The 57,671-nt window shown below is 38.2% G+C and carries 58 protein-coding genes (1 of these 58 running past the window's edge); 25 read left to right on the plus strand and 33 right to left on the minus strand.

Annotation, left to right across the window (positions count from 1 at the left end; all coding sequences use genetic code 11):
• Window positions 1-619 precede the first annotated feature (619 nt).
• Window positions 620-1,972 (plus strand): MFS transporter, encoded by a 1,353-nt coding sequence (locus tag AC1M9M_RS13320; protein WP_481596572.1) that lies wholly within the window; start codon window positions 620-622, stop codon window positions 1,970-1,972.
• 26 nt (window positions 1,973-1,998) lie between these two features.
• On the opposite strand, the gene AC1M9M_RS13325 is transcribed toward AC1M9M_RS13320, so the two are convergent.
• A complete protein-coding gene (locus AC1M9M_RS13325) occupies window positions 1,999-2,487 on the minus strand; it encodes a lytic transglycosylase domain-containing protein (protein WP_481596600.1) in 489 nt (162 codons plus the stop codon).
• A gap of 266 nt (window positions 2,488-2,753) precedes the next feature.
• Here AC1M9M_RS13325 and ybaK point away from each other — a divergent pair, with 266 nt between their 5' ends.
• Window positions 2,754-3,224, plus strand: coding sequence for a Cys-tRNA(Pro) deacylase (ybaK, locus tag AC1M9M_RS13330; RefSeq protein ID WP_481596601.1), 471 nt, complete (start codon window positions 2,754-2,756; stop codon window positions 3,222-3,224).
• A gap of 10 nt (window positions 3,225-3,234) precedes the next feature.
• Here ybaK and ppk1 read toward each other — a convergent pair whose 3' ends face one another.
• From ppk1 to AC1M9M_RS13360, 6 genes are all read right to left on the minus strand, one after another.
• Entirely contained in the window at window positions 3,235-5,301 is a 2,067-nt protein-coding gene (gene ppk1 / locus AC1M9M_RS13335; protein ID WP_481596573.1) for a polyphosphate kinase 1, read from the minus strand.
• 177 nt (window positions 5,302-5,478) lie between these two features.
• Window positions 5,479-6,570, minus strand: a complete 1,092-nt coding sequence (locus AC1M9M_RS13340) for a porin (protein WP_179999803.1) — start codon at window positions 6,568-6,570, stop codon at window positions 5,479-5,481.
• A gap of 220 nt (window positions 6,571-6,790) precedes the next feature.
• Window positions 6,791-7,204 (minus strand): HIT family protein, encoded by a 414-nt coding sequence (locus AC1M9M_RS13345; RefSeq protein ID WP_092768455.1) that lies wholly within the window; start codon window positions 7,202-7,204, stop codon window positions 6,791-6,793.
• A 29-nt stretch (window positions 7,205-7,233) separates the two neighbouring features.
• Window positions 7,234-7,500 carry a YARHG domain-containing protein gene (locus AC1M9M_RS13350; protein ID WP_481596574.1) on the minus strand — a complete coding sequence of 89 codons (267 nt, stop codon included), beginning with the start codon at window positions 7,498-7,500 and terminating at the stop codon, window positions 7,234-7,236.
• An 83-nt stretch (window positions 7,501-7,583) separates the two neighbouring features.
• Window positions 7,584-8,453 carry an NAD(P)-dependent oxidoreductase gene (locus AC1M9M_RS13355; protein WP_481596575.1) on the minus strand — a complete coding sequence of 290 codons (870 nt, stop codon included), beginning with the start codon at window positions 8,451-8,453 and terminating at the stop codon, window positions 7,584-7,586.
• Window positions 8,454-8,458: 5 nt separating this feature from the next.
• Entirely contained in the window at window positions 8,459-9,553 is a 1,095-nt protein-coding gene (locus AC1M9M_RS13360; protein WP_481596576.1) for an alpha/beta fold hydrolase, read from the minus strand.
• Window positions 9,554-9,694: 141 nt separating this feature from the next.
• On the opposite strand from AC1M9M_RS13360, the gene AC1M9M_RS13365 reads away from it, so the two are divergent.
• The 9 genes from AC1M9M_RS13365 (at window position 9,695) to trpB (ending at window position 17,358) form a co-directional block, all read left to right on the plus strand.
• On the plus strand, window positions 9,695-10,882 hold the full coding sequence (locus AC1M9M_RS13365) for an O-succinylhomoserine sulfhydrylase (protein ID WP_481596577.1): 1,188 nt from the start codon (window positions 9,695-9,697) through the stop codon (window positions 10,880-10,882).
• Window positions 10,883-10,906: 24 nt separating this feature from the next.
• Window positions 10,907-11,236: a YbaB/EbfC family nucleoid-associated protein gene (locus AC1M9M_RS13370; protein WP_035266548.1), complete on the plus strand. Its 330-nt coding sequence runs from the start codon at window positions 10,907-10,909 to the stop codon at window positions 11,234-11,236.
• 12 nt (window positions 11,237-11,248) lie between these two features.
• Complete coding sequence (recR, locus tag AC1M9M_RS13375) at window positions 11,249-11,845, plus strand: recombination mediator RecR (RefSeq protein ID WP_481596578.1); 597 nt, start codon at window positions 11,249-11,251, stop codon at window positions 11,843-11,845.
• A 208-nt stretch (window positions 11,846-12,053) separates the two neighbouring features.
• Complete coding sequence (locus tag AC1M9M_RS13380; RefSeq protein ID WP_481596602.1) at window positions 12,054-13,196, plus strand: ribonuclease D; 1,143 nt, start codon at window positions 12,054-12,056, stop codon at window positions 13,194-13,196.
• 129 nt (window positions 13,197-13,325) lie between these two features.
• Window positions 13,326-13,631 carry a YcgL domain-containing protein gene (locus AC1M9M_RS13385; RefSeq protein ID WP_035266558.1) on the plus strand — a complete coding sequence of 102 codons (306 nt, stop codon included), beginning with the start codon at window positions 13,326-13,328 and terminating at the stop codon, window positions 13,629-13,631.
• 34 nt (window positions 13,632-13,665) lie between these two features.
• Window positions 13,666-14,037 (plus strand): hypothetical protein, encoded by a 372-nt coding sequence (locus AC1M9M_RS13390; RefSeq protein WP_481589528.1) that lies wholly within the window; start codon window positions 13,666-13,668, stop codon window positions 14,035-14,037.
• Window positions 14,038-14,066: 29 nt separating this feature from the next.
• Window positions 14,067-14,918, plus strand: a complete 852-nt coding sequence (locus AC1M9M_RS13395; RefSeq protein ID WP_092768445.1) for an AAA family ATPase — start codon at window positions 14,067-14,069, stop codon at window positions 14,916-14,918.
• Between the two features lie 8 nt (window positions 14,919-14,926).
• Window positions 14,927-16,114: a vWA domain-containing protein gene (locus tag AC1M9M_RS13400; RefSeq protein ID WP_481596579.1), complete on the plus strand. Its 1,188-nt coding sequence runs from the start codon at window positions 14,927-14,929 to the stop codon at window positions 16,112-16,114.
• A gap of 35 nt (window positions 16,115-16,149) precedes the next feature.
• Complete coding sequence (gene trpB / locus AC1M9M_RS13405) at window positions 16,150-17,358, plus strand: tryptophan synthase subunit beta (protein ID WP_481592284.1); 1,209 nt, start codon at window positions 16,150-16,152, stop codon at window positions 17,356-17,358.
• Window positions 17,359-17,393: 35 nt separating this feature from the next.
• On the opposite strand, the gene AC1M9M_RS13410 is transcribed toward trpB, so the two are convergent.
• From AC1M9M_RS13410 to AC1M9M_RS13425, 4 genes are all read right to left on the minus strand, one after another.
• Window positions 17,394-18,320 (minus strand): hypothetical protein, encoded by a 927-nt coding sequence (locus AC1M9M_RS13410; protein ID WP_481596580.1) that lies wholly within the window; start codon window positions 18,318-18,320, stop codon window positions 17,394-17,396.
• A 176-nt stretch (window positions 18,321-18,496) separates the two neighbouring features.
• Window positions 18,497-18,928, minus strand: coding sequence for a CBS domain-containing protein (locus AC1M9M_RS13415; protein WP_035266567.1), 432 nt, complete (start codon window positions 18,926-18,928; stop codon window positions 18,497-18,499).
• An 87-nt stretch (window positions 18,929-19,015) separates the two neighbouring features.
• A complete protein-coding gene (locus AC1M9M_RS13420; protein ID WP_035266570.1) occupies window positions 19,016-19,399 on the minus strand; it encodes a DUF2750 domain-containing protein in 384 nt (127 codons plus the stop codon).
• A 141-nt stretch (window positions 19,400-19,540) separates the two neighbouring features.
• A complete protein-coding gene (locus tag AC1M9M_RS13425) occupies window positions 19,541-19,774 on the minus strand; it encodes an SEL1-like repeat protein (RefSeq protein WP_035266572.1) in 234 nt (77 codons plus the stop codon).
• A 225-nt stretch (window positions 19,775-19,999) separates the two neighbouring features.
• Here AC1M9M_RS13425 and AC1M9M_RS13430 point away from each other — a divergent pair, with 225 nt between their 5' ends.
• Window positions 20,000-20,359 (plus strand): hypothetical protein, encoded by a 360-nt coding sequence (locus tag AC1M9M_RS13430; protein WP_481587962.1) that lies wholly within the window; start codon window positions 20,000-20,002, stop codon window positions 20,357-20,359.
• Between the two features lie 106 nt (window positions 20,360-20,465).
• The gene (locus tag AC1M9M_RS13435) at window positions 20,466-20,786 is read left to right on the plus strand and encodes a hypothetical protein (protein ID WP_481593956.1); all 321 of its coding nucleotides are present in this window, start codon (window positions 20,466-20,468) and stop codon (window positions 20,784-20,786) included.
• On the opposite strand, the gene AC1M9M_RS13440 is transcribed toward AC1M9M_RS13435, so the two are convergent.
• The gene (locus AC1M9M_RS13440; protein WP_481596581.1) at window positions 20,783-22,294 is read right to left on the minus strand and encodes a M16 family metallopeptidase; all 1,512 of its coding nucleotides are present in this window, start codon (window positions 22,292-22,294) and stop codon (window positions 20,783-20,785) included. The genes AC1M9M_RS13435 and AC1M9M_RS13440 overlap by 4 nt on opposite strands.
• A gap of 7 nt (window positions 22,295-22,301) precedes the next feature.
• Window positions 22,302-23,609 carry a M16 family metallopeptidase gene (locus tag AC1M9M_RS13445; RefSeq protein WP_481596603.1) on the minus strand — a complete coding sequence of 436 codons (1,308 nt, stop codon included), beginning with the start codon at window positions 23,607-23,609 and terminating at the stop codon, window positions 22,302-22,304.
• A 252-nt stretch (window positions 23,610-23,861) separates the two neighbouring features.
• On the opposite strand from AC1M9M_RS13445, the gene ftsY reads away from it, so the two are divergent.
• From ftsY to AC1M9M_RS13460, 3 genes are all read left to right on the plus strand, one after another.
• Window positions 23,862-24,941, plus strand: coding sequence for a signal recognition particle-docking protein FtsY (ftsY, locus tag AC1M9M_RS13450; protein WP_035266635.1), 1,080 nt, complete (start codon window positions 23,862-23,864; stop codon window positions 24,939-24,941).
• Window positions 24,942-25,178: 237 nt separating this feature from the next.
• Window positions 25,179-25,772 carry a nitroreductase family protein gene (locus tag AC1M9M_RS13455; RefSeq protein ID WP_481596582.1) on the plus strand — a complete coding sequence of 198 codons (594 nt, stop codon included), beginning with the start codon at window positions 25,179-25,181 and terminating at the stop codon, window positions 25,770-25,772.
• 113 nt (window positions 25,773-25,885) lie between these two features.
• A complete protein-coding gene (locus AC1M9M_RS13460) occupies window positions 25,886-26,527 on the plus strand; it encodes a DUF2057 family protein (protein WP_481596583.1) in 642 nt (213 codons plus the stop codon).
• Between the two features lie 59 nt (window positions 26,528-26,586).
• On the opposite strand, the gene AC1M9M_RS13465 is transcribed toward AC1M9M_RS13460, so the two are convergent.
• From AC1M9M_RS13465 to AC1M9M_RS13500, 8 genes are all read right to left on the minus strand, one after another.
• Window positions 26,587-26,883, minus strand: a complete 297-nt coding sequence (locus tag AC1M9M_RS13465; protein ID WP_481589510.1) for a cyd operon YbgE family protein — start codon at window positions 26,881-26,883, stop codon at window positions 26,587-26,589.
• 1 nt (window position 26,884) lies between these two features.
• Window positions 26,885-26,986, minus strand: a complete 102-nt coding sequence (gene cydX, locus AC1M9M_RS13470) for a cytochrome bd-I oxidase subunit CydX (protein ID WP_035266590.1) — start codon at window positions 26,984-26,986, stop codon at window positions 26,885-26,887.
• 26 nt (window positions 26,987-27,012) lie between these two features.
• Window positions 27,013-28,158: a cytochrome d ubiquinol oxidase subunit II gene (gene cydB / locus AC1M9M_RS13475; RefSeq protein ID WP_092768425.1), complete on the minus strand. Its 1,146-nt coding sequence runs from the start codon at window positions 28,156-28,158 to the stop codon at window positions 27,013-27,015.
• Between the two features lies 1 nt (window position 28,159).
• On the minus strand, window positions 28,160-29,740 hold the full coding sequence (locus tag AC1M9M_RS13480) for a cytochrome ubiquinol oxidase subunit I (RefSeq protein ID WP_481596584.1): 1,581 nt from the start codon (window positions 29,738-29,740) through the stop codon (window positions 28,160-28,162).
• On the minus strand, window positions 29,740-29,931 hold the full coding sequence (gene cydP / locus AC1M9M_RS13485) for a cytochrome oxidase putative small subunit CydP (RefSeq protein WP_481587955.1): 192 nt from the start codon (window positions 29,929-29,931) through the stop codon (window positions 29,740-29,742). Before cydP ends, AC1M9M_RS13480 begins: the two co-directional genes overlap by 1 nt.
• Before the next feature lie 414 nt (window positions 29,932-30,345).
• Entirely contained in the window at window positions 30,346-30,960 is a 615-nt protein-coding gene (locus tag AC1M9M_RS13490; protein ID WP_035266601.1) for an OB-fold-containig protein, read from the minus strand.
• A gap of 17 nt (window positions 30,961-30,977) precedes the next feature.
• Complete coding sequence (locus AC1M9M_RS13495) at window positions 30,978-31,286, minus strand: Rieske (2Fe-2S) protein (protein WP_171076765.1); 309 nt, start codon at window positions 31,284-31,286, stop codon at window positions 30,978-30,980.
• Between the two features lie 16 nt (window positions 31,287-31,302).
• Window positions 31,303-32,307 carry an adenosine kinase gene (locus AC1M9M_RS13500; RefSeq protein ID WP_481593950.1) on the minus strand — a complete coding sequence of 335 codons (1,005 nt, stop codon included), beginning with the start codon at window positions 32,305-32,307 and terminating at the stop codon, window positions 31,303-31,305.
• 258 nt (window positions 32,308-32,565) lie between these two features.
• Here AC1M9M_RS13500 and AC1M9M_RS13505 point away from each other — a divergent pair, with 258 nt between their 5' ends.
• Together AC1M9M_RS13505 and AC1M9M_RS13510 are read left to right on the plus strand one after the other, a co-directional pair.
• Window positions 32,566-35,505 (plus strand): insulinase family protein, encoded by a 2,940-nt coding sequence (locus AC1M9M_RS13505; protein ID WP_481596585.1) that lies wholly within the window; start codon window positions 32,566-32,568, stop codon window positions 35,503-35,505.
• A gap of 22 nt (window positions 35,506-35,527) precedes the next feature.
• On the plus strand, window positions 35,528-36,670 hold the full coding sequence (locus tag AC1M9M_RS13510; protein ID WP_481596586.1) for a phospholipase A: 1,143 nt from the start codon (window positions 35,528-35,530) through the stop codon (window positions 36,668-36,670).
• Window positions 36,671-36,709: 39 nt separating this feature from the next.
• On the opposite strand, the gene AC1M9M_RS13515 is transcribed toward AC1M9M_RS13510, so the two are convergent.
• The 7 genes from AC1M9M_RS13515 to AC1M9M_RS13545 all read right to left on the minus strand — a co-directional run bounded on the left by AC1M9M_RS13515 (window position 36,710) and on the right by AC1M9M_RS13545 (window position 44,685).
• Complete coding sequence (locus AC1M9M_RS13515; protein WP_481596587.1) at window positions 36,710-37,345, minus strand: CoA transferase subunit B; 636 nt, start codon at window positions 37,343-37,345, stop codon at window positions 36,710-36,712.
• Between the two features lie 3 nt (window positions 37,346-37,348).
• Window positions 37,349-38,053 carry a CoA transferase subunit A gene (locus AC1M9M_RS13520; protein ID WP_092768413.1) on the minus strand — a complete coding sequence of 235 codons (705 nt, stop codon included), beginning with the start codon at window positions 38,051-38,053 and terminating at the stop codon, window positions 37,349-37,351.
• Between the two features lie 78 nt (window positions 38,054-38,131).
• Complete coding sequence (locus tag AC1M9M_RS13525) at window positions 38,132-39,064, minus strand: hydroxymethylglutaryl-CoA lyase (protein WP_481596604.1); 933 nt, start codon at window positions 39,062-39,064, stop codon at window positions 38,132-38,134.
• On the minus strand, window positions 39,064-41,058 hold the full coding sequence (locus tag AC1M9M_RS13530) for an acetyl/propionyl/methylcrotonyl-CoA carboxylase subunit alpha (RefSeq protein WP_481596588.1): 1,995 nt from the start codon (window positions 41,056-41,058) through the stop codon (window positions 39,064-39,066). The genes AC1M9M_RS13525 and AC1M9M_RS13530 overlap by 1 nt, the downstream gene beginning before the upstream one ends.
• Before the next feature lie 13 nt (window positions 41,059-41,071).
• Window positions 41,072-41,872 carry an enoyl-CoA hydratase/isomerase family protein gene (locus AC1M9M_RS13535; RefSeq protein ID WP_481596589.1) on the minus strand — a complete coding sequence of 267 codons (801 nt, stop codon included), beginning with the start codon at window positions 41,870-41,872 and terminating at the stop codon, window positions 41,072-41,074.
• A 12-nt stretch (window positions 41,873-41,884) separates the two neighbouring features.
• Complete coding sequence (locus tag AC1M9M_RS13540; protein ID WP_092768407.1) at window positions 41,885-43,486, minus strand: carboxyl transferase domain-containing protein; 1,602 nt, start codon at window positions 43,484-43,486, stop codon at window positions 41,885-41,887.
• Between the two features lie 26 nt (window positions 43,487-43,512).
• Window positions 43,513-44,685 (minus strand): isovaleryl-CoA dehydrogenase, encoded by a 1,173-nt coding sequence (locus tag AC1M9M_RS13545; RefSeq protein WP_481596590.1) that lies wholly within the window; start codon window positions 44,683-44,685, stop codon window positions 43,513-43,515.
• A gap of 145 nt (window positions 44,686-44,830) precedes the next feature.
• Between AC1M9M_RS13545 and AC1M9M_RS13550 the strand changes: the two genes are divergently transcribed.
• From AC1M9M_RS13550 to AC1M9M_RS13570, 5 genes are all read left to right on the plus strand, one after another.
• Window positions 44,831-45,457, plus strand: coding sequence for a TetR/AcrR family transcriptional regulator (locus AC1M9M_RS13550; protein ID WP_481596591.1), 627 nt, complete (start codon window positions 44,831-44,833; stop codon window positions 45,455-45,457).
• A gap of 102 nt (window positions 45,458-45,559) precedes the next feature.
• Window positions 45,560-47,251, plus strand: a complete 1,692-nt coding sequence (locus tag AC1M9M_RS13555) for an AMP-binding protein (protein ID WP_481596592.1) — start codon at window positions 45,560-45,562, stop codon at window positions 47,249-47,251.
• A gap of 101 nt (window positions 47,252-47,352) precedes the next feature.
• A complete protein-coding gene (locus tag AC1M9M_RS13560) occupies window positions 47,353-48,027 on the plus strand; it encodes a class I SAM-dependent methyltransferase (RefSeq protein WP_481596593.1) in 675 nt (224 codons plus the stop codon).
• Between the two features lie 122 nt (window positions 48,028-48,149).
• Window positions 48,150-49,148 carry a cysteine synthase A gene (gene cysK / locus AC1M9M_RS13565; RefSeq protein WP_092768396.1) on the plus strand — a complete coding sequence of 333 codons (999 nt, stop codon included), beginning with the start codon at window positions 48,150-48,152 and terminating at the stop codon, window positions 49,146-49,148.
• A 182-nt stretch (window positions 49,149-49,330) separates the two neighbouring features.
• On the plus strand, window positions 49,331-50,647 hold the full coding sequence (locus AC1M9M_RS13570) for a flavin monoamine oxidase family protein (protein WP_481596594.1): 1,317 nt from the start codon (window positions 49,331-49,333) through the stop codon (window positions 50,645-50,647).
• A 60-nt stretch (window positions 50,648-50,707) separates the two neighbouring features.
• On the opposite strand, the gene AC1M9M_RS13575 is transcribed toward AC1M9M_RS13570, so the two are convergent.
• Window positions 50,708-52,330, minus strand: a complete 1,623-nt coding sequence (locus AC1M9M_RS13575; protein WP_092768393.1) for a long-chain-fatty-acid--CoA ligase — start codon at window positions 52,328-52,330, stop codon at window positions 50,708-50,710.
• Between the two features lie 113 nt (window positions 52,331-52,443).
• The gene (locus tag AC1M9M_RS13580) at window positions 52,444-53,799 is read right to left on the minus strand and encodes a flavin-containing monooxygenase (RefSeq protein WP_218947418.1); all 1,356 of its coding nucleotides are present in this window, start codon (window positions 53,797-53,799) and stop codon (window positions 52,444-52,446) included.
• Between the two features lie 104 nt (window positions 53,800-53,903).
• On the opposite strand from AC1M9M_RS13580, the gene AC1M9M_RS13585 reads away from it, so the two are divergent.
• A complete protein-coding gene (locus AC1M9M_RS13585; RefSeq protein WP_035270045.1) occupies window positions 53,904-54,521 on the plus strand; it encodes a TetR/AcrR family transcriptional regulator in 618 nt (205 codons plus the stop codon).
• Between the two features lie 4 nt (window positions 54,522-54,525).
• Here the strand turns inward: AC1M9M_RS13585 and AC1M9M_RS13590 are convergent, their stop codons facing one another.
• Window positions 54,526-55,398, minus strand: a complete 873-nt coding sequence (locus AC1M9M_RS13590; protein WP_180028882.1) for an alpha/beta hydrolase — start codon at window positions 55,396-55,398, stop codon at window positions 54,526-54,528.
• A 152-nt stretch (window positions 55,399-55,550) separates the two neighbouring features.
• Between AC1M9M_RS13590 and AC1M9M_RS13595 the strand changes: the two genes are divergently transcribed.
• Entirely contained in the window at window positions 55,551-56,219 is a 669-nt protein-coding gene (locus AC1M9M_RS13595) for a phosphatase PAP2 family protein (protein ID WP_481596595.1), read from the plus strand.
• Window positions 56,220-56,223: 4 nt separating this feature from the next.
• On the opposite strand, the gene AC1M9M_RS13600 is transcribed toward AC1M9M_RS13595, so the two are convergent.
• Together AC1M9M_RS13600 and AC1M9M_RS13605 are read right to left on the minus strand one after the other, a co-directional pair.
• On the minus strand, window positions 56,224-57,537 hold the full coding sequence (locus AC1M9M_RS13600) for an ATP-binding protein (protein WP_481596596.1): 1,314 nt from the start codon (window positions 57,535-57,537) through the stop codon (window positions 56,224-56,226).
• A 15-nt stretch (window positions 57,538-57,552) separates the two neighbouring features.
• Window positions 57,553-57,671: the 3' end of a response regulator transcription factor gene (locus AC1M9M_RS13605; RefSeq protein ID WP_481596597.1), read on the minus strand. It continues 562 nt past the right edge of the window; only the last 119 of its 681 coding nucleotides appear in the window; its start codon lies off the right edge, out of view; its stop codon occupies window positions 57,553-57,555.

Here is a 57,671-nt window from a genome sequence, read left to right on the forward strand (position 1 = left end):
AGAAGTGAAACCTCTTAGCGCTGATGGTAGTGTGGGGTTACCCATGTGAGAGTAAGTCATCGCCAGCTCATTATTCTAAACACCCCCTTCATTCGAAGGGGGTGTTTTTTTATATATATAAATTGAATTTGAAAATAATTAAAACCTTGTAATTAAATAAGAAGCTCCATTCAGTTAATTTATGCTAAACAATAAATGCCTTAGTGATAAGGCTAATATCATAAAAACAACCCAACTAATTAGTTGAAAAGCTAAATAATAAACAATAATGAATGGTTCAAAAAATGAATGATTTACAATGAAATTTTTATTTACAAAGAGCATCAAAGTTGACTATTAAATAAAATGCCAATCCTAATTTGCAGATTGAGTATTAAAAATCAAGATTTCAGTCGAAAGGTTATATAAGAATTCATTCTTAGTAACTAAGAATAAATATAAAACTCTTAAAACTTGAATTTTCATGATTTTTTATGCCAATTGAATTATTAATCAATCTATTAAATGAATAGTCCACTAGAAAGTTGTATAGACAAAAATCCTAATTTATTGCATTTATATAAAATATGAATCTAGGTTCATTATTTTAAAAATACTCACAATTGGAGGTGAGATAAAAATGACAGCGCAGACAATGAATGTGAATGCTGTAATTGATAATGCAAAATTTAAACCCTTTCATTTATCAATCGTATTATGGTGTTTATTTATCGTAATTTTTGACGGTTATGATTTAGCAATTAATGGCGTAACGTTGCCACTTCTTATGCAAGAGTGGGGTATGACTTCTGTCCAAGCTGGGTTATTAGCGAGCACAGCGCTAGCGGGAATGATGTTTGGTGCGATGCTTTTTGGTATGTTGGCAGATAAAATTGGTCGAAAAAAAGTTATTTTAATTTGTGTAACCTTGTTCAGTGGTTTTACTTTTTTAGGAGGATTCTCAAGTAATCCAACAGAATTTGGAATTTTAAGATTTATTGCTGGACTTGGTATAGGCGGTGTTTTGCCAAATTTAGTAACTTTAACTTCTGAATATGCACCACAAAAATTGAGAAGTACCTTAGTTACGATTATGTTTAGTGGCTATGCAGTTGGCGGAATTATGGCGGCTTTATTGGGTGTAAGATTTACACCTGAATTTGGTTGGCAGATTATGTTCTTTATTGCAGGAATTCCATTATTAGTATTACCGTTTATATGGAAGTATATGCCTGAATCACTAACATTTTTAGTGAAACAAAAAAATTATGAACCTGCCTCAGGAATTATTAATAAGATCAACGCAGATTTAAATGTTAATTCTACAACTCATTTGGTTCTAAACGAAATTAAACTACCTGATGCATCGGTTAAATCTCTTTTTACTGATAATAGAGCGACAACGACGTTGTTATTTTGGTGCTGCTTTTTTATGTGTCTTTTAATGACATACGCATTAGGAAGTTGGTTACCAAAGTTAATGATGGCTGCAGGTTATTCTTTAGGAAGTAGTTTAACGTTTTTACTTTCATTAAATATTGGCGCTGTCATCGGTACTATTGGTGGTGGAATTCTAGCAGACAAATTTCATCTCAAACCTGTAGTGATTTCGATGTTTGTAATTGGAGCTTTTGCTTTATTTGGATTAAGTTTCAATTCGCCGCCAATGGTGATTTATCTACTTGTGGCATTGGCTGGTGCAGCATCAATTGGTACAAGTATTTTAATATATAGCTATGTAGCGCAATCTTATCCAATTGCGGTACGTTCAACTGGGATTGGTTGGGCTTCAGCAGTAGGGCGTATAGGTGCAATTGTCGGCCCCATTGTCATTGGTATTCTTTTAGGAATGGAATTGCCGCACAAATGGAATTTCATTGCCGTTGCTATACCAGCAGTAATTGGTGCAATTGCCGTATTATGTATTAAAAGGACAAAAGTGATTGAAACAGTTCCTGAAAAAATAAAAATCGCATCTTCAATTACACAGTAGAATAAAAGCCTCATAAGAGGCTTTTTTTATAAATGTGATTTTAAAATTTTTTGATGCTCTTTAACCTGTTTGGCATAACGTTTACCTTGTTTTTTCATTTTTCGATTTGTGTTGTATCCAGTAGGTCCAACGTTGTAATAGGCCAGTGCTTTTTTCCAGCTACCAGCAGATTGATTATATTTTGATAGGATAAAAGTCCCACAATGTATATTAATATTTTCTTGAAAAAGGTCACCTGGACAAGATTGTTGCCAATATCTAGGGATAATTTGGGTAAGACCTACAGCACCTGCTGGTGATACTGCATAATTTCGATAACTCGATTCTTGTCGAATAAGAGCGGCCATTAACAGGGGGTCGACATCAAATTGTTGCGCACTTTGCACAATTAGTGGTGAAACCCTATTTGCGGTGTCTGGGTGTACAGAGTATGCCTTTTGAATACCTGTTGAAAGTTTTGCGGCGCGTTTTTGTACTGAACCACCACCTAAAGATGAGCAACCGACAAACACGATACACGATGATAGAACTAAACTATATTTAAGGAAAGTAAAGGATGGGGGAGGTGATTGTAAACGTTGTAAAAAAAGCAAAATAGTAACCGTACAAATTCAATTTGCAAAAATCATAAGTAAGCTGGTGATTCGGGTCAAGCCCTAGATAAATTGGAGTGTTGTAGTTTTGCAATATATTGATGAGTAAGATAAATAGATCAGAAAAACTTTAAAATTGATTCAATATTTTCTTATAATAATGCCATTATTAAATGCCTGAAATCATCATGACGCCAGCTTGTAAATTTCTAAAAAACAAAAAGATAGATTATTCTGTTCATGAATATGAGCATGATCCTAATGCTGAAAGTTTTGGTTTAGAAGCAGCTCAAAAATTGGGTTTATCTGAACATGAAGTTTTTAAGACACTTCTAGTGACAGATGATGTCAATTATTTTGTGACAATTTTACCAGTGGACCATCAACTTAATTTAAAAAAGGCGGCGAATGCTTTCAGTTGTAAAAAACTTAAAATGGCTGATCCGAAAGTGGCTGAGCGTCTGACCGGTTACTTAGTGGGTGGGATTAGTCCAATTGCTCAAAAAAAGCGACTTAAGACAGTCATTCACCAATCGGCAAGTTCTCTTAAAAAGGTGTACGTGAGTGGTGGAAAACGAGGGCTAGATATTGGATTAGATCCTCAATCATTGGCCCAAGTATTAGATGCTCAATTTAAGGACATTGTGGATCACACTTAATGTTTGATCACTACATTTGACGTAGATTGGTTAGATATTCTTGAGCGATAAAAATTTCTTGATCATCAGTTGGGCATACCTTGTTCCATTGATGTTCTTGATCTAATTCCCAAGCACGTTGATTATCGTTCAGATAATTCAGTAGACCATCTTTAATAATCGTTTTCTTTAGTTTTTTATCTTCAATCGGAAAACAAGTTTCTACTCTTGAAAATAAATTACGTCCCATCCAGTCTGCACTTGAACAATATAATTTCTCATTGCCTTGATCTAGAAAATAGTAGACCCGTGTGTGTTCTAAAAAACGTCCTACAATGGATCTGACGCGGATATTTTCTGATAACTGTGGTACTTGAGGTCTTAATGAACAGATGGAACGAATGATCAGATCGATTTGAACACCTGCATTTGACGCTTGATAAAGTGCCGCGATTAATTTAGGTTCAGTTAAAGCGTTAACTTTGATAATAATATGCGCTTTATGACCAGACTTAGCATGGTGGATTTCATTGGCAATGAGTTTTAAAAGCTGTTCATGCAAGGTAAAAGGTGCATGGAACAGCTTTTTAGGCTTTGCCATTTTTCCCATACCTGTCAATTCTTGAAAGATTTTATGGACATCTTCACAAATGTCATCATCAGTGGTCAGAAGACCGTAATCGGTATACATTTTTGCATTACCAGCATGATAATTGCCAGTTCCCAAATGAACATACCGTTTCAGATGATCTGCTTCTCTACGAACAACCAGAATCATTTTAGCGTGAGTTTTATAGCCCACGATGCCATACACAACAACAGCTCCAGCTTCTTGTAGGAGGTTGGCGACCATGATATTGGATTCTTCATCGAATCTAGCACGTAATTCAATAATCGCAGTAACTTCTTTACCATTTCGTGCTGCTTCTGCTAAGACCTGAACGATCTCTGAATCTGGTCCGCTGCGATAAAGAGTTTGCTTAATTGCCAAGACATTAGGGTCTTTTGCAGCTTCTTTTAACAGGTTGATGACGGGTGAAAATGAGTCAAAAGGATGATGTAAAAGGACATCACGTTGTTTTAATACATCAAATATACTTTTTGATTGTCTCAATATCTTCGGTATCACGGGTTGATAGGGTTTAAACTTCAAATCTGGACAATCAAAATCTGAAAATAACCGAGCTAAATTTACAGGGCCTTGAACACGATAGAGTTGTGAAGGTTCTAAATCAAATTGTTCAAGTAGATATTGGTTAATCGTTGCTGGGCAATTGTGATCAATTTCAAGTCTAACTTCACGTCCAAATCTTCGCGAAGATAGTTCATCTTTAAGAGCAACTGCTAGATCGTCTACATCGTCAGCTAAATTTAAGTCAGCATTGCGTGTTACACGGAATTGATAGCATCCTGTCGCTTTCATTCCTGGAAATAAGTCATTGATATGTTGTTGCAGAATAGCCGACAACAGGATGTAATGTTGCTTACCTTCGCATAATTCATCAGGAATTTTGACTGCCCTTGGTAAAGTTCTCGGTGCAGGTACGATCGCGAGCTCAATCTGACGACCAAAAGCATCTTTACCTTCAAGTGTGACAATAAAATTAAGGCTCTTATTGACTAAACGGGGGAAAGGGTGGGCAGGGTCTAAACTGATGGGCGTGATTACTGGTTGAATAAATTTACTGAAGTAGTTTTGAATCCATTCTGTATATTTATCTAAAATTCCATGATATTGGATAAATTCGATACCATAAGATTTAAGTTGAGGAATGAGCTCGTTATTAAGTATCTGATATTGTTCTTGAACCGCATGATGCGTTGTTTTAGATATTTGTTCTAAAATAATTTCATTGGGAATAGCATCAGGCGCAGTAGTTATTTGATTTAATTCGATCTGTTTTAAAAGTCCAGCAACGCGTATTTCAAAAAACTCATCTAAATTCCGAGAAAAGATGATTAAAAAATTTAGTCGCTCTAATAAGGGATGGTGAGGGTCTTTAGCTTGAGCTAAAACTCGTTTATGGAATTCTAATAATGAAAGTTCGCGATTAATGTAAGTGTCTGAATTGTGTTGAAAGTTTTCAAAAGAGTGCATAGTACCAATTATTGCTTTATAAGCCGTCAGGAAAGACCTTGCAGCGATGGTACGTTTGATGTGTGACAGTAATATTACATTGATTGGTATATATTCGATAAATATATATAATTGGATTTATTTTATTTTAATCAAAAAAGCACACAATAAGTGTGCTTTTTTTAACTCAATTAGGGCTTAGAAATCGTAACGGAAACCTAAAGATAAACCTAAAGCATCCTCACCTTTGAAACCCTTCACATTATTTGTACGTGCTTGTTCCCACGGTGTAAGGCTTGAGTTTTTGTCATTAAGCACAGTTGCGACGTTACCGTAAACACGAACTGCTTTATCAAGACGATGTTCAAGTCCTAAAGCAATGAGTGTTGCGTTCGCATCTTTAGCATCTACATCACGGTGCATCACTTGACCACGGATATATGTTTTTGGTGCAAATTTATAATCAGCTGCAACACCAATGACTTGTGCATCAGGATTTTTTACGTCATTGTCATGAGTCATATATTGATATAAACCACCAATATTTAGCTCAGGTGTGATTTTATAAGCACCAGCTAAACGGAAGCCATCACGTTCGCCGCGAGTCGCATCTTCTTCATAGTGTTCATAAGCAGCTGCGAAATCAACAGGACCTTCTTTATAGGTCAATGCAAGATCGTAAGCTTTATTCTTTTTAGAGTCGCCTTTCTTTTGAATAACTTCACCAGTATCTTCATCTACAATTGTTTCAGTGAAGCCTGGAGAATTGCTTTCGTGCAATGAAAGTGCTGCTAATACATTGAACCCATTTCCGAATTTTGGTGATTTATATTCGATGGTATTTTCATTACGCTCATCAAAACGTAAGTCACCAGCACGTGTTACATTACGTAAATCACCTACTTGATCGCCGAAAAAATTAACTGGACCACGTGCTATTTTAAAAGGGCTATCAAAACGACCGACACGAGTTTGACCGAAATTACCTTTTAAACCAACAAATGTATCACGTGTTGCAAAATCAACACCTGAATTTTGTCCACCACTAGCAAAGTTGATTTCTTGTTCAATTTGACCAAAAACGGTCATATCGTTTTCTAGTTTTTGTTCAACTTTAAAGCCTAGACGAGATGAGTTAGATGATAGACCTACTTCATTATAATCTTTACCATCATCAAGGTAATCTAATGAAACATGTGCGCGACCATAAATTTTAACGTCAGCTGCCATTGCGATTGCTGGTGTAATAAGTGTTGCCCCAACTGCTAATGCGCAAAGTGTTTTTTTCATTTCTAGCTCCAGTAAAGACTGATTTTTTGTCCTAATAATCATGATCAGTAGTTTTTTTGTAACTACTGTTCTCTATTGGTGCTAAGTATTCATTACAAATAAGTCAGTAATATTAAGAATTTATTTCATTATCATGAAAGTGGATTGAAACAAGTTGTAGTAATTAAAAAGAATAAAAACAAAAAAAGGAGCCAAAGCTCCTTAATTTTATAAGCATGTGTTATAAAGCAGCTTTAATCTTCTCAGCCAAAGCCTTGATACGTTCTTGATCACCCATTTGTGCTGCGTGTTTACCCAGTTCATGAATTGAACTTGGAATAAGATGGAAGTGAACATGAGGCACGGTTTGCCCAGCTGCAGCACCAGATAACTGCATCAAAACTATACCTTTTGCATCTAATGCTGTTTCAATCGCTTTTGCAATTTTTTGAACGATTTGAATCGTGTACGCTGCAGTGTTTGGGTCCAAGTCGAGTAAAGTTACGGCAGGTGATTTAGGGATGACTAAAGTATGACCATCTGCCTGAGGCATAATGTCCATAAATGCAAGAACTTGCTCATCCTCATACACTTTAATTGCAGGAAGTTCACCACGTAAAATTCTTGCAAAAATATTTTGATCATCGTAAGCCATAACTATTCCCAGAATGTAATTAGATTGAATTATTTACAGTTCAATTCTTTCTGACGTTGCTTAATGGAGTCAAGCTTTTGTTGCTCTTTTTCTGAGAACTTAGGTTTAGTTGTATTGCAATTTTCATTGCCGAACTTTGCCTTAGTATCTGGATCTTTAAAACAGAAGCCTTTTGATGCATAGATGATGTTGTAATCATCTTTAAGTTTTTCACACTCTTTTGTAGTATCGGCTAAAGCATTAACCCCAGCTGAAACAGATACAGCAGTAATTAAACCTAATAAAAACTTATTCATGAGTATCCTCATTTAGAAATGGACATTTGATATTGTCACATTTCAATTATATGGGCTTTATATGTGAATTCAATGGCGAAAATTTATTCTAAGGTAATTTTGCTCCATGATTCGTAGATTTTAACTGCTGTCGAAAAATCACTATTAGGTTCAGCTATTGCATTAGCAGCACCAATTAGACTTTGAGTAAGCGTAATGACAGGTGCGGATAATTTTGCTTGATGAATGAGGTCTACTGCGATACCAGTGTCTTTGCTTAGTAACGGTAAGGCAAAAGTATTTGGAAAACTTCGATTTAATACCCGTTGAGGCAATACATTTTCAGTCACACCACTTTTACCACTTGAAGCATTGATGCACTCTAATGCTTCATTTAAATCCACACCATGCGCTTTAAGTGCAGTAAAACCTTCAGCAGCGGCACATAAGTGGACAGCCAAGAGCATGTTGTTCACTGCTTTCACAGCAAAACCAGATCCTGAGTCTCCTACATGCTTAATCAGTTTACCCATGGCTTGCATCGCTGGTAATACAGCTTCAAAAGCAACTTTTTCACCACCTACCATGAAGGTTAAAGTCGCGTTTTCAGCACCAATAGTTTGTCCGCTAACAGGCGCATCTAGAAAAAATACACCTTTTGATTTTAAAAAAGCTTGTTGTGCTTTAGCTGCATCAGGCACGCCACTGGTGCAGTCTACCCAAATTGATCCAGGTTTAATGTCGACTTGATGAATGATCTCATTGACTTGCTGACTCGTTGGTAAGCAACTAAAAATGATATCAGCGTGGGCAGCTTCTTGAAGTGATACAGCTTGTGTTTGATATTCAGTTGCATGTTGTTTGGCTTTCTCGAAATTTCGATTCCATACCAAAACTGATTCATAGTGTTTGGGTAAATGAGCTGCCATACGGTAACCCATTGCGCCTAATCCAATAAATGCAACTGTCGTCATTTTCTTTACTCTATTTGTGTTGAACGCTTTGCTAACCAGTGAGCAAGTTCAGGCCAAAATTGATCGGCACTTTTTTGACTCGACATTAAACCTAAATGCCCACCAGGAATAAGAGTAAACGTGACATCACGACTATTTGTCAATTCAGTCAATGGTCTAACAGCATCAGCTGTGACCATTTGATCGCTTGAACCCGCGCCAATCATAAGAGAGCAGTCTATATTTTTTAATTCGATTTTCTTATCTTGAAGTTCGATATAACCATTTTTTAGCGGATTTCTTAACCAGACATTGAATAACATATCTTGGTTTACCCCAGCAGGATAATCAATCATATGATTGAGGAAATAACCTAAAGTGGCATGTTCATGCAAAAGTTTTTTATCATCAAGATTCAGTAATAATTGTTTATGGCCTTCATACCAACCTTTTGGGTCTAAAATTTTAAATCCAATTGCATTTAAAATACCTGGGGAGTGAATGAGGCGCTTAGGAATACGACCGTTATAAACTTTATGTTTGAGTAGACGAGTTCTTTCAAGATAGCGATTCATCTTAGCATATAGCTTTCCGATACTACCTGAAGCAAAGCTATCAATTGGACTACCTAAAACGATTAGATTTTTTACATGGTTCGGCTGTCTGAGCGCTGTGTACAACAGAACAAATATTCCCGCCATACTCCAGCCATGTAAAGAAATTTGATCAGATTTAGCGTGTGTGCGTATTTGATCGATACAATTCGGGATTGCATCATCAATAAAACCTAAAAAGTTGAGATCGCGATCTTTATAGCTAAAGTGTCCCCAATCCAATAAATACACATCAAAACCTTGCTCTGTATAATATTTGATAAGAGAACGGTATGGATAAAGATCATAAATATCCATCTTGATCGCTAAAGGCGCGACAAAGACCAATGGCTCAACATATTTTTTATTTTCAGATGCGTAATATCGAATTTTACTCGATTTATGAGTACCTATCACTTCATACGGCGTTGCTTGAGATAAAACCAAAGATTTACCGTAAAAAATGCGTGTCCCTAAATTTTTTAACTTGCTTTGTTTAGAACGCCAGTTAGTTTTTAAATGTTCCATGAAGGTTGAAGATCTCATAAGCATGTGATTTGAACGAAGTCTAAGCGATATTTATATATTTTACCTTGACCTTAAATGCTCTGGGCGCTCAAAATGTTGGCAATTATTCACAAAGGCAGTTTTTAGGACTGATTTAGAGCAATGAGCCAGCAAGACGACATTGAATACCAACTTGATACATTAGCACTTCGTACAGGTCATACGCGCAGTTTTGAAGGTGAGCATGCTGAACCGATGTTTCTAACTTCTTCATTTGTATATGCAAATGCAGCAGAAGCAGCAGCTAAATTCTCTGGGAAAGAGCCCGGTAATATTTATTCTCGCTTTACAAACCCAACAGTCGCAATGTTTGAAAAAAGATTGGCTGCAATGGAAGGTGCTGAACGTGCAGTGGCAACAAGTACGGGTATGGCTGCGATCATGGCGGTGGCGATGTCATTCTTAAAGGCTGGTGATCATGTTGTATGTTCTCGAGCAGTATTTGGTTCAACCGTGGCCTTATTTGAAAAATACATTTCTAGGTTTGGTGTGACTGTCAATTTTGTTGATTTAACAGATTTAGATGCTTGGAAAGCTGCGATCAAACCAGAAACTAAACTACTATTTGTAGAATCTCCGTCAAATCCATTATCGGAAATTGCTGATATTCGTGCATTAGCAGATATCGCGCATGAAAATGATGCCTTACTCGCAATTGATAATAGTTTCTGTACGCCAGTGCTACAACAACCATTAAAATTGGGCGCGGATCTAGTTGTCTATTCAGCGACAAAATATTTAGATGGTCAAGGTCGTGCGTTGGGTGGTGCTGTCGTAGGTAGTCATCAATTACTTGAAGAAGTTTTTGGCTACGTTCGTACAACTGGGCCTTCTATGAGTCCGTTCAATGCTTGGGTTTTCCTAAAAGGTTTGGAAACGCTTCGTCTACGTATGAAGGCTCATTCTGAAAGTGCACAAAAGATTGCTGAGTGGCTTCATCAGCACGATAAAATCGAGAAAGTATTCTTTGCTGGATTAGCGGATCATGTAGGTCATGATTTGGCTAAACAGCAACAAAAAGGTTTTGGTGGTATCGTTTCATTCGTGGTAAAAGGTGGGCGAGAAGCTGCTTGGAAAGTGATTGATCACACTCAATTTATTTCTATTACTGGAAATCTTGGGGATGCAAAATCAACGATTACTCATCCTGCAACGACTACTCATGGTAAATTGTCTGATGAAGCGAAGGCTGCAGCTGGCATTGCAGAAGGTTTAATTCGTCTTTCAGTAGGTTTGGAAGACGTTGATGATATTATTGCAGACATTCAACGTGGTCTTGATTTAGTCTAATTTAAATTTGTTCGGAGTATACAAATGAACATTAACATGCTTATGCAACAAGCACAGCGCATGCAAAAGGAAGTAGAGTCCAATATCAAGAAAGCGAAAGAAGAGCTTGCACAGAAAGAAGTGCATGCTGAAGCTGGTGGTGGTTTGGTAAAAGTGACAATGACTTGCCGTAATGTGGTAAAACGTATTGAAATCAATCCAGAATTACTTCAAGACGATCCAGATATGATTGAGGATTTGATTGCAGCTGCTATGAATGATGCTGCACGCCAAGCCGAAGCGATTTCAGAAGAAACAATGAAGTCTGCAAATAGTGGTATGGGATTACCTCCTGGCTTATCAGGTTTATTTTAAGGATATTGCCGAGTGTTCAGCGAACGGTTTGACCAACTCGTCCAAGCACTGCGAATTTTACCAAGCGTTGGGCCTAAGTCGGCTCAGCGCATGGCGTTGCATTTGATCATGAAGAATAAGCAAGGTGCTTTGGCATTATCTGAAGCACTTAGTGATGCCGCTGATCATATCCATGAATGTTCTATTTGCCACTCATTGACTGAGAATGAGGTGTGTGACATTTGTCTGTCGCAAGACCGAGATGATACCTTGCTCTGTGTGGTTGAATCTCCTGCAGACGTGATGGCAATTGAGCAAAGTGGAAGTTTCAGAGGCAAATATCATGTATTGGGGGGGCATTTATCTCCTTTAGATGGTATAGGGCCTGAAGAGGTCGGCATACCTGCGTTGGTTCAACGCTTAGCTGAAGGTCAGGTATCAGAGGTTATTCTCGCTACCAATGCAACGGTTGAAGGGCAGGCTACGGCACATTATTTGGTAGAAGCCACACGTCATTTGAATCTTAAAATGACGCGTATTGCTCAAGGTGTACCACAAGGGGGTGAGCTTGAGTATGTCGATAGTCACACCTTAAGCCAAGCAGTTCATAATCGTATGCAAATGAAATAAGCACAAATTGTGCTTATTTTTTTCAGTGGAGAAATATCACTTCTCTGATTTGTTTTTAGTCGAAAAAAATATTAAATTTTTCATGTTTTATAACTATTTACAGCGTATACATAGATTTGCTTGACGCTTTAATTGAAAATTTATATTTAAAATTGATAATTTAAGCTAAAATACATCTCGATACCAATCTAGCACATTGTTTTTTATGATGTTTCAATTTATCCAAGAGCAAAAAGAACTCGAGCATGTTTTGACACTAATGAGTCAACAAGATGTTTATGGTTTAGATACTGAATTTATCAAAGTTGATACACTATGGCCAAAATTGGGTGTCTTGCAAATCAATGTCGCAGATCAGGTGTTTTTATTAGACGGTACACGTCTAGATTTTTCGAGTTTCTGGCCTAAAGTTTTTGCTGCAAAGCAAAATATTTTCCATGCTTGTGGTGAAGATATTGATCTAATTTACCATTATTCAAAAGGCAATCATCTTAATAATGTATTTGATACTCAGGTGGCTTTGTCTTTTCTCGGACACGGATTACAGGTCAGTTATCAAAATGCTCTCAAAGAAATTTTAAATATAGAAATTGATAAAGATCAAACACGTTCAGATTGGCTTGCACGTCCTTTAACTGAAGAGCAAAAAGCATACGCAGCGAATGATGTCTTATATATTATGAATTTAGCCGATGTGCTAAAAAATGAATTAGAGAAAAAAGGGCATTATCAGTATGTACTAGAGGATTGTAAGAGCCTCACGCTTGAGATTGCGACAGAAACGCCGAAAGAGAAATTATACGAAGATGTCGGAAATTATAGACACTCTCGAAAGCAGTTAATGCAGCTACAATTGCTCAGTGTTTGGCGTGAAGAGATGGTGAAGGCTTTAAATCAGCCTCGAAGTTTTATTCTGAAAAATGCCACTATGATTGATTTGGTGGAAAAAAATCCAAAAAATACCTTCCAATTATCCCAAGTTAAAAATATTCGTCCGAATGTGGTTCGTGAGCACGGTAAAACGATTTTGGATATTATTGCGTTGCTGCCCCCAATGGAAGAATGGCCATTACGAATTGCTCGACCAATTAAACATTCATCTAAAGATATTACACATGATGTTGATAACATGATTGGTAATCTTGCAGAAGAGTTGGTGATCCCCAAAGAAGTGTTAATGCGAAAAAAATGGCTCGGGGCTTTATATCAGCATGTGGTTTTTCATGGCGATGAACAAGATTTACCTCAATATTTACTCGGTTGGCGTTATGATTTACTGACGAAGCCATTAATTGAGTTGCTTCATAAAGATGCACAATATTTGAGTATGCAAATGAAAGTCAATGAATGACTTCTCTCAAAATTTGATTAAAGAATTACCAGTCATCCTAAACTAGACTGATGTGTTAACAAACGCTAATGTTTCGCCGTTTTTTTTGATGTATGCTTTGCTTTGAGTTTAAAAGGTGTTGTTTGAATCATGTGGTGTGAAATCTACAAATCTAGTAAGAAAGACGAAATGTATATTTACGTTGCGCGTCCTGAACAAGCGGAAAACCAAGAAGCTGTTGATCCGTTATCAGTATTATCTGATGCAATGAAAAATGCATTTGGCCGAGCGACATTTGTGATGTCACTGGAATTACATGCAGAACGCAAATTAGCGCGTGCAAATGTTTTACATGTGATGGATTCAATTCAGACGAAAGGATTCTTTTTACAATTGCCGCCTGAAGGATTGATCAATCCTAATGCGGTAGAGCCAGAGGGACTACGCGGTGCGTGATAATCAAGTTGGAGGATGGGATCAGTTTGTTTCAATGTTGGATTCAATTCCAGAATATAACATTGCAATTACCGTCTATATTCTCGGAACTTTGATTATTCTGTGGTGTTGGTACGGCATAGCGAAACGCCTACCTTCACCTTTAGGTGGAGTGACTTGGATTTTTGTGTTTGCTATTTTGGCAACACCAACGATTTCTGAAGGTCCTAATTCCGCCTTAGCACCTGCAACTTTTGGTTTGATCTTTGGGGTATTAACAAAAGATTCACCTTTGATCTGGTCTAATTTCTCATTGATTGCCTTTGTTATTGCTTTAGGGTTATTGGCAGGTTATTTCTGGACTAAGTACGCTTCTAAACAAAAGAATCTGAGACACACATCGTCAGTGAAGACACCACCACTTTAATTATCCAAATAAAAAAATAAGGTTTCATTATGTCTGTTGATGCACATCAATTTACGGGTACAGATCAATATATCGCCACAGATAGTCTCAAGCTTGCTGTGAAGGCCGCTCGAGCGTTGCAAAAGCCTCTTTTAGTGAAGGGTGAGCCAGGTACAGGTAAAACATTATTGGCTGAACAAGTTGCTGATAGCCTGGGTTTAAAACTGATTACTTGGCATATCAAATCAACGACGAAGGCTCAACAAGGTCTTTATGAATACGATGCCGTTTCAAGATTACGCGATAGTCAATTGGGTGATGAGCGTGTTTATGATATTAAAAACTATATTAAACCAGGTAAATTGTGGGAAGCATTTACCTCTGAAGAACGTTGCGTTTTATTAATTGATGAGATTGATAAAGCAGATATCGAGTTCCCAAATGATTTGCTTCATGAACTAGACAAAATGTCATTCTTTGTTTATGAAACTGGTGAAACAATTACTGCAACACAGCGTCCAATTGTGATCATCACTTCAAATAATGAAAAAGAACTTCCTGATGCTTTTTTACGCCGTTGTTTCTTTCATTATATTGAATTCCCAGATGAACAGACCATGCGTGAAATTATTGCAGTTCATTTTCCAAGAATTTCAACGACATTGGTCAGTGAGGCACTTCAGGTCTTCTTTAAGCTTCGCCAAATACCTGGTCTTAAGAAGCCACCTTCAACTTCTGAATTAATTGATTGGTTAAGCTTATTGATGGCTGATGATATGCCTGAAGATATTTTAAGAAACCATGATAAGTCAAAAGCAATTCCACCGCTGTATGGTGCGCTCATCAAAAATGAGCAAGATGTGCAGCTACTTGAGCGCCTCGCATTTATGACTCGTCGATAGGTGATACTATGTTCGTAAGACTGTTTTACACCTTGCGAAAATACGGAATCCCCGTAACGACGCGCGAGCTGATTGATTTAAATCAAGCAATTAGTCTAGGTTTGGTTTTTGCAGATCAAGATGATTTTTATCAGCTTGTGAAGACAGTCATGGTCAAGGATGAGCGTTACTTCGATAAGTATGATCGTGCTATGAAGGATTATTTTCAGGGCATTCAAACCTTTGATGTAGATGATTTACTCAGTAAAGTTAATCAACTTCCTAAAGAATGGTTTGATTTAGAACTCCTTGAAAAACACTTAACGCCAGAGCAACGTGAAGCACTACAAAGAGCAGGTTCTTTAGAAGAGCTCATGAAAATGCTGGAAGAGCGTTTGCGTGAGCAACATAAAAAACACCAAGGTGGTAATCGTATGATTGGCACTGGTGGCACTTCACCGTTTGGAGCTTTTGGTGATCACCCAGAGGGGGTGAGAATTGGAGGGCCGGGACGTAAAAAATCTGCGGTGAAAGTGTGGGAACAACGTAAATACCAAAATCTTGATGATGATCAAATTTTGGGAACACGTCATATGCAAATGGCGTTGCGTCGTCTGAGAAAATTTGCGCGTCAAGGTGCGGAAGAAGAGCTTGATATAGATCAAACGATTCGCGAAACGGCTAAGCAGGGAATTCTTGATGTACAGATGGTGCCAGAGCGTCGTAATCGAATTAAAGTTTTGATGTTGTTCGATGTAGGCGGTTCTATGGATGCCTATATTGCACAATGTGAAAAACTGTTTAGTGCAGCCAAAACAGAATTTAAGACTTTAGAATATTTCTATTTCCATAACTGTCTTTATGATTACGTGTGGAAAGACAATCATCGCCGTACTTCGACAAAAATGAATACCTTAGATTTATTTAATACCTATGGTAAAGATTATCGAGTGATTGTTGTTGGTGATGCAAGTATGGCGCCATACGAATTAAAATCTGCTGGTGGTTCTGTCGAATACATGAATGAAGAGTCGGGTGAAATTTGGTTGCGTCGTTTGCGCCAGCATTATGAAAAGACGGCTTGGTTGAATCCTGAAACTGAGAATTACTGGCATTACACTCAAACGATAGGAATAATCAAAGAAATATTTGAAGATCATATGTATCCAATGACTTTAAAAGGCATTGAAGATATGACTAAATTCCTCTCGCGCTAACTTTTTTAAATAATATTCATCTAAAGGATCTTGATATGAGCTATCAAATCAATGGTGTGGCATTGCCAAATGAAGAAGGTTTTTTTGGTGAATATGGTGGTCAATTCATTCCACCTCATTTAAAAGCAGCAATGGATGAAATCAATGTTGCTTATGAAGAAATTCGTAAAACACCTGAATTTCAAAATGAGCTTTCAGAGCTGTTTGCGCATTATGTAGGTCGTCCAAGTCCTTTATTTCATGCCAAACGACTTTCAGAACAATTGGGCGGTGCTCAAATTTATCTGAAGCGTGAAGATTTGAACCATACAGGTGCACATAAAATTAACCATTGTTTGGGTGAAGCTTTACTTGCTAAATACATGGGCAAGAAAAAAGTCATTGCTGAAACTGGGGCAGGTCAACATGGTGTCGCATTAGCCACCGCTTGTGCCTTGGTTGGTATCCCATGTGAAATTCATATGGGTCAAGTTGATATTGAAAAAGAACATCCAAATGTCGTGAAAATGAAAATTTTGGGTGCGAATCTAATCTCAGTCACTCGTGGAACAGCAACATTAAAAGATGCTGTTGATAGTGCTTTCGAAGAGTATTTGAAAGACCCTGATAGCTTTATTTATGCCATCGGATCAGTCGTTGGTCCACATCCATTTCCTAAAATGGTGCGTGATTTCCAAGCAATTATCGGTGATGAAATTAAAGTTCAATCACAAGACAGATTTAACAAATATCCTGATTATATAGTTGCTTGTGTTGGCGGTGGCTCAAATGCAATGGGAGCATTCAGTGCATTCCTTAATGATGGTAGTGTGAAATTGATTGGTGTTGAACCAGCAGGACATGGTTTAGATACTGATCAACATTCGGCAACACTAACTTTAGGTAAACCAAGTCAACTTCATGGTATGGCGTGTTATGTACTGGAAGATGAAAATGGCGAGCCATTACCTGTGCATTCAATTGCTTCTGGATTAGATTATCCTGGTGTGGGGCCTCAACACAGTTTCTTAAAAGATATTGGTCGTGTTGAGTACTCAACAGCAACTGATGAAGAATGTCTGAATGCATTCATGACTCTATCTCGAGTTGAAGGGATTGTGCCTGCATTAGAAAGTTCACATGCTGTTGCTTGGGCGATACGCGAAGCACCACAATTGTCCAAAGATACCATTATTGTGGTGAATTTATCAGGTCGAGGTGATAAAGACTCAGACTATGTGGCAGAAAAATTAGGTTTAAATTAACACATAAAAAAACCAGCTTAGGCTGGTTTTTTTAATTACATTTCTGGTGGTTCTTCATTCAAAGGCGTAAGAATATTTTCAAAGGAGGAAATTTCAATTGGAATGAGCGGCGTTTCGATTGAAAGATCTTGAACAGGTGTTTCAGTCGCTTGTTGAGCTTGTTGAGCTTGTTGAGCTTGTTGAGCTTGTTGAGCTTGTTGAGCTTGTTGAGCTTGTTGAGCTTGTTGAGCTTGAACCATGGTTTTCATTATTTCATCAGCTGGTGCACTTAGTTCGTGTGCTTTTTTGCTGTCATATTTGGTGGCAAGTTCTTTTAAAATTGCGTAAGACAAATAACTTGTAAATGCTGGATTCTCGGATTTAGCCTTGGATGGAAGTAGAGAAACGCAAGCGGCATGAAATAAACCATGTTGTACGTATGTTGCATTGAATGCAGGATCTTTAGCTTTATCAGGATCACCTAAATAACCAATCTTGAAGCCAATTTCAGATGCAGCACAGGCATTGGTCACTTCAGAGGAGGGATTGCGATAGTCAGCATTTTTTTTGAAATATAGCACTTCTGCGATTGACATCATTTCATCTTGAATTTCTTTGAGTCGGCCATCTAAATTTTGGACTGCAAAATAATTTTTTAACTTAAATAGTGTTACAGTGCCTTCGAGCCATTTTTGAGGTTGTTCTGTATAATTCAAATTTGTATAACAGGCAGAAGTTTGCAGGGCGGCTTCAACAAATTCTTTGTTTTTTCTTGGATTTTTCATATCTTGATCAGCCCCTAAATATCCCATTTTGTAGGCTTTTTCATAGGTATTACATGCAGGCGTGATGAGCGTCTTTTTTTGATATGTCTTTGCTTTTTTTAGCAGCTCTATTTGATTCTTTATCGTTGGTTCAAGTTCAGATGCATAAGTGGAAGCAGTTACAAATAAAGCGGTGTAACACAATAACTTTTTATACATCATTAGTCCTTAGGCAAAAAAAATTCCATAATGTGATGACTTTACTAATGCTGTTTAAATAGTTCAATGACTCAATAAAAGAAAATCATTGTAAAAGATGACCAATTTCAATCTATTGTTCAAAATTGAGATCATGATTGAATTATCAAAAAAGCCCCCGAGATGGGAGCTTAGCTTTATCCTGAAATATACTGTTGAAGTTGTTCAATCAACACTTTTTGGTCTTCCATCGCGGCTTTAACCAAATCACCAATAGATACAATTCCGACGAGTCTATCGTCTTCTAATACTGGCAGATGGCGAATATGACGTTCTGTCATTAAATCTAAACACTCATCTACGGTGTTGCTTTTGCTTACAGATAAAACCGTACCAGTCATAATTTCTGAGACTGTAGTTAAGTCGGATGTACGTTGCATAAGTGCAATTTTACGCGTGTAATCCCGTTCAGATAAAATTCCAACAAGTCTTTCATCTTGTACGACAACAACGGCACCAATACCTTTTGTTGCCATTAATGTGATTGCTTCTAAAACCGTAGCATCAGGTGTGATGGTAGAGATTTCTGAATTGTTTTTATTTTGTAGGACTTGAGCTACTGTTGTCATAAAGGTTCCTCTTGTTGGTTATTCGTCCATGTATAAGTTAATAACTGAAATCTTAAATCTTTACAATCTTTTTAGTGGAATTTTCTGCTAAATAGATGGGCTCAAATGATTTTGAAAAAAGAGCATCTGCATGTGTGGAATAGTGAGCTTAAAGTGGCGATCTCGATGATTGCACAGAGCAGGTGTGACTTTTAGTCGCGTTAGGGTTGGGAGTAATGAATTTTTAAAATCATCAGGCGTTATTTTTCGAGGCTGATAGTGCGGCCAGTGAATTTTTGCATAATGTAAAGCCTGGACTGAGTTGAGCCAGAAGGGGAATATGTATTCTTGATTGATTGATCGAATGGCCCAACCTTGATGTTCTGGATTGTACAGTCCCCACAGTACTCCACAATACATCATGGTTTTAAGGATATTAACTTTGAGTAAAAAATGCTTTGAATTTGGTTGCAACTGTACAAAGGTGTTCATGATCTTTCGATGATTCATTACCAATGATGATAAGTTCAGTCTAATGATTTTTTCTTAAAGTTTAGTTGCATTAATTTAAAGTTTGGTAAGCAAATATGTAAATAAAAGAGCTAAAAAAAACGCCACGAATGTGACGTTTATTTATGCTTGCATTGTGGCCATGTTTTGCCAATACTGTGCTTTCAAAGAATCACGTTCTACACGGAAACCTTGAAGATAGAGTTCAGCTAGAAACATCGCTGCTTTACCATGACCCGCACGTGCTGCATTCTCAAGTTCTGAAACTGCGTCTGTAAAATTCATTTCAAATTGAATGGTATTTACAGCATTCGAATACATATGTTCGAGGTCTTGTTGAGAGAATTGTTTAATCATATAAAACTCCTTATTCTAATTATGATTAGTACTACAGTTATAAGGACCTAAATTAGGTCAAAATGGAATATAACAAAGTAATATTAAACTAATATTACAATTTGCGTTAATTGTCAAATAAATTTTCAAGATAAATCTTTTAAAAAATACTTACATGATTAAACTTTAATCATTTTATATTGGGTTTATGATAAAACTGTAAATAACTATAAAGGAGAATGACTTATGACTAATACCATTGATGGTTTCACATTTGGCAATCCACCAGAGCCATCCGATATTATTGCGCTTGCACATCATCATAAAAAACAACTTGATGAAGCAATTTTTCATCAAGAAATCCATTTAGGTCACTACTGTTTAGAGCAGCGTAAACGTGTGCATGATTACACGCAGACGCTTGATCCTGCAGCGAAAGCTGAATTTTATCGCTACTATGACGGCGAACTAAAACGTATCGCCGTCATTGACGAAGAACACCCTGATGATGCTGAAGGTGGTTTGAGTGTTTTCACTATTTTTATTGTACTCGCGGTGATCGCTGCTATCTTATATTTTGGTGTTGTACAGAATGTTGTCTCTTAAAGGTGAATAAGCGCCATTTTTTGCATAATGGTTCTTCTTTAAATCAACGTTAACACTATATTTTTAAAGCATCTCGGATTACACTTAAGCTAATCCGAGGTTGTACATGCTCCATTTAAAAAAAATTTCGTCTGATCTTTTCTCACAATTAAATATTGAGCAGATTCAAAATGCTTTCATCATAGGCATTGTACTTTTTATTCTTATTGTCTCTAGTATTGCACTGAATCGTCCAATTAATTCAGCCCACTTTGAACAAGTTCAAGCGCTCGCGGCTCAAAATCGTTTAGAGCGAACGCATGAAATGGCAAATTTGTTACTTGCAAAACCTAAGATTAAAAATATTGAATTTTATCGTTTGCTGAATGCTTATCATATCGAGAATGCTCATATAAAAATTTATCCAGCGATTGAAAAGTTGGATTAGTTTTCAATCTTATTCAGATTGAGCCCAAGATTTTGATTCAGTATTTCTTCGATCTCCTTGGCAGTGACACGGTCAGAGACAGCAATAACAGTCATTTGATCGGGGTGTAAATGTTTTTGTATTGCATTTTGAATATCTTGGCGAGTTAATTTTCGAATCTGCTCCTGATACTCATTTAGATAATTGGAATTAAGTCCATAAAAACCAATTGATGCGATTTGGGCATTAATATTTGCATTGCTATTTAAGGTCATTGGAAAAGACCGAAGAATACTTTCTTTATTTTCTTTAAGCAAAGATTCAGTAATAGGCTGTTTTTTGAAGTCAATGAATACTCGATGTGCGAGCTTTAAGCTTTCGAGCAATTGGTCTTGTTGTGTCGCATATCCAAAACTAAAAACGCCAGGTACCTGTGGTGTAGTCAGCGTACTCGATGCGCTATAGGTGAGTCCTCGTTTAACTCGTAACTCTTTTGATAAGATTGAATTAAAACTCCCACCACCAAACATTCTGTTGGCAACTTCCAAAGCGGCACGGTCTGGATGTGCTCGTTCTAAAGATAAATGACCCAATAATGCATGTGCTTGTAGGCTTTCGCGTTTTAGTACTGAAATTTTAAAACCTGATTCACTGACGGGAGTTGGAAGGTCGGGCTGCTTTTGCCCTTGCGGTAAATTGATACTGATCAGTTCCGAGATCTGTTGAGCTTGATCTTGAGTGAGTTGTCCTGTGATTGCTATATTGGAATTTTGAGCGACAAGCAATCGATCTCTAAATTCTTTGAGTAATTCAGGCGTAATGTTTTTTAAACTACCGACTGTCCCAGCTGTTGGTTGAGCATATGGATGATCTCCATACAGCATACGGTACAGTTGTATTGACATTAGTCTAGATGGATTCTCTTGAAGTTGTTTTTGCCCAATTTGAGTATTACTGAGCGCGAGATTAATGCCTGATTGTTTGAAGGTGGCATGTTTGATTAAATGCAGTAGTAAGTTCAATGCAGGGTCAAATTTTTCAGGATCATTTAACACTCTTAGTCGAACAACAAACATATCGCGATAGGCATTGAAAGAATATTTGGCGCCTAATCCCTCAAATGTGGTGGTAATCTGTTTGGCACTGAGCTGATCTGTTCCTTCAAGCATAAGGCGAGCTGTCATATTGGATATACCGTAAAGTCCTTTACCTATGACTTCATCTCGTGCAGATCCAGCATTAAATGTAATTTGAATGTCGACCATTGGCAGATCATTCGTTTCGACAAATAAGGTTCGTACATTTAAAGAGTTTTTAAGTTCTTGAACAAAAGGCGCTTGATAATTGTGCGAATTTTTTTTGATCTCTTTTAAGCTTAACAAGTTTTTGATTGAGCTTAGACCACTGGAATCTTCTTCGATGATTTGTTCAATTGGTTCAGCTTCTATAAGTTCCTCAGCATGCGACATTGAACTCAAGATGGCGCCACACAATACACTCGTTAAAAATAGAGAAGACAAATAATTCATAAAACGCCTAGTTGTTGTTTTTGTGTTCAGGATAAAGATGTAAAATGCTCAAATTGTCACGATTAAAATAAATATTGGCAATGCGTTGTAAATCATGCGGTGTGACTTTATCGAAGTAATCAGGGAGTTGATCAATCATGCGATAGTCTAGATCATTGATGCTGAGCAAACCAATGAGTCGAGCTTGCCCAATAATATCATCTTGGCTGAACACTAAATTTGAAATGAAATTCGCCTTGACCCGATTGAGTTCTTTTTCATTGACCAATTCTGATTTGAATAAATCTAGTTCCCGGTGTATGCGTTTTTGCGCTTGCTCAAGACTGATACCCTCAGCAGGTATGGCAGAGATTAAAAAAAGGCTATCCCCACGATTATATGGATCATAACTCACATTAATTGAGGTCAGAATTCGCTTATCTCGGATCAGTCTCTCTTGTAGACGTGCTGAAATTCCGCCGTCCAATAGATTTTGAATAATGGTTAAAGCGTAGGCGTCTTGAGGGTTTTTTGCTGTTTTAATGGAATTGACATTCCAAGCCATAAACAAGTTGGGAACATGTACAGCCTGATATTGCTGCATGAAGCGATATCCAATTCTTGAAAATTCAAGCACATCATTTCGCTCAGGAACTGATTTTTTTGGAATCTTATTAAAATATTTTTTGACATCTCGAATGGTTTGTTCAGGATCTACATCCCCAATAATGACTAATGTTGCATTATTCGGCGCGTACCAAGTTTCGTACCATTGTTTTAAATCATTCAATTGAATGTTATTCAGATTTTTCATTAAGCCAATCACTGGTTGGCGATAGTGACTGGTCGGGTATGCAATCCATTTAAATCTTTCAAAAGCAAGGTTGCGAGGATTGTCCTCTGTTCGTTGCCGTCGTTCAGCCATTACGACTTTAATTTCGGGTTCGAAATCTTCTTGGCGCAGAACTAAATTTTGCATTCGATCTGCTTCTAACTCTAATGCCAGTGGAAGATATTTTTTAGGATAGAATTGATAGTAATTGGTGTAATTTGTGGATGTGAATGCATTGACACTACCACCATAAATTCGACTAAGGCGTGTAAATTCATCATTCGGTACTTTTTTAGTGCCTTTGAACATCATATGTTCTAGTACGTGTGAGATGCCGAGTAAATTCCCTGACTCGTCACTACTGCCGACGGCATACCAAATTTGACTAATTACTACAGGTGCGCGGTGATCTTCTCTAATAATGACTCTTAAACCATTATCCAGTGTTGTTTCGACGGTGTTTCGAGAGAGTTGAGCAGTTTGCTGATTTGCAAATGTCATCATCGGTGCTGATGTAATCGCAGCAATGATGATTGTCTGTTTGAAAATGAGGTGCAGAGAGAATTTGAGCCGGCTGAGAGACACAATTAATCCGAATAATGACTTTAAAATTATTCTTGATGATGTCGTATATTTATTCAAGATTGAACTGTTGCAATTTGGTTGATTGTTTTAAAAGTAATTGCAGATCGTGAATTTAAAGCAATCTATGCTAAACTCCATTCTTTTAATCGCAATGCTTTTCAAGGAATCGGCATGCAAGAACAGCAAAATAAATTCTTGATTGATGCGGATATTGGTGATGACGATGTCACCTTACCGAGCCTCCCGGCCGTTAATGTGCCTATTATCGAAAACAATGAAGTAGAAAAGCTGGAAACGGTGCCGGCCGTTGAAGAAACAAAACCGAAAGGTGGTTTCTTCAGTCGTATGAAAGAAGGCTTATCAAAATCTCGTAAAAATTTAGCTGATGGAATGATGAATATTCTAGTCGGTGGTAAAGAGATTGATGATGAGCTGCTCGAAGAAGTTGAAGAGCAATTATTGGTCGCAGATATTGGGGTAGAGGCGACGAAAACAATTATTGCCAATTTGACTGAAAGAACTGCACGTGGCGATTTGATCTACTCTCATTCTCTCTATAAAGCTCTTCAAGAAGAATTAGTTGCTTTATTAGCACCACGTGTCAAACCGTTACATATCGATCCGAATAAAAATCCCTATGTGATTTTGGTTGTGGGTGTAAATGGTGTAGGTAAGACAACCACGATTGGTAAACTCGCAAAACGATTGCAAGGTGAAGGTAAAAAAGTCATGCTCGCGGCAGGCGATACTTTCCGTGCTGCGGCGACTGAACAGCTACAAATTTGGGGTGAACGTAACGATATTCATGTCGTTGCACAAGGTCATGGTGCAGACAGTGCTTCTGTAATCTTTGATGCTTTTGAAAGTGCACGAGCGAAAGGGATCGATGTATTGATTGCAGATACCGCAGGGCGTTTGCATAACAAAGGTCACTTGATGGAAGAGCTCAAAAAAGTAAAACGTGTTATGCAGAAAATTGATGCGACTGCACCGCACGAAGTGATGCTTGTTGTGGATGCTGGCACAGGGCAGAACGCGATTAACCAAGTTGAAATGTTTGATGAAGCTGTAGGTTTAACGGGTCTTACTATTACCAAATTGGATGGTACGGCAAAGGGCGGTGTGCTATTTAACATTGCGAGCCGCACACATGTGCCAATCCGATTTATTGGTGTAGGTGAAAAGATTGATGATTTGAGACCGTTCTCAGCAAAATCATTTGTCGCTGCATTATTCGATAACGAAAAATAATTATTCTTGGGTTAATTTAAAAAGCTCCTTATACGGAGCTTTTTTTATAAATACTTAAAATTCATAAAGTTATTCAAATTTGAGAAAGCCGAATTTTTTGACTCAATACATTAAATACGCAATTTGTTCCAAAAATAGAACACTTTGTTATAAAGATAAGGCTGAAAAGGTTTCGTAATATGAATAAGATAGCATCATCGTTAGCACACAATGAATGTTAAAAATAAGGAATAAGTTATGTCTTTTCTAAATCAAATTAAAAATCGCCGTACCATCTATGCAATTGGTAAGAATGTTTCTTTAGACAATACTCAGATTGAAGAAACCATTAAAGAAGCGGTACGTCAAAGTCCATCGTCATTTAACTCACAGACATCACGTGTTGTAACACTTTTTGGTGAGTCACATGACAAATTTTGGAATATCGTTTTAGAAACGTTACGTAAAATTGTTCCTGCAGAAGCATTTGAGGGAACTCAAAATAAGATCAATAGCTTTAAAGCGGGTCATGCAACTGTATTGTTTTATGAAGATCAAGATACGGTGAAAGGTTTACAAGAGCAATTCCCACTTTATGCTGAGAATTTCCCAATTTGGTCTGAACATTCAACAGCTATTGCTCAATTTGCGGTTTGGACTGCATTGTCAGAAAAAAATATTGGAGCATCATTACAACATTACAATCCAATTGTGGATGAAGAAGTGGCTTCAACATTTGAAATTCCAGCTTCTTGGAAACTTCGTGCTCAGCTTGTGCTCGGTTCAATCGAAGCGCCTGCAGGAGATAAAACGTTTATTGATGACAAAATTCGTTTTAAAACTTTTAATTAATCCAAATCATATAAAGGCACTTCGGTGCCTTTTTTTATGACGAGTTCTGTCATTAAATTGTCATCGCTTGGTAGCATAGTAGTCATATCTAACAATCTAATATTGAGTTATTTATGAAATTAAAAATTACGTCTGCATTGATATTTACGGGTTTGAGCAGTCAAATTTTTGCAGCGGCGACCTTGGTGGTTCCAGAGGAACTGGTCGTAATTTCAGTGAATAATCAAGAGTTTAAATCAGGACTATTTAAATCAAAAAAACAATACCAAATTGATGTGAATCAACCTTTGGTGAATGTTCGATATAATCAATACTTTGAACTACCTTTAAATAATCATGAGATCGTAAAGTCGGATATTCTTACTTTGAAATTGCCAGCCCTAGAGGATAATAAGTCATACAAATTGGATTTAATTCATCCACCACGAGATTTGGACCAAGCAAAAACATTCGCCAAAAATCCTAAATTGGCAATTTATAATCAAAATAATCAACTCATTTCAAATAATCTGATTGTTCAAATGACCTCGCAAAGTTTGCTAGGCGGTACGATCAATCAGATATTGCATAATGAGCCACAAGCTAGCCCAATGACCAAGTCAAGTTCACCATCAATAAATACTCAAACAGTGGAACAAGCTGACATTAAAAATACAAATTCAAATACTCACGATGGTCAGACGTTGATTGAAGTATGGAAAAATTCTTCAAAGCAGGAACGTCAAAAATTTATGACTTGGCTTGCAACGCAATAAAACATTTAATATTTCATAAACAGATATAAAAAAGCCCTCATAGAGGGCTTTTTTATAAATTAAGTGAACAGCCAAGTATAGTAACCATAAATCATCAATGGCCATGCTACAAATGGACTAAATAAATACTTCCATATCCAATAACGTGGTATAAACCCTACGCCATGGATAAATCCACCAGATATTCCAATCATAATCAGCATCATGGCACGATGACTGTAATGACCACTTGCATCCAACATCAGACTTGGATGGATGAGTAATATGGTAGCGAGAGGCAATGCCATCAGAAATGAAATGATCATTGCGAATGAGTATTTACGTTTTTCAGAATTTGACATTGCAAGCTCACTCATTTCATTCACCATCTAAGTCTTGATGTTGTTCCATGTAAATGGCTGCAAGTACACTCGCGAAACATGCCATTAACACACCTAGTATCCATGCGAAGTACCACATAATTATCTCCTAACAGTGATTCGGTTTTAATACAGACTATGCGTGTGGTCTTGAATATGTTTCTTGGTGATCACACCCCACATTTTGTAGTAACACCAAGTGGTGTATGCCAAGATCAGCGGAACAAAAATACACGCAGCAACAGTCATTACTGAAAGCGTCATTTGGCTAGATACTGCATCCCACATCGTCAAGCTAATGTTTGGATGAATACTAGATGGCATCAGGAATGGGAATAGGGCAAAACCAGCAGTGAGAATTGTGCCAATCACAGCGAACGATGTACCCAGAAAACTAAGTCCCGCTTTATTTTTAGACGATGCTAAAACCACAATTATTCCTCCGATAATCGCCATTACCGGTGCCAATATTGTGATTGGATAAATAGAATAATTGTTCATCCAGCCATGATTGGCATTAGTGAGTACTTCTTTAGCAAGTGGATTAGCTACACCATTCGTATCATAAGGTGTTACAAGCGTGTAGCCTTCGATATTGCCGAAATACAACCATGCACCAGCACCGAGAAAACAGATGAGAAAAAGAATACCCATATATCGTGTAGCTTGAGCAGAGCGTGTTCTTAATGCACCTTCAGTGCGTAGCATTAACCATGCACCACCATGTGCAGCAAGCATCGTCAAACTGACCAATCCACAGACCAAGGCAAATGGATTTAAAAGTGCAAAGAAGCTTCCTGTGTAAGTTGAACGAACAGTTTCATCAAGTGTAAAGGGGATGCCAAGGAACATATTGCCAAATGCAACACCAAAAACGAGTGCTGGTACTGCGCCGCCAATACATAAGCCCCAATCCCAAGCATTACGCCATTTAGTATTTTCGAGCTTAGAGCGATAGTCAAAACCAACAGGTCTAAGGAATAAAGCAAATAATACGAGTAACAGCGCCCAGTACATACCCGAGAAAGCTGTTGCATATACCATTGGCCAAGCTGCGAAAAGTGCACCACCCGCCGTAATAAACCAAACTTGGTTTCCATCCCAATGTGGTGCAATGGTGTTGATAGCAGCACGACGCTCTTCATCGTCTTTACCGACGAACGGCATCAGTGCCATAGAGCCCATATCAAATCCATCAGTCAAAGCAAACCCAATAAGGAGGACGCCGACCAATACCCACCAAATGATTTTGAGAAGTTCATATTCAATCATGTTAAATCTCCTCAGTTGACTTATTGGCTGCTGTTAGTTTTTCGAAATGATACTTTCCAGTATGTAAAGAGCTTGGTCCTAGTCTTGAGAACTTGATCATTAAATACATTTCTATGATGAGCAGCACTGTATAGAAAGCAGCGAGTGCTAAAATTGAACCCCATACATCCGCTGAACTAATACTTGATGCAGATAGGTGTGTTGGTAAAACTTCACCAATAGTCCATGGTTGACGACCAACTTCAGCAACGTACCAACCTGTTTGAGCTGCAATCCATGGAAGTGGAAGGGCGATCAGTGCAAACTTGAGCAACCAAGTTTTATTTTCAGCATTACGTTTCATGACGGCATACGTTGCAAGAATGAACAACAAGAGCATTAAGAAACCTGACGCCACCATCGCTCTAAATGCCCAAAATAAACTTGGAACATGAGGGATAGTATCTAAAGCTGCAGATTTAATTTGTTGTTCAGTAGCATCAACCACAGTTGGTGTGTATTTCTTCAACAATAGACCATAACCCAAATCTTTTTGAGTCTCGTCAAATGCAGCTTTGAGTTCTGGTGATTGATCTCCAGCACGAAGTTGTTCAAGCTGTGCATAAGCGACCATACCATTACGGATACGTTGCTCATGTTGTGCGATTAAATCTTTGATCCCTGTGACTTGTTCAGTTGTAGAGCGAGTCGCAATTAAACCCATGACATATGGAATTTTCACAGCATAGTCTGTTGTTTGCGTCTCGGGATTGGGGATACCAAATAATGTGAATGCAGCTGGTGCTGGATGTGTATCCCATTCTGCTTCAATTGCAGCGAGTTTGGTTTTCTGAACATCACCTAATTCATATCCTGATTCATCACCCAGTAAAATTACGGATAATGTCGAAGCAAGACCGAAAATAGCAGCAATGGCAAATGAACGACGGGCAAAGGCCAAATCACGTTTTTTAAGTAGGTAATAACTTGAAATTGCCAATACAAAAATTGCACCAGTCACATAACCCGCAGAAACAGTATGGACAAATTTAACTTGTGCCACTGGGTTAAATATTAGTGCGGCAAAATCTACCAGTTCCATACGCATGGTTTCATAGTTAAATGCGGCCCCGACAGGGTTTTGCATCCAACCATTTGCAACCAAGATCCAAAGTGCTGACATATTAGAGCCTAAAGCCACTAACCATGTCACACATAAATGTTGGACTTTAGAAAGACGTTCCCAGCCGAAAAAGAATAAACCAATAAAAGTAGATTCTAAAAAGAAGGCCATTAATCCTTCGATTGCTAATGGCGCTCCGAAAATGTCACCTACATAATGTGAGTAGTAAGCCCAGTTTGTACCAAACTGGAATTCCATCGTTAGTCCAGTGGTTACCCCTAAAGCAAAGTTGATCCCGAATAACTTACCCCAAAACTTGGTCATGTCTCGGTAAATCTCTTTACCTGTAATGACGTAGGTGGTCTCCATGATGGCAAGGATAAATGCCAAACCTAGAGTGAGGGGTACAAATATAAAGTGATACATTGCGGTCATTGCAAATTGAAACCGCGATAGATCGACCACGCTTTCAGAAATCATCAACGTGTCTCCTTCATTTTAAGTTCGCTGCCCGTAATTCGTTCAGCGACTTGATGGTCAAAGTTTTTGGGAATGGTAGGTGCATCAAACCAGATATTTTTAATCACGATAAGAATGATTACTTTGATAATAAGAATCAAAGTAATCTCTTTGATTAAATTTTTATTTAAACTTGAAGGTTTAATCATCATATTTAAATGCATTATTTAAATCTATTCTAAATATTATTATCTTTTTTTCGTTTAAAATAAATACTTTATAGTCATAAATATTTTTAATATAAAAAATATAATAAAAACAATAGCTTGTTGTTTTAATTTTTAATGATATTAAATCCGACTAAAATGGTTATATTAAAAAATAAAATAGACTAAAATACTTGGTATTAATGTTTTGATTCCAACTAAAATAATAGGATTGCTGTTTTGAAGTTTATTAAATTAGTTGGTTTTAAATCTGATTAAAATGGTTGGTTATAAGGATTTTATTTATTTTTATATAATCGTTGAGTGGGTTGGATTTAAATTTAATAGGCGTCACAAATACCTTGAATGAACTATTTTCAAATCAAATGCATATAATTGAAGTGGGGTGTTAATAGCTCATTAATGCTGATCAACATTGAAAAGTTGATTTGTTTTGGCAATTTTTTTAGCAATAAAATGAGATCTTTTTGCACGGATCAGGAGGATTTGAGATTGAAATTCAAGTTCCCCAAACTCTGGTTCAACTTGTACATAATGTAATTGACCGAATTCATCGCGAACGCGTGCTTGAGCAGAGAAACCAGGTCGTGCATTACCACTAGAAACAGTTGCTAGTCGACCAAGCAAATTTGAGTGCTCTGATTTGTATTTGGGTTTGATTACTTGATCCAAACAATGAATCATAAATACCGTAAAGAAGATTGCGATAATTAAAGCGGGTAATAAAACATAGTACCAAGCTAGAAAGGTTTTCTGGCTTGCAAATACAATGAGCTGAAGAAAATATCCAGCAAAACTAAAATTGATCAGAAAAAAAACAAGAATGAGAACTTTGGAAAATTTAACTTGAAGCAAAGGAAGGCGAATAAGCCAATAAGGTGTTAATTTTTTTATAAATTGACTAGGTCTTAAGCCAACAAAATAGCCTAAGGTTTCAGCCATGCTGAGCATTAGCAATGCAAACACGCACATATGAAATGGCATTAAATCAATTTCCATTAAAAATGCCAGCATGTCCTTCACCTCATGACTTAAGATTCTAAGTAAATTCCACCATCAGAATGAACTTTAATCTCGACTTTTTCTAAAGATTCACCTTGGCATGGGCCTGAAATGCACACACCAGTTTCTACATCAAATAAAGCACCATGAGTAGAGCATTCAATGAACTCTTGATCACGATCTAAGAATTGATTTTCAAGAAACTCGAGCTCAACTTGCAAATGTGGGCATACATTTTGATACGCATAGAAGCAACCATCTCGTTGCGTAATGAAAATGTTGTCACCATTTTCAGTTTCAAAAGATCGAGATTCTCTTTCAGGAATGTCTTCAGTCATGCAAATTTTATTCATTTTATGCGACTTCTATTTGAAATTCTTTAAGAAGTTTAGCGTAATCAGCTACGTCTAAACGTGGACCAAATTGAGCAACCACTTGGCTTGAGATTAAAATAGCCAATTCAGTCGCTGTTTGTAAATCTTTACCAGCATTTAATGCATATAAAAATGCACCAGAGAAAGCATCACCAGCACCGTTCGTGTCTAAAGCAACAACTTTACGTCCTTTCACTTGAAGTTCAGTTGATTCCGTTGCTACAAGAGCGCCGTCTGCTCCAAGCGTAATAATGACGGTAGAGCTTAATTTTTTAAGTGCAGCAAGAGCATTTTGTAAGTCATCAGTTTGTGTATACATCAATGCTTCTTGTTCATTACAGAATAGAACATCTACACCATCATCTAATAATTCGTCCAAGCCTGTACGCGCATACTGCACCATAGCAGGATCAGAGAGCGTTAACGCAATTTTGACATTATTTGCTTTCGCAATTGCACGCGCTTGCTTTACGGCAGCTCGTGCTGTATCACTCGTAGAAAGGTAACCCTCTATATATAACCATTTAGCGGTTTTTAGCGCTTCAAAATCAATTTGTTCATTACTGAGTTCAGCTGTAATACCTAAGAAAGTATGCATGGTACGTTCTGAATCAGGACTGACCAAAACCATGCAAGTCCCAGTTACGCCTTCACTGATCGAACGTTCAGAGGTTTGTATTCCTGCATCATTTAGACCTTTTAAGTACAACGCTCCAAGATCATCATTGCCGACACGGCATCCATAAAACGCTTGACCACCTAAGGCACTAAAAGCCACTGTTGAGTTAGCTGCAGATCCCCCAGAGGCTTGACCTTTATATTCTTGAGAATTTTTTAAGTTTTGAAATAGACGGGCTTGAGTTTCCCCATCTGTAAGCTGCATAGTACCTTTTTGCAAATTTTGCTCTAAAAGAAATTCATCAGATACTTTGAATTCTTGGTCAATGAGGGCATTGCCAATCGCAAAAAGGTCAACTTTAGCCATGTCTAAATTCACATCACGAAAAAAGAAAACGATTTTACACCAATGCGATTGAATTCAGTAGCGTATAGCTTGATTTTCAAGCTTTAACCCACATTTAATCGAAATGAATCATTTAATTCAGATATAGTTTTATTGATTTAGTTTTAATCTGACTATTTTACTCGGAAAATAGTTGGAGTTTGTTGTATAAATGATGAATTGTATTGAACTATCAGTATAATGATCTTTGTTAAAATTTATGTAAATTAAGGAGCACACATGACCGTAGATGTTACTGAAACCATTCAAAACACCGTTCATCCCGCGTTTCAGTTGGTACGTCAACATCATGTAGCCGCACTCGATATATTAGTTTCAGAATACCGTCATAAAGAAACTGACGCTGTGCATTTTCATCTAGCAACTGAACATGATGAAAATGTTTTTTTAGTTGCTTTCCGTACACAACCGATGGATTCAAAAGGCGAAGCACACATTCTTGAGCATACTGCATTATGTGGTTCTGAAAAATTTCCTGTACGTGATCCATTCTTTTTAATGATCCGTCGTTCTCTAAATACGTTTATGAACGCATTTACAGCTGCCGATTGGACAGCTTATCCATTTGCGACACAGAATAAAAAAGATTTCCAAAACTTACTTTCCGTCTATTTGGATGCAGCATTTGCAGCCAATTTAAACCCTTTGGATTTCGCTCAAGAAGGTATCCGAATTGAGTTGGAAAATGGTGAGCCTGTTTACAAGGGTGTGGTTTTTAATGAAATGAAAGGTGCAATGAGTTCACCTTCAGATCAGTTATATCACCAACTTGCTCATCATTTATTCCCTAAAACGACTTACCACTATAATTCAGGTGGTGATCCTAAGGATATTCCTGATTTAACTTACGAAGAGTTAGTCAGTTTCTATAAGTCACATTATCATCCAAGTAACGCTATTTTCATGACTTTTGGTAATCAATCTGCCTATGAGTTACAAGAGCAGTTTGAAACTTTAGCGTTATCTAAGTTTAAGAAAGGTCAAACCTTATATTCGACACCAGAACAGCGTCTAGAAGCACCTATTGAGGTGACAGAGACTTACGCGGTAGATGCTGAAGATTTGAAAGATAAAACCTACCATGTACTGGCATGGTTACTTCCTGAATCTAGTGATATTCAACTTCGTTTAGGCTTACGTTTGGCTGAAGGGATCTTATTGGAAGATTCTGCTTCACCATTACGTCACTATTTAGAAACGTGTGGTTATGCTCAATCTACAGGACCAATTTTAGGTCTTGATGATTCTAACTATGAAATGACTTTCTACTGCGGTATTCAAGGTTCAAATCCTGAACATGCAGAAACATTCAAAAACGGTGTGTTGAATGTGCTGAACGAGGTTGCCTCGAAGCCTGTAGATCAGTCATTGGTTGATGCGATTTTGCATCAAATTGAATTACACCAACGAGAAATTGGTGGAGATGGCACGCCTTATGGTCTAAGCCTCATCCTCAATGGTTTAAGCAGTGCAATTCATCATAATGATCCAATACATGTTTGGGACGTAGATTCGACCATTGAGCAAGTGAAAGAGCAGTTGAAAGACCCGATGTGGTTGCCTAATCTGATTAAGACCCATTTGATTGATAATCCGCATCGTGTACAGATGACGCTTGTACCAGATGCGAATAAGTCGAAATTAGAGGCTGAAGCAGAAAAACAGCGTTTAGCTGATATAGGCGCACGCTTAACAGATGATGAAAAAGCGGAAATTGTACGCCAGACTGAGGCATTAAATGAAAGACAGGCAACTCCTGATAACTTAGATTTATTGCCGAAAGTTGGTTTAGAAGATATTCCTGCCGAACTTCCAGTCGTTCAAGGTCAATTGAGAGAAATCATTTCTAATAACTTAGATACACCCTTGAACTTATACCATGCTGGTACTAACGGAATTTATTATCAACAAGTGATTATTCAAATTCCTGATCAAGTCGTGAAATCACCTTACTTTAACTTACTCTCCGTGCTCATGGGGGAGGTTGGTGCAGGTCAATATAATTATTTAGAATTACAGCAATTACAAACAGCGGTAAGTGGTGGTCTTGGTATGGGGGCATCTCTACGTAGTAAAGTTGATGATAAAGGTAAAATTAGCGCATTTTTAACGCTGACAACCAAATCCCTTGCCCACAAACTAGATACGATTCAATTGTTAAAACTGGCATTTGAGAAACTGCGTTTTGATGAAAAGGACCGTATTATTGAACTTTTACAACAGCGTAAGACGCGTTGGGCATCCCGTTTGTCTGGTTCTGGACATAGCTATGCCATGCAGATTGCTTCTCGTAATATGAGTGCATTGGCATTACGTGATTATAATAATACCGGCTTAGGTGCGCTTAATTGGCTGAGCGAGCTTGTTCAAAGCATTGAAACAGATGAACAAGCATATGCGAACCTCATTCAAGAGTTGCAAAATATTCACCGTTTGTTGTTACTCGCGCCTAAACAGTTCCTACTGGTCTGTGAAGAGCAACAGTCTGAACGTTTAATTGAAGAAATTCAAAATGTTTGGGATAAACTTGAAGTGAAGCGTGAGCCAGTGCATCTTGCTGAAGTTAATTTTGAACAAACGCAAAATGACGAAGCATGGCTGATTCAATCCAATGTCCAATTCTGTGCTTCTGCTTATCCAGCAGTTGAAGTTTCTCATCCGGATGCAGCACCGTTAATGGTGCTTGCGGCTTATCTACGAAATGGTTTCCTACACAGTGCAATCCGTGAAAAAGGAGGCGCTTATGGTGGTGGTGCAAGCTATGATGGCAATGCTTGTGCATTTAGATTCTATAGTTATCGTGATCCACGTTTAGCAGAAACTTTCCAAGATTTTGAAGCAAGTATTGATTGGTTATTGAATACTGAACAAAAACCACACCAACTTGAAGAGGCGATTCTGGGTCTTGTATCGAGCATGGATAAGCCAGGTTCTCCAGCAGGTGAAGCAATTACTGCATGTTATGCATTATTGCATGGACGCACGCCTCAATTCAGAAAAACTTTACGAGAGCGTTTGCTCAATGTAACGTTAGATGATCTAAAGCGTGTAGCAGAAACGTATTTAGTGAATCAAAAACCAACGAAGGCTGTTGTAGCACCAATGGCTAAAAAAGAGCAACTTGCAGAACTTGGGTTTTCAATAAAACAAGTGAATTAAAATTAAAAATGGGGCTTAGCCAATGCGAAATAGAATAAAACGTTCACCAATATGGTTGGGTGTGTCGTCGTTTGTGTGTTTGCCTATACAGACAGTTTGGGCAACAGATATGGTACCAGCGAATCCAGCGTCACCACAAGCGTGCGTTGCACTTGATTCAAATGCAGAGCGTTTAGCCTGTTATGATGCATTGTTCAAAGCCCCTGAACTTGAGCAACCTGCTTATGTTTCTGAGCGTCAGGCTGCGCGTGAAATACCAGCACCGCAGGTTGAACCACAGGATTTAAAGTCTAAAATCGAACAAAAAGTTGAAAACTTGTTTTCGGTGGAAGGTCCTGTAATTACACCGAATTCATCGTTGCTTGATAAACGATGGGAATTGGCTGAAGACAGTAAATTAGGTACATGGAATATACGCGCACATCAACCTGTATATTTACTTCCTGCATTTTGGACGTCTGATAAGAACGAATTTCCATCGAGCCCAAATCCTCAAAATACCGTAGAAGATGATCAAAATTTAAAGTCTTTAGAGTCCAAGTTTCAAATTTCACTCAAAACTAAAGCTGTTGAAAACTTAATCGGGAATAATGGCGATATTTGGTTGGGTTATACCCAGTCCTCTCGTTGGCAGGTTTACAACTCTGAAGAATCACGACCATTTCGTGAAACGAATTATGAACCTGAAGCAAGTATTGTGTTTAGAACCAACTATGAATTTTTAGGTTTAAATGGTCGCTTACTCGGTTTAACGCTGAATCATCAATCAAATGGACGTTCGGATCCTTTATCACGTAGTTGGAACCGTGTGATGCTGAACTTAGGATTTGAGCGTGATAATTTCGCTATGATGATTCGACCTTGGTATCGAATCGAAGAAGATTTCAATGATGATAACAATCCTGACATTAAAAACTATATTGGTCGTGGTGATTTAACGACTTTTTACCGTTGGAATGATCATGATTTTAGTTTGATGTTAAGACATTCACTTAAGGGTGGGGATGATTCTCGAGGAGCTGTTCAATTTGATTGGGCATTTCCAATCAGTGGCAAACTTAGAGGTCATTTTCAATTATTCGATGGGTATGGTGAGAGTTTGATTGATTATAATCATCGTGCTACCTATGCGGGTATTGGCGTTTCTTTAATGAATGCTTTCTAAATAAAAAAACCACGCTTAGGCGTGGTTTTTTTAGCGATCTTATTGCGATTGAATTAGGGGAACTCCAGTCACTTTCTGTATCTCATCAAAGTTGACGTCATGAGCCAGTTCTATCAGTTTTACCCCTTGAGGCGTGATATCCAAAACCCCTAGATCTGTAATCACGCGATGAACGACTGCTTTACCTGTAAGGGGCAGTGAACATTGCGGAACAATTTTTGGGGTGCCATCTTTGGCACAATGTTCCATTAGCACGACGACTTTTTGTACGCCAGCCACCAAATCCATTGCTCCACCCATACCTTTGACTTTTTTCCCTGGAATCATCCAATTCGCAAGATCACCTTGCTCAGAGACTTCCATAGCGCCAAGTATAGCTATATTCACGTGCCCACCACGGATCATGGCAAATGAATCAGCACTGGAAAAAAATGCAGCGCCTGCTCGCGCCGTAACAGTTTGCTTACCCGCATTAATCAGGTCAGCATCTACGGTTTCTTTTGTTGGAAATTCGCCAATTCCCAGCAAACCATTTTCAGATTGGAGCCAAACATTGATATTTTCAGGAATATAGTTCGCAACCAATGTAGGCAATCCAATCCCTAAATTGACATAAAATCCATCTTCGAGTTCCAAGGCAGCTCGTTGTGCCATTTCATTACGCGTCCATACCATAACTTATGCCTCCGCCTTTAAGGTCATTTGTTCGATTCTTTTTTCTGGTGTAGTGTTAAGAACGATACGATTTACATAAATGCCGGGCAAATGTATCGAATCGGGATCGAGCTCACCGATCTCTACAATTTCCTCAACTTCAGCGACTGTGATTTTCCCAGCCATCGCACAAACGGGATTAAAATTTTGAGCTGTTTTCCTAAAGATTAGGTTACCTGCCTTATCTGCTTTATACGCTTTGACCAAAGCGACATCTGCAGTTAAAGAGGGTTCTAAAATATATTCTTTACCATTGAACTCACGTACTTCTTTACCTTCTGCAATCAACGTACCTACGCCTGTTTGGGTAAAAAATGCAGGAATCCCAGCTCCACCAGCACGGAGTTTTTCAGCCAAAGTGCCTTGAGGGGTTAGCTCGACTTCAAGTTCACCATTTAAGTATTGTCGCTCAAATTCTTTATTTTCTCCGACATAGGACGAGATCATTTTTTTAATTTGTTTTGTTTCGAGTAGTAATCCCAAACCAAAACCATCTACACCTGCATTGTTTGAAATACAAGTCAGCTCTTTAGCTCCTGTTTGTTTCAGGGCAGCAATCAAAGCCTCAGGAATACCACATAAGCCAAAACCACCAACAGCTAAGGTTTGACCATCTTGAATGATATCGTTCAGTGCACTTTCAGCACTTTCATACACTTTGTTCGTCATTGAACACCTCATTGTATTTTTATTTTGTTCATCCTGAATCAGCTTCCGATCTTCATCATTTCATAATGCTGATACGTACTAAGCACATTTTTTTTGCCAATACGCATTGGCATAGTTAGATGGATTGTTTCGTTGCAAAACTTGACTAATGTTACGACTCGCAAGCATCAGGGCATCTAGGTTAATGCCAGTTTCATAGCCCATATTGGACAAGAGATAAAATAAGTCTTCAGTGGATACATTACCCGAAGCACCTTTGGCATAAGGACAACCGCCAAGTCCTGCAATCGATGAGTCAAATATGCGGATGCCTTGTGTCAGTGATTGATAGATATTGGCAATTGCCATGCCGTAGGTATTGTGAAAATGACCAGCTAAAAGTTGTGGTTCAATTCGTTCCAAACATGCATTCCAAACTTTGGAAACACGATCAGGTGTAGCTGTGCCGATGGTTTCACCCAAGGATACTTCATAGCAACCTAGATCAATTAACTTTGCACTGACTTCAGCAACCTTATATGGATCAATTGGACCTTCATAGGGGCAGTCGACGATACATGAAACGTATCCGCGTACTTTAATATCATGTTGTTGAGCAAACTGTAATACATCAGCAAACTTCTCAAAACTTTCCTCAATTGAACAATTTATATTCTTTTGAGTGAAGCTTTCAGAAGCAGCGGTGAAAACCGCAACTTCTTTACAGCCTACAGCTAAAGCTGACTCGAATCCCTTAAGGTTTGGTGTCAGTAAGCTGAACTGGATATCTTCATCATGTGGTAGGCTAGCATAGAGTTGATCACTTTCTGCCATTTGAGGTACCCACTTTGCAGATACACAAGAACCGACTTCGATATTCTTCAAACCAGTTTTCATCAAATCAAGAATAAGATTGCGTCTGTCTTCGAATGTTAAGGGTGTTTTTTCATTCTGAAGACCGTCACGAGGTCCAACTTCAACGATTTTCACAAAATTATCGTGATTTGGTGTGGTTTGATTGGTTGTTTTCATCATGCCGCATTCTCCTCAGCAGCTTGAAACTCAACCAGCTCATCACCAGCTTTCACTTGATCACCTTGTTGGAAATAAGCTGCGACAACGACACCATCAAATGGTGCACGTATAGCGTATTCCATTTTCATTGCCTCTAACGTTAATAACACTTCATCTTTTTTTACACGTTGATTTGCTGAAACAAATACTTGTGTCACTGCACCCGGCATTGGTGCTTTTAGATTTGAGTCAGATGAAGATTGATCATTTGTATTAAAATTAGGTTTGATGAGTTCAAATTTAAAAGTCTGCCCATTTTTAAATAGGGTGACCGCATCATTGGTTTTTTTAAAACTGATTTTCTCTTGACCGAAAGAGGTATAGATCGCCATGAGATTTTCATTGAGCAACTGACCTGAGATAGCGTAGCTTTCGCCATCAAGCTGTGCTTCGAACCCTTGTGAAGTTGAGATAAATTCGACTTGATACGTTTGTCCGAGATGTTTAAGTTTTATCGGTGTACGCGCATCAACATTACTTCTCCACAGGGGTTTTGCTTTCCAAACTGGATGGCTTGTACGCTTGGATTCATTTAACTGAGAATGCAGTTCAATAAATGCTGCTGTGACAATTGTTTCAGACGAAGAAGGAGTAGTGGTTTTAAATAGGAACTCATCTTCGCGCTGAATTAAATTAGTATCTAGGTTGGCATTTTTGAAAGAGTCACATGCCACTAAGCGATCTAAAAATGCAATATTGTTGCCTAAGCCTTCGACATGAAAGTGGCTCAAAGCATGATGCATTTGGACGAGTGCTGCTTCACGATTTTCTCCCCATACGATGAGTTTAGCAATCATTGGATCATAGAACGTTGTGATCTCATCACCTTGCACAATGCCACTATCAACACGGACACATTCATTTTGAGTCGGATAATGAAGATAATTAATTTTTCCAATTGCTGGGAGAAATCCTTTCTCTGGCTCTTCTGCATAAACACGAGCTTCAAGTGCATGGCCATGAATTTTTAATTCAGACTGTTGTTTTGGCAAAGGTTCACCATAAGCAACACGTAATTGCCATTCAACCAAATCTTGTCCTGTGATCATTTCCGTCACAGGGTGTTCAACTTGAAGGCGAGTGTTCATTTCCATGAAGTATGCTGTACCATCTTGCTCAACAATGAACTCAACCGTTCCAGCACCGACATAGTCTACTGCTCGGGCAGCATTAATCGCAGCTTCACGCATCGCTTCGAGTTTAACTTCGGCCATTTTAGGGGCTGGGGCTTCCTCTAGGACTTTTTGGTGACGGCGCTGCACAGAGCAATCACGTTCAAAGAGGTGAACATAATTGCCATGTTTGTCACCAAAAACTTGCACTTCAATATGACGAGGATTGACAACATAACGTTCAATTAGAACGTCATCATTGCCAAAGCTTGATTTCGCTTCACTTTTGCATGAGTTGAGTGCAGGAAGAAAATCTTCAGCACGCTCAACTAAGCGCATGCCTTTACCACCACCACCTGCACTGGCTTTAATCAGTACAGGATAGCCAATCTGATCAGCTTGTTGTTTAAGAAAATCTGCATCTTGATTGCTGCCATGATACCCAGGTGTGAGTGGTACACCTGCTTTTTCCATCAATGCTTTAGACGTTGCCTTTAAACCCATGGCTAAGATGGCAGCCACTGGAGGCCCTATAAAAGTAATGTTGTTTTTTTCACAGGCTTCCGCAAATTGATCATTTTCAGATAGGAAACCATAACCTGGATGGATGGCTTCCGCTCCAGTTTTTAGTGCAGCTTGAATAATACGATCTGCTTGTAAATAACTTTGTGCAGCAGGGGATTCACCAATATAGATAGCTTCATCCGCTAATTTGACATGCTGCGCTTGGGTATCTGCATCTGAGTAAACTGCAACGGTTGCGATACCTAATTTTTGTGCACTACGAATCACACGACATGCAATTTCGCCACGGTTTGCAATGAGAATTTTTTTAAACATATTGAATTCCTTTTTATTGTTCTGCCGTTGCTTGAATCCATGCTGGGCTTTGTTTATTTAAAAAAGCAGTTAAGCCATTTTTGGCTTCATCACCTTGACGTACGTGCGCAATGTGTTGAGCGGTTTGAATCAGTAAATCTTCTGTGACTTCTTGATGATCAACTAAACGAATCAAAGACTTTGATGCAGCTTGAGCTTCAGGGCCACCAAGCAAAATTGCATCAATGATTTCCAATACGGTGGCATCCAACTGTTCTGGCTGACAAACTTCATGGACGAGACCAATATGCTTTGCTTGTTCTGCAGAAATACGTTCAGCAGTGAGAAAATATCGAGATGCTTGACGAGCACCGATGGCACGGATCACGTATGGACTAATCGTTGAAGGTGCTAAACCTAATCTCACTTCTGAAGTGGCAAACTTAGCATCAGTGGAAGCCACACAAATATCGCATGCTGAAGCAAGCCCCATGCCGCCGCCAAATGCAATACCATGGACACGTGCAATAGTCGGTTGTTTCAGCGTGGCTAAACTTTGTAACATTTTGGCAAGTTTCAAAGCATCCTCTTCATTTTCCACTTTTGATGCTTGACCTGCTTGCTTCATCCAATTAAGGTCCGCACCTGCTGAAAAGCTTTTACCACGACCTGCCAAAACGACAACACGAACGTCATCATCAGCATTTAATGTTGTGAAACAGTGATTCAGCTCTTCAATCACTTGTGTATTGAATGCATTGTGTAATTCAGCACGATTAATCCAAACGGTCGTAACTTGGCGTTCAGTTTCAAGCTGTAAAAATTCATAACTCATGTCATTTTCTCCTTACATGCGGAACACGCCGAACTGAGTTGGTTCAATGGGTGCATTCAATGCAGCAGCCAAACTCAGACCTAAGACATGACGTGATTCTGCTGGATCAATCACGCCGTCATCCCATAAACGTGCAGATGCATAATAAGGATGTCCTTGCTTTTCAAATTGATCACGATAAGGTTGTTTGAATTGATCTTCTTCTTCAGCTGACCAAGTTTCACCACGTTGCTCAATTTGATCACGCTTAATCGTGGAGAGAACACTAGCAGCTTGTTCACCGCCCATCACGGAAATACGTGAATTCGGCCAAGTCCATAAGAAGCGAGGAGAATATGCTCGACCGCACATTCCATAGTTGCCTGCACCAAAAGAACCACCAACCACCAAGGTGATTTTAGGAACATTTGCGGTCGCTACTGCCATGACCAATTTGGCTCCATTTTTGGCAATACCTTCATTTTCATATTGGCGACCGACCATGAAGCCTGTGATGTTTTGGATAAAGAGCAGTGGAATATTGCGTTGCGTACATAATTCGATGAAATGCGCGCCTTTCTGTGCAGACTCTGAAAATAAAATTCCGTTATTGGCAATGATTCCGACCTTCATGCCGTAGATTGATGCAAAACCTGTAATTAAGGTTGTACCAAAACGAGCTTTAAACTCATCAAGTCTTGAACCATCCACGATACGTGCAATCACTTCACGGATGTCAAAGGGCTTGCGTGAGTCACTCGGAATGACACCATAGAGTTCCTCAGCACTATAAAGTGGTTCTTCAATTTCTGTCTTAAATGCTTTCGGTTCGATATTTAGGTTTTGAACAATATTGCGTGCAATTTGAATCGCATGTTCATCACTTTCTGCAAGATGATCTGCGACACCAGATAAACGGGTATGAACATCGCCACCACCAAGGTCTTCAGCAGTCACCACTTCACCTGTTGCAGCTTTTACCAAAGGTGGACCACCGAGGAAAATCGTACCTTGATTGCGGACAATAATTGTTTCATCGGACATGGCAGGGACATATGCGCCACCCGCAGTACAACTCCCCATAACCACGGCTATTTGTGCAATACCTTTACTCGACATGCGTGCTTGGTTGTAAAAAATTCGTCCAAAATGATCGCGATCAGGGAATACTTCATCCTGCATTGGCAGAAATGCACCGCCTGAGTCGACCATATAAATACAAGGAAGATGATTTTGTTCAGCAATTTCTTGCGCACGTAAATGTTTTTTTACAGTTAAAGGATAATATGTACCTCCTTTAACTGTTGCATCATTGGCAACGATCATGCATGTCACACCATGCACTTGACCAATACCTGCAACCACACCTGCGGCTGGTACATCGTCAGCATAAACTTGATAAGCAGCGAGTTGACCAATTTCAAGAAAGGCAGTTCCTGCATCAATGAGTTGATCAATGCGCTCACGCGGTAATAGTTTTCCACGTGCTAAATGCTTCTGACGTGCTTTTTCTCCACCACCTAAGGCAATGGTTTGAGCTTGTTTTTTTAAGTCTGCGACCAATTCAAGCATTGCAGCTTGATTGATTTTAAACTCTTCACTACGTGGATTGATTTTACTTTTAATTTCGTTCATCAATGACTTCCTTGTATTAACTTGAATTATTTGGTTTCGTTGAATAACTCACGACCAATTAACATGCGTCGAATTTCAGAAGTTCCTGCACCGATTTCATAGAGTTTGGCATCACGCCACAATCGACCTGTACTGTAATCATTGATATAACCATTGCCCCCAAGGGTTTGAATAGCTTCACCAGCCATCCAGGTTGCTTTTTCAGCTGAGTAGAGAATGGCACTTGCTGCATCTTTACGTAAACCACGATCATGATCAGCTTTATCACATGCTGCACCCACGGCATAAACCAAAGCCTTGCTTGCCAACCATGTAGAATACATATCCGCAATTTTGCCTTGCATGAGTTGGAATTCACCTAAACATTGACCGAATTGCTTACGTTCATGAATGTATGGGATGACCACATCTAAACATGCATCCATAATGCCTAGTGGTCCACCACTGAGAACTGCACGTTCGTAATCCAATCCACTCATGAGCACTTTTGTACCGTTACCCACACCACCCATGACGTTTTCTTTAGGCACTTTGACATTGTCAAAGAACAGGGGATAAGTATTTGAACCACGCATTCCGAGTTTGTCTAAGTGACTCCCATGACTAAAGCCTTCCATGCCTTTTTCAATAATGAAAGCAGTCATGCCTTTGGCACCAGTATTGATGTCAGTTTTGGCGTAAACCACCAGCACGTCAGCATCTCCACCATTGGTAATCCACATTTTTGAGCCATTAAGTACAAAGTGATCACCATGCTCTTCAGCACGTAATTTCATACTAACGACATCTGAACCCGCATTTGGTTCAGACATTGCCAAAGCACCGACATATTCGCCAGAAATTAATTTAGGAAGATATTTTTGTTTTTGTTCTTCGCTACCATTACGGTTAATTTGATTCACACAAAGATTTGAATGTGCCCCGTATGAAAGTCCAATGGAAGCAGATGCTCGTGAAATTTCCTGCATGACAATGATATGAGCCAAATAACCCAGATTGACACCACCGTATTCTTCACTCACGGTAAGTCCAAGTAACCCCATATCACCAAATTTTTTCCATAAGTGAGCTGGAAATAAGTTGTCTTGATCAACTTGTTGAGCAATAGGTGCGATTTCCTTTGCACAGAATGCAGCTACAGAATCACGTAAAGCGATTAGTGTTTCGTCTAGTCCAAAGTCGATACTCTGTAAATTCATTTTCATTCATCCTAAAATTTAATTTTTATTTCCAGTGAAGCATTTTGTCCTTGCTTGAGAAATACAATACAGTTATTTTTTTAAAAAGTGAATATAGATTCAGAAAATGATTTATAATTCATTTTAGTTGATTGGGTGAACAATTATGAGTTATAAAAGATCCACTTTGATGCAAGAGCGTATGGAGCAAAATCGTCAATCGATACTGCAATCCGCGCGCGAACTTATTGCGGGTGGTGGTTTTAAAGATGCACAAGTGCAAGCGATTGCAGATAAATCTGGTGTCTCGAGTGGTTTGGTCTATCGCTATTTTGAGAACAAAAATCAGATTTTGATTGAAGTGCTTTCACAGGCCATCAAAGGTGAGGTCGATATTCTGAATCAGATTGCAAAAACTGATTGGACTTCGACTGAAAAGTTGACAAAGGCCGTCACTGCTTTCGTAAAACGTGCACTGAATAGCCCTCAACTTGCATATTCACTCATGTTTGAGCCCGTAGACCCAACGATTGAGCATGAACGTTTTAGAAGTAAGCAACTGATAAAACAATCCATTAAGGAGATTCTTGCTGAAGGAAAGGTCAATGGTGAGTTCGAATTTGAAGATTTAAATACAGCTGCATTATGCGTGGTTGGTGCGATGACATTCGTTGTGATTGAACCTTTAAATCCATCGCGTAATGTGATGTTTGATGACAGTTATAAAGGTTATTTCGTTAAGCAAATTGCAGACTTTTGTGTCAATGCAGTTAAGGCAAAGGAGGAAAATTAATTTAATTCACACAAAAGGATGTCGTGTTTAAACGAGTAATCGCGTAATTAATAACGAAATATTGGATTGATATAAGAAAATAGAATCAAGGAGTATGATTCAATGACGCAATTACGACTCAGTTATGCCTATGGCACCAGTGAGCAACCCTTATTGGGTATGACCATAGGCCATAAATTTGATCAAGCATGCCTACAATATGCCGATCAGGATGCTGTGGTCAGTGTGCATCAAAATGTACGTTTGACCTATCAGCAGTTACAAGAGAAAGTAAATGCTTTTGCATGTAGTTTATTAAAAATCGGTTTAGAAAAGGGAGATCGTCTAGCGATTTGGTCCCCTAATTGTGTGGAATGGACGATCGCACAATTTGCAGCCTTCAAGGCTGGAATTATTTTGGTCAACTTAAATCCTGCGTATAAAAGCTACGAGCTAGAATACGTACTCAATCGAGTATCTTGCAAAGGATTGATCATTGCATCGACCTTTAAGACGACCAATTATCAAGAAATTTTGACGCAAATTGCACCAGAAATTTTGCATACGACCAATGGCGTTTTAAATGCTGAAAAATTGCCGCATTTAAAGTATTTGATCAAAATAGATGATCAACAACATACTGGGTTTTATCGCTTTAGTGATTTATTGGCTGAACCGACTTCAGAGCAGTTAGATCAACTTAATGAGATAGCATCTGGTCTTCAATTCGATGAAACCATCAATATCCAGTTTACCTCCGGAACGACAGGTAGCCCCAAAGGGACCATGCTGACACACAATAATATTCTGAATAACGGGTATTTTGTGGGAGAGGCAATCAAACTGACTTCTCAAGATCGAGTTTGTATTTCTGTACCGTTATTTCATTGCTTTGGTATGGTGATGGGTAATCTCGCTTGTATTACACATGGATCAACCATGATCTATCCATCAGCTGTATTTAATCCTCTTGATAGTCTTAAAGCGATTGAACAAGAGAAATGTACTGCGGCATATGGTGTGCCTACTATGTTTATTGCCATGCTTGATCATGAGCAATTTGACGAATTTGATTTGACCACATTACGTACAGGCATCATGGCTGGCAGTCCATGTCCAAAAGAAATCATGAAGCGCGTCATTGAGCGTATGCATATGCGAGATATCACGATTTGTTATGGCATGACTGAAACAGCGCCAGTAAGCGCACAAAGTTCGATCACAGATTCGCTAGAACAACGAGTGAGCACTGTTGGTCGAGTTCATCCACATATCGAAATTAAAATAGTCGATGAACACGGTAAAGTAGTGCCTCGTGGCAAACTCGGAGAGTTGTGTGTACGAGGATACTCAGTCATGCTGGGCTATTGGGATGAAGAAGAAAAAACACGAGAAGTCGTAGATGTCGCAAAATGGATGCATACCGGTGATATCGCTGAAATGGATGATGAAGGTTTTATCAAAATCAAAGGTCGCATTAAAGATGTTGTGATTCGTGGGGGGGAGAATTTATTCCCTAAAGAGATTGAAGACTTCTTATATAAACATCCTGCTGTTAGCGATGTCCAAGTGATTGGACTTCCTGACCCGAAATATGGCGAAGAGTTATGTGCTTGTATTATTTTGCATGAAGGACATGAATGTTCTGAACAAGTGATCAAAGATTACTGCAAAGCCAATATCTCACATAATAAAGTGCCACGATATGTACATTTTCTTAAAGAGTTCCCAATGACTGCTTCTGGTAAGGCTCAGAAGTTTAAACTCCAAGAATATATGCGTGAGCAACTCAATATTTTTGATGAGAGTGCTTAATCGTCATTGAGTAATATTTTTAACTTCAAGCTAGAAAAACAACAAAGCCGAACTTAGTTCACTAAGTTCGGCTTAATTTTAAAAAATAGTAGAAGAGCGATATGGCAAAGAATTTTGATCACCCAAAAATCGTAGAAAACTATGATGAACATATCAGGCAGCTCATACCAGGATATGAACTGATGCATCTACATATACTGGCGTTGCTTGAAACTCATCTCAAAGAAGAGGCTAAAATTGCCATTGTCGGGTGCGGAACTGGATTTGAACTGAATTATTTATTAGATCATTTTCCAAAGGCGGAGTTTGTTGTGTTTGATCCATCGGCAGCGATGCTTGAAAAAACAAATCAGATCGTTCAGTTTAAGCAGCAAATGCACCGAGTCACAATTCTGCAAGGTGACACGACTGTGCTACAGAAATATCCTGAAAATTTTGATGCAGTATTGAGTATTTTGGTTTTTCATTTTGTTTCACATGCATGCAAAAAGAGTTTTTTAGGTGATATTTACCATGCTTTGAAACACGAGGGCATGGTTATGAGTTTCGATCTGATGCAATTTGAAGAACCAAATGATCAGTTAGTATTAAAAAATTTGGTGACAAAAATAGGATTAAGTGAAAAACAAAGTCAGGTCATGTTGGAAAGAATACATGATGACTTTAATTTAATGACGGTGAAGGAGATGAAGAATCTATACCTTCAGGCTGGTTATCAAAATTTAAGAACTTTTTGTCAAATGTCTAATTTTTATGGATTAAAAGCAGTAAAGTGATAATTTCATATTTAGAATAACTTATTCATTTTATCTTATATGAAAATCGTACAAATGGTTATATATCTAAAATGAAAAAGGATTATGATAAAAGTATTGTTTTATGAATATAAGGATTGTTCATGACCACAGAGACTCAATTTCCACAAACTTCTAATCGTGGAATCGCGGTATACAGTAATAACGCTGAAGCGATTGGTAATACACCGCTTATTCGCATTAATCGTGTAATACAGGGTGGGGCTACAGTTCTTGCTAAAGTGGAAGCACGTAACCCAGCATTTTCAGTAAAATGCCGTGTTGGTGCAGCTTTGATTGCGGATGCAGAACAACGTGGTGTGCTTAAAGCAGGAATGCATATTGTTGAACCTACGAGTGGTAATACTGGAATTGCGCTAGCTTTTGTTGCTGCTGCTAAAGGTTATGACATCACACTGACTATGCCTGCAAGTATGAGTATCGAGCGCCGTAAAGTACTCAAAGCATTGGGTGCTCATTTAGTATTAACCGATCCAGCTAAAGGGATGAATGGTGCTGTTCAAGAAGCAGAACGTTTAGTTGCTGAGAACCCAGAGCTTTATTATTTACCTCAGCAATTTGAAAACCCAGCAAATCCTGCCATTCATGAAACTACAACTGGACCTGAAATTTTTGAAGCAACGGGTGGTAAGGTTGATATTTTAGTGGCTGGTGTAGGTACGGGAGGTACGATCTCTGGTATTTCGCGTTATTTTGAGAAAGTTAAAAATCAAGCCCTTTACTCAGTTGCAGTTGAACCAGCAGACTCACCAATTATTGGACAAGCGAAGCGTGGCGAAACACTCACTCCGGGACCACATAAAATCCAAGGCATTGGTGCAAACTTTATTCCTAAAAACCTAGATTTAGATTTGGTGGATGAAGTTATCGCGGTTGAAAATCAAACAGCAATTGATTTTGCTCGTCAATCTGCGATCAAAGAAGGGATTTTTGTGGGTATTTCAAGTGGTGCAGCATTAGCGGCCGCTCATGAACTTGCTCAACGTCCTGAAAATGCAGGTAAAACCATAGTGGTGATTTTACCTGATGCTGGAGAGCGCTATTTATCTTCAGTTTTATTCGAAGATATATCAGCAGATTAATGAGAAAGTCAAAGCATTCTAAAAAAACGGTCTTCATGGCCGTTTTTTTGTGATTTATTCGATTCAAACAATTTTAAACTCTTCTTAAGTTACCAATCATTTTAAATTTATTACATCACACGACTATATTCACAGTTTTGAACGCGATATCTTTAAGCGAATTTTTTCTAATAAAAAAATGAATGAACGACTTTAATCATCCTATTTATATTATCGGCGCTGGTGTTGCAGGATTAAGTTGTGCTCAGCATTTAAAATCAGCAGGATTTAATGTTGTTGTTTTAGAAGCACGTGATCGTATAGGTGGGAGAATACATACACAAAACATTGATGGTCATTGTTTTGACCTTGGTGCATCATGGATACATGGTATTGATAATAATCCGATATGGAAAATTGCAGAGTCCAATCGGATAAGTACTCAAGTTTTCAATTATGATCAAGTGGATTATTTTCATGCCAATGGTCAGCCATTTACCGAACAAGAGAGCTTAGAATTTGAAAAATGCCTTCGTGATGTTCAGAAGGTTTTTCAAAATAAATCAAAAGAGCAGGATATCTCCGCTTTTGAGCAACTTGAGAATGTTTTAGGAAAGATACGTTTTCAACTTCATTATTTTGATCGAGACGTCATCACACAAAAAATTAAGCAGTATTACTCAAGGCTTGCCAATGATCCTTTTGCGACTGATTTAGAGCAATTAGCCCATAATTTTATGGATTTTGAAGGCTACTTCTCAGGCGATGAAGTGATATTTCCAAAAGGTTATGAACAGATTGTTAAAGTTCTGGCTACTGATTTAGAGATTCATACGAATGCAGATATTGTTGAAATCGATCATGACTCTCATCAAGTGCAGATAAAAACAGCATGTGGACAGCTTTACATATGTTCTCAAGTTGTGGTGACAGTTCCACTCGGTATTTTAAAGCAAGATAAAATTAAGTTTGAGCCGCCTTTGCCTAGTGGATTAGTCCGATCGATTCAAAAGCTGGGTTTTGGATCTTTCAATAAAATATTTATACAATTTTCAAAAGCTCTAGAATTTAATGGGAATGCACTTAAACACAATACGGCATTTTTTTGGGATGAGCGTGAGCTGTATAGTATTTTAGATTTTAGTCGTTTATATAATAAACCGACTTATCTACTTCTCGTTGGAGGTACAAAGTCAGAATGGGTTGATCAAGCAACGGATCAACAGGTGCATGAATATATCAAGAAAATATTGAAGATTTGCATGCACTCCAATGAAATTCAGAACATCATAATTACCCGCTGGGGAAGTGATCCGTTTAGTTTAGGTTCATTTAGTTTTCCAAAAGTTGAACATACTAAAGATGATGTAGAGATCTTTAAAAAAGAGCATCCAGCGCAAGTATATTTTGCAGGTGAACATTGTCATACCGATTATGCAGGCACTGTGCATGGTGCATATCTGTCAGGTCGTGATACTGCTAATTTAATTATTCGTAGTGGCTTAAATATAAAGCTGTAACTGATTTACAGTTACAGCTTTATTTAGTTAGTATGAGTGAGTTGAGAAATTAACCTGAACTCACATTAATACATGTCCATATTCTTCGCGAAGTTTTCTTTTTAGCATTTTTCCAGTGCCGCTAAGCGGTATGGCATCGACAAAAATCACTTTATCTGGAGTTTGCCATTTAGCAATTTTATCAGCATAGTAATCAATGAGTTGTTGTTCAGTGATTTGGCTATTAGGATGTTTAACGGCGATTAAGACAGGTCTTTCATCCCACTTTGGATGTTGTGCTGCGATGACCGCAGCCATCGCAATTTCTGGGTGACCCATTGCGATATTTTCAAGCTCTACAGAAGAGATCCATTCTCCACCAGATTTAATCAAGTCTTTGGCACGATCACTAATATGCAGATAGCCATCAGCATCTATAGACGCAATATCTCCAGTATCAAACCATCCATCACTGGTCAATGGTGAGTCGGACTGACCAAAGTATTTGTCAACAATCCAATGTCCTTTGATTTGTAAATTACCAATAGTCTCACCATCATGTGGAACAAGATCGGTTCCTCTTTCTTCAGACACTAAACGAATCCTGACTCCAAACGGCGGGCGACCTTGGGAAAGACGTAGTTTTGCTTGTTGATCCTGAGAAAGTTGTTTATGTTTAGCTTTGAATTGATTGGCAGTGCCAAGTGGACTAGCTTCAGTCATCCCCCATGCATGAATGGTTTCACAATCATATACATCACGGAATGTGGCTAACATGCTAGGTGGGCAAGCCGAGCCACCAATCACATTACGTTTTAAAGAGGTCAGTGAACTGTTCATTGCTTTTGCAGCGACCAACAAGCTTTGCCAAATGGTAGGAACACCAAGTGCAACAGTCACTTCATATTGATCAATGAGTTTAACTAGACTCTCACCATCAAGACCCGGCCCTGGTAATATAATTGAAGCACCTACCATCGCTGCGGCATAAGGTGTTCCCCATGCATGAACGTGAAACATCGGAACTACAGGTAAAATAATGTCTTTGGCTGACAGATTGAGTGAGTCAGGTAAGCTGGCCGCTAAACTGTGAAGAACAGTTGAGCGATGAGAATAGAGAGCACCTTTAGGATTGCCTGTTGTTCCAGAGGTATAACATAGTGAACTAGCAGTGGTTTCATCAAATTCAGGCCATGTATATTCTGCAGTTTGACCCGCAATTAAATCATCGTAGAACAAGACTTCGGGTAAGGCTTGACGAATCTTTTCATCAGGTGCATCTAAGCAGATGAAATGTTGCACCAGTGGAATATGTGCTTTTATTCCTGTAATCAAAGGTAGGAATGTTTTATCAAAAATAATCGCTTTATCTTGTGCATCATTAATAATGAAAATCAGTTGTTCTGGAAATAATCTTGGGTTAATGGTGTGACAGATTAAGCCACTACCAGAAATAGCATACCAAGCCTCTAAATGACGATGATTGTTCCAAGCTAATGTTGCAATACAATCGCCGTGAATGAGTTTAAGTTCATTTAATGCCTTTGCACCACGTTTAGCATTATCCGATACATCGCCCCAATTGGTTTCGTAAAGTGAGCCATCGGTGTTTTTTGAAACGATCAGGGTGTCTTTATGAAATTCAGCAGCATGTTCTAGTAAACTGCTGATTAATAAAGGTTGAAACATCATACGTCCGTGCATGCAAAGCTCCTGCTATTGATCATTTAAGTTTTTATTTTGAGTTGATTATATTTATGTAAGGTGAGTGCTCACGATTAACGTAACACTCACTGATGACCTAGAAATACACTAAATTATGCAGTCAGTAAAGAACCAACTAATTTACGGATTGAAACCAAAGGTTTACGCTCTGGAATGATGACACCAGCAGTTTTAAGGTCTGACACGAGTTCAGCGCGGAAGTCATTATAGTCAACCTCTGCTGCATGTCGTTGACCGCCTTCAAAGTTGTAATGTGGATGATCTAACTCATGCTGGATCGCTTTTTTCATATCAGCAGGACGTTTATATTTTCCTAAAATTTCCTGACATGCCAAATTGGCTTGATGATCTGAAATTGGCCAAATACAACCTAGTGGCTGGAATAAACCAATGAAATAAAGATTGTCATGTTCTGCATGCATCATTTTACGGTAAAGCGGTAATTTTTCAGCATGTTGGAAATCTATAAAATCTTTATCGAAGAAAGGGAAGACGGTCCAGAAACCAGTACAACAACAAATAATATCAAACTCTTGTTGAGTACCATCGACGAATTCTACAATTTTACCATTGAGACGCTTGATCGCTGGTTTTGGTTTGATTTTACCGTGACGCACATAGTCAATGAAGTCAGAGTTCGCCGTTGGATGTTGTGTCAGCATCGGTTTGTCATTTACAGGCAAGCCAAAATCTGCGTAATTTCCACTGAATGCTTTTACCAATTTGGTCAGAATTTTTTGGCGCATTTTGGGCGGAAGTTTTTCCATTGACTTGACGAGTATGTCTGCGGGATGTCCAAACATAAATTTTGGAACAAACCATTGTGGACTGCGCATCGATATATACACATCTTTTGAGACACGTGCTGATTCTACGGCAACATCACAGCCTGAATTACCTGCACCAATGACTAAAATTTTCTTTCCACGCCAGTCGTCATTTACACCTTTAAAATCATGTGAATGCATCCACTTGCCAGTAAATTCACCTTCATACTCAGGGTATTTCGGTTTCCAGTGATGACCATTGGCAACCATTAAATAGTCATATATTTTCTGTTGTTCTTTACCTTGATCATCGGTGTAATCCACCACCCATTTTTTATTTTCATTTTTATGAATATGGTTAATAGTGTGATGAAATTTAATTTTGTCATATACACCAAAATGTTTGGCATAATTTTCAAAATACTGCTGCAAATGATCATGTCGTGGATAATCAGGGTAACTGTCTGGCATTGGATAATCTTCATATTCAGACATTGTACGCGAGCTAATAATGTGTGTATTCTCATAGACTGAAGAATGACCAGTTTTAGAATTAAACACCCAATTCCCACCGACTTTGTCATTCTTCTCGAAGATATCGTATGCAATACCATTTTGTTGACAATTTTTAGCAGCCGTAATTCCTGACGGACCTGCACCAATGATACAGACTGTGTTCATATTCATATCCTTGAATGATGTTCTTTTTATTCATAACCAACTATAGTTGGTTTTATGACTATAATCGATTTATTTTTAAACAGCAAGACAGGGGATTTGTTTAAATGCTTTTTGATGAAATTAAGCTTCCTGTACAAAAAAGAAGTAAAGCAAGGTTAGAACTTGTACTAGAAACAACAAAGAAAATATTAGAAGAACAAGGCATCAATCACTGTACTATTCCCGAAATTGCAGCACAGTCCGATCTTCCTAAGATTACGATTTATCAATACTTTCCAACAGTTAATCATTTGTTCAGCATATTGGTGAAACGTTATTTAGATGAACTGCAGGCCTATGTTTTGTTTAAAAATGAGTGCTATCAAACTTGGTCAACACGTGATATTTGTTTTGATCTAATTTCTAAGGTGGCTGAGTTCTACAATTCAAATCCTGCTGCAAGTATTTTGATTTTGGGTGGGCCAGTACATGTTGATGGTTTTAATTTACAGGAAATCGTCATTGAGAAGATTGCTCATGATTTACAAGCGGTATTTGAGCAGAAAGTACATCCGCTGAAATTGAATAGAAAAGAGGAAGCGGTGTATTTGGTTGAAATGGTTTTTGCATTAATGAAACACAGCTACTATCAGCATCAACAAGTCACTGATGACATTCTAAAAGAATGCCATTTCATCAGTGAATTTTACTTAAGCAGTAAGGGATATAACTACCAACTTTAAAAGTTTATTTTAGTTTTTCCAAAAAATGTTGATGCGCTGCGATGAGTTGATCAAAAACGGGCGAATGGAATAGATCGAAGTGACCGCAGACGAACTCACGATATTCACCTTGTTTTAGTTTTTGTGTGAGTTTACGTGTTGCTTTGATAGGAATAAGTGAATCTAGTTCCGCACCTGACACAAAAACAGGGCATTGAATTTTATGAACGATCATTGTTGGTCGGTATAAACCAATAGTTGCAACGATTCGAGCTGGTACAGCATTTTTCCAATGTATCCCGTCTGGGATCAGTCGATAATAGGCATCATAGCAATCTTCACCCGCCAAAATAGCAAACCGATCTTTTGCAACTACAGGCATGGTTTTTACTCTACCTATTTTTGCTAGGGCTAAATCTTGTAATGCAATCATGGTTGCAGGCAATAAATATTTTTTAGGATACAGCGTCAAGCTCGCTAAACCATCAACGTGTGGAAAATTAGAGATCACTGCTTTAAAGGTGTGTTCACTTGCTAATGTTAGAACATGCGCACCACTGAACGAATACCCCCATAAAATGATATTTTTTTTCGGGATGTAGAATCGGGTTTGAATATAGTCGATAACGACGTTCCAATCCTGAAGTTGACTATTTTTATCGACAAGATGCTGAACAGGACCACTGCTTAATCCAAAACCAGAATGATCAAATACGCATACGTTATATCCCAATTCTGCATAAGCTTCAGCGAAAGAGTTTAAGCCACAGCTTTTTTCTCCACCTAAGCCATGAGCCATAATGATGATACTAGAATCTTTTGTGATCGGCTCTGGCATATAAAAATCAGCTTGGATTTGATAGTTGCCATTCGGAATAAGTAATTCTTGAGTTTGCATCGTGGTTATCCTTAACACTTTTTTATTTTTAAAACCCAACTCAGGTTGGTTTAAGCATATCGTTATGCAGTATAAAAGTCTATTTGATGTCAAATCGTTCAGAAAATTTTAAGCCTGATTGATTTAAATACATTTTTATTCGATGAATTCGTATGAGTTTTTTCTATCGCAAACAATGTATCGCCTTAATCTTGAGCTATTTCATTTTGGTCAATCTATTTCCAGTACATGGTGCTGTCGACATGAAATTGATTCAATTAGGCTTAAATTCAAAAGGAGTGTTCTATTTAAAAGATGCATTTTGGTCAAGTGTAGTTGGGCATCAATGGGTTAAATATGTGCTAATCGCGATGTACTGCAGTATGCTGATATATGCAGTCATGGTCGCTTATCCCAAATCGAGAAATCAACGTTTGGAAACCTCTAAAAATTACATCACAATTTTTGCAGTTGCTTTAATTTCAATTATTTTAATAGTGTTGTTCAAATCACAGTCGAACTTGATGTGTCCATGGGATGCAGCTCAACCTCAGGGAATGACAATTGTCTGGAGTCTCAGTAGTAAAGTTGGGCATTGTTTTCCTGGAGGTCATGCTTCTGCAGGTTTTGCATTATTGAGTGGGTATTTTGTGTTCAGGAACAAAAAAACACAATTAGCTCAATTTTACTTATTGAGTGCAATTCTCTTGGGAATGTTTATGGGATGGACGCAAATGCTTAGAGGTGCACATTTTTTTAGTCATAATCTTTGGACAGGTTGGTTGATTTGGATATTCAATGTCGTAATATTTAGTCTAAAAGATAAGGCTAAATTAGCCTAAGCAATTAATGTAGTTTAATTTCCACTCTCACCAATAAACCACCTAATTGAGGGCTGCGATCAAAGATAAGATTGCCCCCCATACGTTCTACAGCTTTTTCAACAATTGATAAACCTAAGCCACTACCAATTTCTTGATGTTGCTCAACTCGATAAAATCTTTTTTTAATACGTTCATAGAGATCTGCTGAAATTCCTGGGCCACTATCTTCCACTTGAATGATCGCTATATCATTCTCTTGAAATGTCGAAACATTAATGATGCCATTGGGAGGCGTGTATTTAATCGCATTCTCTATTAAGTTGGTTAATATTGAATCTATAGCAGATGAATAATTTATAATTTGAACGTGTTCATAACGTTCCATACCTAAATCGATTTCTTTGGCTAAAGCTAAATGAATCAATTGTTCAATAGATTGATAAGCACGTTCATCTAACCGAATACTCATTTTTTTCTCGTTACTGGCATTCAATGAATCTTGTTGAGCGAGATTTAAAAGCTGTCCGACCAAATGCTGAGTTCGGTGTAAACCATTATTCATTTTGATTAACGATTCGTGATGGGGGAGCTCTTTGAGTAAAATTTTAGTTTGAAGATTTAATGCTGTAATTGGTGTTCTTAATTCGTGAGCGGCGTCTGCAATAAATTGTTTTTGTTCTTGTTGGGCATCAGAGATCCTTTGAAATAATTGATTGATCGCTTGAATGCTGGGTACTAGCTCAATAGGGTACTGTTGAGGGTCGATTACGGTCAGCTCATTTGGTTTACGTGTACTTAATTCGGATTTAAATTGCTCAAATGGAGCAAAATTTCTTCTAATCATAAAACCTAAGCCATAAATCGCGAAGGGCATAATGATTAAATAAGGTAAAAACATGTTGATTGCGAGCTCTATGGCTAAAGCTTGTCGAACAGAGTCTTGTTGGCTCACTTGAACTTGAACAGTTTTCAATGGAATCACATAGGTATGCCATTTACCATAATGATTAGTGTGATGATAAAAACCTGACTTTGCGACTGGCTCAACCAACTGTTTAAACTTTTCATGTAAATGTGATTGTTGGTCATAGGCCCAAACATCTACAAATAAATCTTCTTCATGGTACTGTTTTAAATGTGAAAATTTACTCTTTACAGGATCTGGATTAAATTTTGCAACGCGCTCTGCCAGATTTTTCAGCTGAGCATCAAGTATTTCATTTGTTTCCTCTAAAGCTGTTCTATAGGCTGAAAAAACCAATATACATCCCATCACCACACTAAAAATTGAGGTAAATACAACAAGTTGCTTTTGTAAAGAGTAGGGTTGCGTCATGTATCAATTCTTGTTTTATGGTGTAGGCTGACCTAGCCGATAACCTAATCCTCGCACATTACGTATAAAATTTTTACCTAATTTTGAGCGTATGCGATGAATATAGACTTCAATGGTATTACTGCTGATTTCAT

This window comes from Acinetobacter sp. ANC_7503, assembly GCF_056780035.1.

Bases quoted from the DNA above. Each gene is read 5' to 3' on its own strand.
- AC1M9M_RS13595 (WP_481596595.1), top strand. From the start codon at position 55,551: ATGAGTTTTTTCTATCGCAAACAATGTATCGCCTTAATCTTGAGCTAT.
- cydB (WP_092768425.1), bottom strand. From the start codon at position 28,158: ATGATTGAATATGAACTTCTCAAAATCATTTGGTGGGTATTGGTCGGC.
- AC1M9M_RS13435 (WP_481593956.1), top strand. From the start codon at position 20,466: ATGCTCCATTTAAAAAAAATTTCGTCTGATCTTTTCTCACAATTAAAT.
- AC1M9M_RS13500 (WP_481593950.1), bottom strand. From the start codon at position 32,307: ATGGCTAAAGTTGACCTTTTTGCGATTGGCAATGCCCTCATTGACCAA.
- AC1M9M_RS13425 (WP_035266572.1), bottom strand. From the start codon at position 19,774: ATGATTAAACAATTCTCTCAACAAGACCTCGAACATATGTATTCGAAT.
- AC1M9M_RS13600 (WP_481596596.1), bottom strand. From the start codon at position 57,537: ATGACGCAACCCTACTCTTTACAAAAGCAACTTGTTGTATTTACCTCA.
- AC1M9M_RS13415 (WP_035266567.1), bottom strand. From the start codon at position 18,928: ATGACAACAGTAGCTCAAGTCCTACAAAATAAAAACAATTCAGAAATC.
- AC1M9M_RS13580 (WP_218947418.1), bottom strand. From the start codon at position 53,799: ATGAACACAGTCTGTATCATTGGTGCAGGTCCGTCAGGAATTACGGCT.
- AC1M9M_RS13420 (WP_035266570.1), bottom strand. From the start codon at position 19,399: ATGAACACCTTTGTACAGTTGCAACCAAATTCAAAGCATTTTTTACTC.
- AC1M9M_RS13575 (WP_092768393.1), bottom strand. From the start codon at position 52,330: ATGCACGGACGTATGATGTTTCAACCTTTATTAATCAGCAGTTTACTA.
- AC1M9M_RS13410 (WP_481596580.1), bottom strand. From the start codon at position 18,320: ATGTATAAAAAGTTATTGTGTTACACCGCTTTATTTGTAACTGCTTCC.
- cydX (WP_035266590.1), bottom strand. From the start codon at position 26,986: ATGTGGTACTTCGCATGGATACTAGGTGTGTTAATGGCATGTTTCGCG.
- AC1M9M_RS13320 (WP_481596572.1), top strand. From the start codon at position 620: ATGACAGCGCAGACAATGAATGTGAATGCTGTAATTGATAATGCAAAA.
- AC1M9M_RS13480 (WP_481596584.1), bottom strand. From the start codon at position 29,740: ATGATTTCTGAAAGCGTGGTCGATCTATCGCGGTTTCAATTTGCAATG.
- AC1M9M_RS13465 (WP_481589510.1), bottom strand. From the start codon at position 26,883: ATGAGTGAGCTTGCAATGTCAAATTCTGAAAAACGTAAATACTCATTC.
- AC1M9M_RS13400 (WP_481596579.1), top strand. From the start codon at position 14,927: ATGTTCGTAAGACTGTTTTACACCTTGCGAAAATACGGAATCCCCGTA.
- AC1M9M_RS13490 (WP_035266601.1), bottom strand. From the start codon at position 30,960: ATGCTGGCATTTTTAATGGAAATTGATTTAATGCCATTTCATATGTGC.
- AC1M9M_RS13380 (WP_481596602.1), top strand. From the start codon at position 12,054: ATGTTTCAATTTATCCAAGAGCAAAAAGAACTCGAGCATGTTTTGACA.
- AC1M9M_RS13555 (WP_481596592.1), top strand. From the start codon at position 45,560: ATGACGCAATTACGACTCAGTTATGCCTATGGCACCAGTGAGCAACCC.
- trpB (WP_481592284.1), top strand. From the start codon at position 16,150: ATGAGCTATCAAATCAATGGTGTGGCATTGCCAAATGAAGAAGGTTTT.
- AC1M9M_RS13360 (WP_481596576.1), bottom strand. From the start codon at position 9,553: ATGGAACATTTAAAAACTAACTGGCGTTCTAAACAAAGCAAGTTAAAA.
- AC1M9M_RS13355 (WP_481596575.1), bottom strand. From the start codon at position 8,453: ATGACGACAGTTGCATTTATTGGATTAGGCGCAATGGGTTACCGTATG.
- AC1M9M_RS13345 (WP_092768455.1), bottom strand. From the start codon at position 7,204: ATGGCTTACGATGATCAAAATATTTTTGCAAGAATTTTACGTGGTGAA.
- AC1M9M_RS13385 (WP_035266558.1), top strand. From the start codon at position 13,326: ATGTGGTGTGAAATCTACAAATCTAGTAAGAAAGACGAAATGTATATT.
- AC1M9M_RS13390 (WP_481589528.1), top strand. From the start codon at position 13,666: ATGTTGGATTCAATTCCAGAATATAACATTGCAATTACCGTCTATATT.
- AC1M9M_RS13510 (WP_481596586.1), top strand. From the start codon at position 35,528: ATGCGAAATAGAATAAAACGTTCACCAATATGGTTGGGTGTGTCGTCG.
- AC1M9M_RS13545 (WP_481596590.1), bottom strand. From the start codon at position 44,685: ATGAATTTACAGAGTATCGACTTTGGACTAGACGAAACACTAATCGCT.
- AC1M9M_RS13540 (WP_092768407.1), bottom strand. From the start codon at position 43,486: ATGAACGAAATTAAAAGTAAAATCAATCCACGTAGTGAAGAGTTTAAA.
- AC1M9M_RS13365 (WP_481596577.1), top strand. From the start codon at position 9,695: ATGAGCCAGCAAGACGACATTGAATACCAACTTGATACATTAGCACTT.
- AC1M9M_RS13535 (WP_481596589.1), bottom strand. From the start codon at position 41,872: ATGAGTTATGAATTTTTACAGCTTGAAACTGAACGCCAAGTTACGACC.
- AC1M9M_RS13520 (WP_092768413.1), bottom strand. From the start codon at position 38,053: ATGACGAACAAAGTGTATGAAAGTGCTGAAAGTGCACTGAACGATATC.
- AC1M9M_RS13370 (WP_035266548.1), top strand. From the start codon at position 10,907: ATGAACATTAACATGCTTATGCAACAAGCACAGCGCATGCAAAAGGAA.
- ppk1 (WP_481596573.1), bottom strand. From the start codon at position 5,301: ATGCACTCTTTTGAAAACTTTCAACACAATTCAGACACTTACATTAAT.
- cysK (WP_092768396.1), top strand. From the start codon at position 48,150: ATGACCACAGAGACTCAATTTCCACAAACTTCTAATCGTGGAATCGCG.
- AC1M9M_RS13460 (WP_481596583.1), top strand. From the start codon at position 25,886: ATGAAATTAAAAATTACGTCTGCATTGATATTTACGGGTTTGAGCAGT.
- AC1M9M_RS13455 (WP_481596582.1), top strand. From the start codon at position 25,179: ATGTCTTTTCTAAATCAAATTAAAAATCGCCGTACCATCTATGCAATT.
- AC1M9M_RS13530 (WP_481596588.1), bottom strand. From the start codon at position 41,058: ATGTTTAAAAAAATTCTCATTGCAAACCGTGGCGAAATTGCATGTCGT.
- AC1M9M_RS13445 (WP_481596603.1), bottom strand. From the start codon at position 23,609: ATGATGACATTTGCAAATCAGCAAACTGCTCAACTCTCTCGAAACACC.
- AC1M9M_RS13570 (WP_481596594.1), top strand. From the start codon at position 49,331: ATGAACGACTTTAATCATCCTATTTATATTATCGGCGCTGGTGTTGCA.
- AC1M9M_RS13505 (WP_481596585.1), top strand. From the start codon at position 32,566: ATGACCGTAGATGTTACTGAAACCATTCAAAACACCGTTCATCCCGCG.
- ybaK (WP_481596601.1), top strand. From the start codon at position 2,754: ATGACGCCAGCTTGTAAATTTCTAAAAAACAAAAAGATAGATTATTCT.
- AC1M9M_RS13515 (WP_481596587.1), bottom strand. From the start codon at position 37,345: ATGGTATGGACGCGTAATGAAATGGCACAACGAGCTGCCTTGGAACTC.
- ftsY (WP_035266635.1), top strand. From the start codon at position 23,862: ATGCAAGAACAGCAAAATAAATTCTTGATTGATGCGGATATTGGTGAT.
- AC1M9M_RS13495 (WP_171076765.1), bottom strand. From the start codon at position 31,286: ATGACTGAAGACATTCCTGAAAGAGAATCTCGATCTTTTGAAACTGAA.
- AC1M9M_RS13590 (WP_180028882.1), bottom strand. From the start codon at position 55,398: ATGCAAACTCAAGAATTACTTATTCCGAATGGCAACTATCAAATCCAA.
- AC1M9M_RS13430 (WP_481587962.1), top strand. From the start codon at position 20,000: ATGACTAATACCATTGATGGTTTCACATTTGGCAATCCACCAGAGCCA.
- AC1M9M_RS13340 (WP_179999803.1), bottom strand. From the start codon at position 6,570: ATGAAAAAAACACTTTGCGCATTAGCAGTTGGGGCAACACTTATTACA.
- AC1M9M_RS13560 (WP_481596593.1), top strand. From the start codon at position 47,353: ATGGCAAAGAATTTTGATCACCCAAAAATCGTAGAAAACTATGATGAA.
- AC1M9M_RS13585 (WP_035270045.1), top strand. From the start codon at position 53,904: ATGCTTTTTGATGAAATTAAGCTTCCTGTACAAAAAAGAAGTAAAGCA.
- AC1M9M_RS13550 (WP_481596591.1), top strand. From the start codon at position 44,831: ATGAGTTATAAAAGATCCACTTTGATGCAAGAGCGTATGGAGCAAAAT.
- cydP (WP_481587955.1), bottom strand. From the start codon at position 29,931: ATGATGATTAAACCTTCAAGTTTAAATAAAAATTTAATCAAAGAGATT.
- AC1M9M_RS13350 (WP_481596574.1), bottom strand. From the start codon at position 7,500: ATGAATAAGTTTTTATTAGGTTTAATTACTGCTGTATCTGTTTCAGCT.
- AC1M9M_RS13525 (WP_481596604.1), bottom strand. From the start codon at position 39,064: ATGAAAACAACCAATCAAACCACACCAAATCACGATAATTTTGTGAAA.
- AC1M9M_RS13395 (WP_092768445.1), top strand. From the start codon at position 14,067: ATGTCTGTTGATGCACATCAATTTACGGGTACAGATCAATATATCGCC.
- AC1M9M_RS13440 (WP_481596581.1), bottom strand. From the start codon at position 22,294: ATGAATTATTTGTCTTCTCTATTTTTAACGAGTGTATTGTGTGGCGCC.